Origin of the sequence: Anaerostipes faecalis (genome assembly GCF_018982945.1) — a bacterium.
Lineage (GTDB): Bacteria > Bacillota > Clostridia > Lachnospirales > Lachnospiraceae > Anaerostipes > Anaerostipes faecalis.
Genome location: NZ_JABRXE010000010.1, coordinates 1 through 57,671, shown reverse-complemented (window position 1 = coordinate 57,671; position 57,671 = coordinate 1). Strand labels below are relative to the sequence as shown.

General features: G+C 37.2%; 52 protein-coding genes and 2 pseudogenes (1 of these 54 running past the window's edge). 48 read left to right on the top strand and 6 right to left on the bottom strand.

The genetic code is table 11. From position 1 onward, the window contains the following. The 3 genes in view from cysK to KTB61_RS10660 are tightly spaced (at most 30 nt apart) and all read left to right on the top strand, a layout consistent with a single transcriptional unit that may run on beyond the window. Positions 1 to 151, top strand: partial view of a cysteine synthase A gene (gene cysK, locus KTB61_RS10670; RefSeq protein ID WP_075758541.1) — the end only. The gene continues 752 nt to the left of window position 1, outside the view; 151 of the gene's 903 nt are visible here — the last part of the coding sequence; the start codon falls outside the window, past its left edge; the stop codon is at positions 149 to 151. A 30-nt stretch (positions 152 to 181) separates the two neighbouring features. Then, a complete protein-coding gene (locus KTB61_RS10665) occupies positions 182 to 850 on the top strand; it encodes an acyltransferase (RefSeq protein ID WP_075758542.1) in 669 nt (222 codons plus the stop codon). A gap of 19 nt (positions 851 to 869) precedes the next feature. After that, positions 870 to 1,745: a hypothetical protein gene (locus KTB61_RS10660; RefSeq protein ID WP_216697470.1), complete on the top strand. Its 876-nt coding sequence runs from the start codon at positions 870 to 872 to the stop codon at positions 1,743 to 1,745. A 40-nt stretch (positions 1,746 to 1,785) separates the two neighbouring features. On the opposite strand, the gene KTB61_RS10655 is transcribed toward KTB61_RS10660, so the two are convergent. Then, entirely contained in the window at positions 1,786 to 2,061 is a 276-nt protein-coding gene (locus KTB61_RS10655) for a hypothetical protein (protein WP_216697469.1), read from the bottom strand. A gap of 461 nt (positions 2,062 to 2,522) precedes the next feature. Between KTB61_RS10655 and KTB61_RS10650 the strand changes: the two are divergent. Further along, positions 2,523 to 3,441, top strand: a pseudogene (locus KTB61_RS10650) (NAD(P)-dependent oxidoreductase). Between the two features lie 116 nt (positions 3,442 to 3,557). Here the strand turns inward: KTB61_RS10650 and KTB61_RS10645 are convergent. Continuing rightward, positions 3,558 to 4,424 carry a phosphoribosylaminoimidazolesuccinocarboxamide synthase gene (locus tag KTB61_RS10645; RefSeq protein WP_216697468.1) on the bottom strand — a complete coding sequence of 289 codons (867 nt, stop codon included), beginning with the start codon at positions 4,422 to 4,424 and terminating at the stop codon, positions 3,558 to 3,560. Positions 4,425 to 4,751: 327 nt separating this feature from the next. Here KTB61_RS10645 and pflB point away from each other — a divergent pair, with 327 nt between their 5' ends. The 5 genes from pflB to KTB61_RS10620 all read left to right on the top strand — a co-directional run bounded on the left by pflB (position 4,752) and on the right by KTB61_RS10620 (position 9,849). After that, positions 4,752 to 7,004 carry a formate C-acetyltransferase gene (gene pflB, locus KTB61_RS10640; RefSeq protein WP_075758545.1) on the top strand — a complete coding sequence of 751 codons (2,253 nt, stop codon included), beginning with the start codon at positions 4,752 to 4,754 and terminating at the stop codon, positions 7,002 to 7,004. A gap of 9 nt (positions 7,005 to 7,013) precedes the next feature. After that, the gene (gene pflA, locus KTB61_RS10635) at positions 7,014 to 7,748 is read left to right on the top strand and encodes a pyruvate formate-lyase-activating protein (protein WP_075758546.1); all 735 of its coding nucleotides are present in this window, start codon (positions 7,014 to 7,016) and stop codon (positions 7,746 to 7,748) included. Between the two features lie 236 nt (positions 7,749 to 7,984). Further along, entirely contained in the window at positions 7,985 to 8,446 is a 462-nt protein-coding gene (locus KTB61_RS10630; protein ID WP_216697467.1) for a hypothetical protein, read from the top strand. A 1-nt stretch (position 8,447) separates the two neighbouring features. After that, positions 8,448 to 9,026: a GNAT family N-acetyltransferase gene (locus KTB61_RS10625; protein ID WP_216697466.1), complete on the top strand. Its 579-nt coding sequence runs from the start codon at positions 8,448 to 8,450 to the stop codon at positions 9,024 to 9,026. 13 nt (positions 9,027 to 9,039) lie between these two features. Beyond that, on the top strand, positions 9,040 to 9,849 hold the full coding sequence (locus tag KTB61_RS10620) for an MBL fold metallo-hydrolase (RefSeq protein WP_216697465.1): 810 nt from the start codon (positions 9,040 to 9,042) through the stop codon (positions 9,847 to 9,849). A 107-nt stretch (positions 9,850 to 9,956) separates the two neighbouring features. Here KTB61_RS10620 and KTB61_RS10615 read toward each other — a convergent pair whose 3' ends face one another. Continuing rightward, complete coding sequence (locus KTB61_RS10615) at positions 9,957 to 10,739, bottom strand: glycyl-radical enzyme activating protein (protein WP_075758550.1); 783 nt, start codon at positions 10,737 to 10,739, stop codon at positions 9,957 to 9,959. A gap of 203 nt (positions 10,740 to 10,942) precedes the next feature. Between KTB61_RS10615 and KTB61_RS10610 the strand changes: the two genes are divergently transcribed. Next, positions 10,943 to 13,348 carry a glycyl radical protein gene (locus KTB61_RS10610; RefSeq protein ID WP_075758551.1) on the top strand — a complete coding sequence of 802 codons (2,406 nt, stop codon included), beginning with the start codon at positions 10,943 to 10,945 and terminating at the stop codon, positions 13,346 to 13,348. A 235-nt stretch (positions 13,349 to 13,583) separates the two neighbouring features. On the opposite strand, the gene KTB61_RS10605 is transcribed toward KTB61_RS10610, so the two are convergent. Next, entirely contained in the window at positions 13,584 to 14,330 is a 747-nt protein-coding gene (locus KTB61_RS10605) for a DeoR/GlpR family DNA-binding transcription regulator (protein WP_216697464.1), read from the bottom strand. Positions 14,331 to 14,623: 293 nt separating this feature from the next. On the opposite strand from KTB61_RS10605, the gene KTB61_RS13290 reads away from it, so the two are divergent. The 29 genes and pseudogenes from KTB61_RS13290 (at position 14,624) to KTB61_RS10460 (ending at position 43,857) form a co-directional block, all read left to right on the top strand. Next, the gene (locus KTB61_RS13290) at positions 14,624 to 15,865 is read left to right on the top strand and encodes a Rid family hydrolase (RefSeq protein ID WP_083638459.1); all 1,242 of its coding nucleotides are present in this window, start codon (positions 14,624 to 14,626) and stop codon (positions 15,863 to 15,865) included. An 81-nt stretch (positions 15,866 to 15,946) separates the two neighbouring features. Further along, positions 15,947 to 16,396, top strand: coding sequence for a large conductance mechanosensitive channel protein MscL (gene mscL, locus KTB61_RS10595; protein WP_075758554.1), 450 nt, complete (start codon positions 15,947 to 15,949; stop codon positions 16,394 to 16,396). Beyond that, positions 16,393 to 16,902 (top strand): energy coupling factor transporter S component ThiW, encoded by a 510-nt coding sequence (gene thiW / locus KTB61_RS10590; RefSeq protein ID WP_075758555.1) that lies wholly within the window; start codon positions 16,393 to 16,395, stop codon positions 16,900 to 16,902. The genes mscL and thiW overlap by 4 nt, the downstream gene beginning before the upstream one ends. Before the next feature lie 289 nt (positions 16,903 to 17,191). Further along, positions 17,192 to 17,704 (top strand): CarD family transcriptional regulator, encoded by a 513-nt coding sequence (locus KTB61_RS10585; protein WP_075758556.1) that lies wholly within the window; start codon positions 17,192 to 17,194, stop codon positions 17,702 to 17,704. Between the two features lie 104 nt (positions 17,705 to 17,808). Beyond that, complete coding sequence (locus KTB61_RS10580) at positions 17,809 to 18,189, top strand: hypothetical protein (RefSeq protein ID WP_075758557.1); 381 nt, start codon at positions 17,809 to 17,811, stop codon at positions 18,187 to 18,189. A gap of 213 nt (positions 18,190 to 18,402) precedes the next feature. Next, positions 18,403 to 19,101, top strand: coding sequence for a UMP kinase (pyrH, locus tag KTB61_RS10575; RefSeq protein ID WP_075760485.1), 699 nt, complete (start codon positions 18,403 to 18,405; stop codon positions 19,099 to 19,101). Positions 19,102 to 19,118: 17 nt separating this feature from the next. Then, positions 19,119 to 19,664 (top strand): ribosome recycling factor, encoded by a 546-nt coding sequence (gene frr / locus KTB61_RS10570; protein WP_216697463.1) that lies wholly within the window; start codon positions 19,119 to 19,121, stop codon positions 19,662 to 19,664. Positions 19,665 to 19,753: 89 nt separating this feature from the next. Next, positions 19,754 to 20,461, top strand: a complete 708-nt coding sequence (locus KTB61_RS10565) for an isoprenyl transferase (RefSeq protein WP_075758559.1) — start codon at positions 19,754 to 19,756, stop codon at positions 20,459 to 20,461. Between the two features lie 5 nt (positions 20,462 to 20,466). After that, positions 20,467 to 21,279: a phosphatidate cytidylyltransferase gene (locus KTB61_RS10560; protein ID WP_075758560.1), complete on the top strand. Its 813-nt coding sequence runs from the start codon at positions 20,467 to 20,469 to the stop codon at positions 21,277 to 21,279. 1 nt (position 21,280) lies between these two features. Then, positions 21,281 to 22,432 (top strand): 1-deoxy-D-xylulose-5-phosphate reductoisomerase, encoded by a 1,152-nt coding sequence (locus tag KTB61_RS10555; protein WP_216697462.1) that lies wholly within the window; start codon positions 21,281 to 21,283, stop codon positions 22,430 to 22,432. A gap of 57 nt (positions 22,433 to 22,489) precedes the next feature. After that, positions 22,490 to 23,524 carry an RIP metalloprotease RseP gene (gene rseP / locus KTB61_RS10550; protein ID WP_075758562.1) on the top strand — a complete coding sequence of 345 codons (1,035 nt, stop codon included), beginning with the start codon at positions 22,490 to 22,492 and terminating at the stop codon, positions 23,522 to 23,524. A 12-nt stretch (positions 23,525 to 23,536) separates the two neighbouring features. After that, the gene (gene ispG / locus KTB61_RS10545) at positions 23,537 to 24,601 is read left to right on the top strand and encodes a flavodoxin-dependent (E)-4-hydroxy-3-methylbut-2-enyl-diphosphate synthase (protein WP_216697461.1); all 1,065 of its coding nucleotides are present in this window, start codon (positions 23,537 to 23,539) and stop codon (positions 24,599 to 24,601) included. Continuing rightward, positions 24,601 to 29,013 carry a PolC-type DNA polymerase III gene (locus KTB61_RS10540; RefSeq protein ID WP_216697460.1) on the top strand — a complete coding sequence of 1,471 codons (4,413 nt, stop codon included), beginning with the start codon at positions 24,601 to 24,603 and terminating at the stop codon, positions 29,011 to 29,013. Before ispG ends, KTB61_RS10540 begins: the two co-directional genes overlap by 1 nt. Before the next feature lie 91 nt (positions 29,014 to 29,104). After that, positions 29,105 to 30,481 (top strand): annotated as a pseudogene (locus KTB61_RS10535) (NCS2 family permease). 156 nt (positions 30,482 to 30,637) lie between these two features. Next, on the top strand, positions 30,638 to 30,928 hold the full coding sequence (locus KTB61_RS10530) for a hypothetical protein (RefSeq protein ID WP_216697459.1): 291 nt from the start codon (positions 30,638 to 30,640) through the stop codon (positions 30,926 to 30,928). Between the two features lie 159 nt (positions 30,929 to 31,087). Continuing rightward, complete coding sequence (gene rimP, locus KTB61_RS10525; protein WP_075760486.1) at positions 31,088 to 31,552, top strand: ribosome maturation factor RimP; 465 nt, start codon at positions 31,088 to 31,090, stop codon at positions 31,550 to 31,552. Between the two features lie 16 nt (positions 31,553 to 31,568). After that, positions 31,569 to 32,732 (top strand): transcription termination factor NusA, encoded by a 1,164-nt coding sequence (gene nusA / locus KTB61_RS10520; RefSeq protein ID WP_075758566.1) that lies wholly within the window; start codon positions 31,569 to 31,571, stop codon positions 32,730 to 32,732. Positions 32,733 to 32,752: 20 nt separating this feature from the next. Continuing rightward, a complete protein-coding gene (gene rnpM / locus KTB61_RS10515) occupies positions 32,753 to 33,019 on the top strand; it encodes an RNase P modulator RnpM (RefSeq protein WP_075758567.1) in 267 nt (88 codons plus the stop codon). Further along, positions 33,012 to 33,329, top strand: coding sequence for a L7Ae/L30e/S12e/Gadd45 family ribosomal protein (locus KTB61_RS10510; RefSeq protein ID WP_075758568.1), 318 nt, complete (start codon positions 33,012 to 33,014; stop codon positions 33,327 to 33,329). The genes rnpM and KTB61_RS10510 overlap by 8 nt, the downstream gene beginning before the upstream one ends. 3 nt (positions 33,330 to 33,332) lie before the next feature. Then, complete coding sequence (gene infB, locus KTB61_RS10505) at positions 33,333 to 35,600, top strand: translation initiation factor IF-2 (RefSeq protein WP_216697458.1); 2,268 nt, start codon at positions 33,333 to 33,335, stop codon at positions 35,598 to 35,600. Positions 35,601 to 35,621: 21 nt separating this feature from the next. Further along, positions 35,622 to 35,972: a 30S ribosome-binding factor RbfA gene (gene rbfA, locus KTB61_RS10500; protein WP_075758570.1), complete on the top strand. Its 351-nt coding sequence runs from the start codon at positions 35,622 to 35,624 to the stop codon at positions 35,970 to 35,972. A gap of 8 nt (positions 35,973 to 35,980) precedes the next feature. Next, entirely contained in the window at positions 35,981 to 36,925 is a 945-nt protein-coding gene (locus KTB61_RS10495; RefSeq protein WP_216697457.1) for a DHH family phosphoesterase, read from the top strand. Positions 36,926 to 36,933: 8 nt separating this feature from the next. Continuing rightward, positions 36,934 to 37,830 carry a tRNA pseudouridine(55) synthase TruB gene (truB, locus tag KTB61_RS10490; protein WP_216697456.1) on the top strand — a complete coding sequence of 299 codons (897 nt, stop codon included), beginning with the start codon at positions 36,934 to 36,936 and terminating at the stop codon, positions 37,828 to 37,830. Between the two features lie 66 nt (positions 37,831 to 37,896). Beyond that, the gene (locus tag KTB61_RS10485) at positions 37,897 to 38,823 is read left to right on the top strand and encodes a bifunctional riboflavin kinase/FAD synthetase (protein ID WP_075758573.1); all 927 of its coding nucleotides are present in this window, start codon (positions 37,897 to 37,899) and stop codon (positions 38,821 to 38,823) included. Between the two features lie 111 nt (positions 38,824 to 38,934). Further along, positions 38,935 to 39,558, top strand: coding sequence for a cytidylate kinase-like family protein (locus tag KTB61_RS10480; RefSeq protein WP_216697455.1), 624 nt, complete (start codon positions 38,935 to 38,937; stop codon positions 39,556 to 39,558). Between the two features lie 53 nt (positions 39,559 to 39,611). Further along, positions 39,612 to 39,773, top strand: a complete 162-nt coding sequence (locus tag KTB61_RS10475) for a hypothetical protein (RefSeq protein ID WP_216697454.1) — start codon at positions 39,612 to 39,614, stop codon at positions 39,771 to 39,773. Between the two features lie 163 nt (positions 39,774 to 39,936). Beyond that, on the top strand, positions 39,937 to 40,713 hold the full coding sequence (locus tag KTB61_RS10470; RefSeq protein WP_075758575.1) for a ZIP family metal transporter: 777 nt from the start codon (positions 39,937 to 39,939) through the stop codon (positions 40,711 to 40,713). Between the two features lie 279 nt (positions 40,714 to 40,992). After that, on the top strand, positions 40,993 to 41,301 hold the full coding sequence (locus tag KTB61_RS10465; RefSeq protein WP_075758576.1) for a metal-sensing transcriptional repressor: 309 nt from the start codon (positions 40,993 to 40,995) through the stop codon (positions 41,299 to 41,301). A 30-nt stretch (positions 41,302 to 41,331) separates the two neighbouring features. After that, positions 41,332 to 43,857, top strand: a complete 2,526-nt coding sequence (locus KTB61_RS10460) for a heavy metal translocating P-type ATPase (RefSeq protein WP_216697453.1) — start codon at positions 41,332 to 41,334, stop codon at positions 43,855 to 43,857. Positions 43,858 to 43,889: 32 nt separating this feature from the next. Here the strand turns inward: KTB61_RS10460 and KTB61_RS10455 are convergent, their stop codons facing one another. Further along, positions 43,890 to 44,954 (bottom strand): tyrosine-type recombinase/integrase, encoded by a 1,065-nt coding sequence (locus KTB61_RS10455; RefSeq protein ID WP_075758578.1) that lies wholly within the window; start codon positions 44,952 to 44,954, stop codon positions 43,890 to 43,892. A gap of 179 nt (positions 44,955 to 45,133) precedes the next feature. Between KTB61_RS10455 and KTB61_RS10450 the strand changes: the two genes are divergently transcribed. The 9 genes from KTB61_RS10450 (at position 45,134) to KTB61_RS10415 (ending at position 57,273) form a co-directional block, all read left to right on the top strand. Continuing rightward, positions 45,134 to 45,742 (top strand): flavin reductase, encoded by a 609-nt coding sequence (locus KTB61_RS10450; RefSeq protein WP_075758579.1) that lies wholly within the window; start codon positions 45,134 to 45,136, stop codon positions 45,740 to 45,742. Between the two features lie 145 nt (positions 45,743 to 45,887). Continuing rightward, positions 45,888 to 47,201, top strand: a complete 1,314-nt coding sequence (locus KTB61_RS10445; RefSeq protein ID WP_216697452.1) for a circularly permuted type 2 ATP-grasp protein — start codon at positions 45,888 to 45,890, stop codon at positions 47,199 to 47,201. Continuing rightward, positions 47,183 to 47,869 (top strand): alpha-E domain-containing protein, encoded by a 687-nt coding sequence (locus tag KTB61_RS10440; protein WP_075758581.1) that lies wholly within the window; start codon positions 47,183 to 47,185, stop codon positions 47,867 to 47,869. Before KTB61_RS10445 ends, KTB61_RS10440 begins: the two co-directional genes overlap by 19 nt. Next, positions 47,857 to 48,645 carry a transglutaminase family protein gene (locus tag KTB61_RS10435; RefSeq protein ID WP_216697451.1) on the top strand — a complete coding sequence of 263 codons (789 nt, stop codon included), beginning with the start codon at positions 47,857 to 47,859 and terminating at the stop codon, positions 48,643 to 48,645. The genes KTB61_RS10440 and KTB61_RS10435 overlap by 13 nt, the downstream gene beginning before the upstream one ends. Continuing rightward, positions 48,642 to 49,586 carry a M14 family metallopeptidase gene (locus KTB61_RS10430; protein WP_216697450.1) on the top strand — a complete coding sequence of 315 codons (945 nt, stop codon included), beginning with the start codon at positions 48,642 to 48,644 and terminating at the stop codon, positions 49,584 to 49,586. The genes KTB61_RS10435 and KTB61_RS10430 overlap by 4 nt, the downstream gene beginning before the upstream one ends. Beyond that, positions 49,583 to 50,536 carry a M14 family metallopeptidase gene (locus KTB61_RS10425; RefSeq protein ID WP_075758584.1) on the top strand — a complete coding sequence of 318 codons (954 nt, stop codon included), beginning with the start codon at positions 49,583 to 49,585 and terminating at the stop codon, positions 50,534 to 50,536. The genes KTB61_RS10430 and KTB61_RS10425 overlap by 4 nt, the downstream gene beginning before the upstream one ends. A 100-nt stretch (positions 50,537 to 50,636) precedes the next feature. Beyond that, positions 50,637 to 52,349 carry a B12-binding domain-containing radical SAM protein gene (locus KTB61_RS10420; protein WP_216697449.1) on the top strand — a complete coding sequence of 571 codons (1,713 nt, stop codon included), beginning with the start codon at positions 50,637 to 50,639 and terminating at the stop codon, positions 52,347 to 52,349. Between the two features lie 457 nt (positions 52,350 to 52,806). Continuing rightward, on the top strand, positions 52,807 to 52,938 hold the full coding sequence (locus KTB61_RS13155; RefSeq protein ID WP_269145785.1) for a hypothetical protein: 132 nt from the start codon (positions 52,807 to 52,809) through the stop codon (positions 52,936 to 52,938). Between the two features lie 138 nt (positions 52,939 to 53,076). Continuing rightward, positions 53,077 to 57,273: a DNRLRE domain-containing protein gene (locus tag KTB61_RS10415; protein ID WP_216697448.1), complete on the top strand. Its 4,197-nt coding sequence runs from the start codon at positions 53,077 to 53,079 to the stop codon at positions 57,271 to 57,273. On the opposite strand, the gene KTB61_RS10410 is transcribed toward KTB61_RS10415, so the two are convergent. After that, a partial coding sequence (locus tag KTB61_RS10410; protein WP_216697447.1) for a DDE-type integrase/transposase/recombinase occupies positions 57,256 to 57,671 on the bottom strand: 416 nt, incomplete at its 5' end. The genes KTB61_RS10415 and KTB61_RS10410 overlap by 18 nt on opposite strands.

Below are 57,671 nucleotides of genomic sequence, written 5' to 3'. Positions count from 1 at the left end.
GGCGAGAGTCCAGGGAATTCTTTGTGGAACTTCATCAGGTGCAAATATTTATACAGCTAAAAAGATGGCAGAAAAATATGGGAAAGACAAGGTAATTGCAACTGTTCTTCCAGATCGTGCGGAACGTTATTTCAGTGTTGGGTTAGTTTAAAAAGAATAGATATCCGAAAGGAGTATGAAGATGGAACAATTAAAAAATCAGAGTTTATTTTTGAATATGGATCAGACCATTGCAGGAGAATTGTTTGAGCATACTACATATCCATGGGAGATTCTTCCTTTGATCAAAGATTTTATTTTAAAGAAAGGACCAGAACTTCCAGCAGATGAGTATGATCAGGTTCAGGATGATGTCTGGATTGCCAAGACAGCAACCATTGCCAGGACAGCAACTATCAATGGGCCGGCAATCATAGGACCGGGAACAGAGGTTCGTCCAGGAGCTTTTATTCGTGGAAATGCACTTATTGGAGCTGATTGTGTGGTAGGCAATTCAACAGAAATAAAAAATGATATTTTATTTAATAATGTGCAGGTTCCCCATTATAATTATGTTGGAGACTCTATTCTTGGATATAAATCGCACATGGGTGCAGGTTCTATCACATCTAATGTAAAATCTGACAAAACAAATGTAGTTATTAAGTGTGGTGATAAAGGAATTGAAACCGGAAGGAAAAAAATCGGAGCAATTCTTGGGGATCGAGTGGAAGTAGGATGCGGAACAATCTTGAATCCAGGGTCAGTGGTTGGACATGATACAAATATTTATCCATTATCTATGGTTCGAGGCTATATTAAACCGGAAAGTATTTATAAGAGGGCAGGAGAAGTTGCAGAAAAATACTAGATCTGGAAAGGAAATGCATATGAGAAATAAAAAGTATGTTTTGACACTTGCAGTGGCACTCTGTTTATCCATAGGTTTAACCGGATGTAAACCTTCGAAAGAAGATGTTGTGGAATCTGATTATTATCAGGAATTAAAAGAAGAAAACAACAAACTTTCAAATCAGCTGAAAACAGAAAAGAAAAAGACAAATTCTCTTGAAAAGAAAATCCAGGCTATCCATGAGACATCTGGTGATCAGAAACTGGCAGAATACAAGCGACAGGTTGCAGACAGTAATATCATGAAAGTTGTCTTTGGATCAAAAGAAGTAAAGGGACAGAGTTTTGCTGTTATTAATACACCGGTCTGCAATTATGTAAAAGGTATTGTTGCGGATTGTTATCGTATGATTGGTATTTCAGCAAATGATCTGGAAAAAGAATATGATCAGGTGTATTCTTATGCTTTAATCGACGAAGATAATACAACATATGAGTTTAATGTATATGGAAACAGCTATATTGTGTTTGACGCAATTCCGGCGAATGTTTATGCTTTTAATAATGCTTCTGTAGTAGGAGATGGTTTGATAGATGCAAAGCTTCAGAAAAAATATCCAGATGTTCTGGGGCGTATGGCTGATGCACAGATCATCGTAACGGATGAGAAAATGAAGTTAAACAGTACGGCTATCCGTGTTACGAATCTGCTGGAAGAAGCACAAATGTTTCAAACAGATGATGATACAAAGACAGATGGATGGGACGAATATCGTTTTTATACATGTGGGACGATAACGAAGCTTCAGATAGGAAATGACAATATCATATGTATTGAAAAGAAAAGTGGAAAGAAAAGTTTTTATCAATTATCCGATAAGAACATAAAAAAACTGAAAAAACTCCTAAAATAAAAAAAATCTCCAAAGAAAATTTGGAGATTTTTATTTTGTCTTATTTTAAAAAAGACGGATTTAATTCCTGAATTTGATCCATTTCGTCAACTATTGGCTGAATTTTATCTTTGTAATAGCTGCAGGATGTTTTACAGTATTCACTGTTGAAAACAGTTATGTATTGGCAGTTTGTCTGAGAAAGATTAAAACCGTCCTGAATATGTTTCAGTTCTGTGCATCTGGTTTTCAGAAGCTCATCTTTTCTGTTTTTTAATTCATGCCATCGATTCTTTAAGGATCTTTCGTTGCTGTTTTGATATTCTGGTGTCATCATTTCAATTCCTCCTCACCCTATCATTTATTATACAGTATATAAAATGAAAAATAAAAGGTTTAGAGAAAAGAAAGTATTAATTTTTTATTAATTAATCAGATAATTAAAGATATCCAGTGGATTTGCTTGATAAAATATCAAAATAAGTGCTTAAGAGAGATAATTCTGCAAAAAAATAGTGTATGTGATACGGATTTTAACAGAGGATGAAATTTTTATCATTTTGCAATGGATACAGCATACTAAAAATGATAATATATCAGATGAGGGATGACTCCCACCTCTGTAGGCGGTGAGCAACAATTATGTATCAGTGGCGGGTTTCAATCCCCCATCTGATATACGCTCCGCGAGGATGCGCAGGAATTCGGATTGGAAGTATGTCTGCTATGCAGACCCGAATTCCGCGCCAAGAGTCGCAAGCGAGTCTTGAAATAATAAATACTTACGATATATAGGGGATGACCAAATTGAAAATTGCAGTATTTAACATTAGACTAGATGAACAGGAATATTTTTCAATCTATGGGAAACAGTATCAAACAGAACTTTCTGTAACAGAGGAAGCACCCACACTTCAAAATCTTTCTGTCACTGAAGGATGTCAGGCGGTTAGTATCATTACAACTCCGGTTGGACGAGACTTGTTGGATGCATGGAAAGCCCAGGGTATTGAAACTATTTCCACCAGAACAGTTGGTTATGATCATATTGATATTGCATATGCACAGAAAATCGGAATTTCAGTTTCCAATGTCAGTTATACACCTCATACTGTTGCAGAATATACAGTTATGGCAATTTTAATGACCATCCGGAAAATGAAAACCATTTTACTCAGATATCAGGTACAGGATTATTCATTATTAGAAGTTCGTGGAAGGGAACTTGGAAATATGACGGTTGGTGTTGTTGGAACCGGTAAAATTGGAGAGATGGTGATTCGAAATCTAAGCGGATTTGGATACCATCTGGAAAGAGTGTGATATGATCACGTTCCACACCCCTGCATTGGAGAGTACCTATCATATGGTGAATGAAGAAACACTCGGAAAAATGAAAAAAGGGGTAATGCTGGTAAATATGGCACGGGGTTCCATCATAGATACAGATGCATTAATAAAAGCTCTGGAAAGTGGAAAGGTGTCAGCTGCCGCACTGGATGTGATTGAAAATGAAGGTAAAATATATTATAAAGATTATAAATATACAGTCACAGGAAATCATGATATGGCACTTTTAAGTTCTATGCCAAATGTTTTGATGACTCCTCATACTGCATTTTTCACAGATGAGGCAGTGAGTGATATGATTCATTATTCGATCGAAAGCTGTGTTGCTGAAATAAATCATCAGGATAATCCGCGGAGAGTAAGATGATCATCTGATATGGCTTTGAGAAATGAAAAAAGAGAAAAAACGCTTAACCTTGAGGGTGATGAAAAACCACTCCGACAGTTAAGCGTTTTTTATCTCGTCTGCTTAGGAAATTCCTGTTACAGATCTTTTCCTGTTAATAATTTGTATGCCTGAAGATATTTATCGATTGTTTTATCTACAATATCCTGTGGCAGTTTCCAGTCATGATCATTTTGTTTTAACCAGTCACGGGCAAACTGCTTGTCAAAAGATGGCTGGCCATGTCCTGGTTCATAACCATCAGCAGGCCAGAAACGGGAACTGTCAGGGGTCAGCATTTCATCTCCAAGGACGATATTTCCTTCTTCATCTAAACCAAATTCAAATTTTGTATCAGCAATGATAATTCCACGGCTTAATGCATAATCCGCACATTTTTTGTAAAGTGCGATGGTGTAGTCACGTAGTTTTGTTGCATATTCTTTACCTTTACCAGGGAATTGTTTTTCCAAAACATCAATGCTTTGTTCGAAGGAGATATTTTCATCATGATCTCCGATTTCTGCTTTTGTGGATGGTGTATAAATCGGTTCCGGAAGTTTATCAGATTCTTTTAAACCTTCAGGAAGGGTGATTCCACATACAGTACCATTTTCCTGATAGCTTCCCCATCCGCTTCCTGTGATATATCCGCGAACGATACATTCGATTGGAAGCATATTTAATTTACGGCACATCATACTGTTTCCGTCAAATTTTTCCTGTTGGAAAAATTCAGGCATGTCTTTTACGTCAACGGAGATCATATGGTTTGGAAGAATATCCTGTGTCATATCAAACCAGAATTTAGACATTTGAGTCAGTACAGTTCCCTTTTTTGTGACATCATTTTTCAAAATGACATCAAAACAGCTAATACGGTCCGTTGCAACCATGATCAGGCTATCCCCGTTATCATAGATTTCGCGAACTTTTCCTTCTTTAATAGGTTTCATCTCATTCATTCATTCTTACCTCGCTATTAGATTATTAAAAGTTTAAGAACATTTTTCATTCTTTCCTTAATAATATAATATTAATTGGCAAAAAAATAAAGCCCCGATTGAATTAAGGGCGGAAAAATTTTACATAGGCTTTACCAGATTGTGACAGACAAAACTCCATATATCAGTTCCATCATAAAAACTTATAATGGGAAATAGCCCGTTGAAGAAATTTTTCACAGGAGCGTGTTGTATCCAATTAAAATTACTGTTATAATTTAAAAGTCGGTTAAGACCGGCCAAGTAACTACATTCTCAAATAAGTATGAAAGATCGGAGGCATATAAAATGAGAAATTTTGAAGAATGGGAAGGCTTTGGTGGCCGTCTTTGGAAAGAAGAAATTAACACCAGAGATTTCATTCAGGAAAATTATGAACCTTATGATGGAGATGAGAGTTTCTTAGCAGACCCTACTGAAGCAACAGATAAGTTATGGGGAATCCTTCAGCAGTTACAGAAGGAAGAACGTGCTAAGGGTGGTGTATTGGATATGGATACAGATATTGTATCATCCCTGACTTCTCATGGCCCTGGATATATTAGTGAAGAAACAAAAGATTTGGAAAAAGTTGTTGGACTTCAGACTGACAAACCTTTAAAACGTGCCTTTATGCCATTTGGTGGAATCAAAATGGCAGAAGAAGCATGCCGAAATTACGGATATGAGCCAAGTCCTGAATTGCATAAGATTTTTACAGAATATGCAAGAACACATAACCAGGGTGTATTTGATACATACACACCGGAAATGAAAAAAGCACGTCATAATAAGATCATCACAGGACTTCCGGATACATACGGACGTGGACGTATTGTTGGTGATTATCGTCGTGTAGCTTTGTATGGTATTGATGTTTTATTAGAAGAAAAAGAAGCAGATTTTGCAAACTGTGGGTCAGGTTCTATGACAGAAGATATTGTACGTCAGCGTGAAGAACTGGCATTACAGAAAAATGCATTAAAAGGCATGAAGGAAATGGCCAAGATTTATGGATATGATATTTCCAGACCTGCAAAAAATGCAAAAGAAGCTTTCCAGTGGGTATATTTTGCTTATTTAGCTGCCATTAAAACACAAAATGGTGCTGCAATGAGTATCGGTCGTGTATCAACATTCCTTGATATCTATATCCAGAGAGACTTGAAAAAAGGTATTTTAACAGAAAAAGAAGCACAGGAACTGGTTGACCATATGACGATGAAATTCAGAATGGTTAAATTTGCACGTATTCCATCTTATAACCAGTTGTTCTCCGGAGACCCTGTCTGGGCAACCCTTGACCTGGCCGGAATTGGAGTAGATGGTCGTTCTATGGTTACAAAAACAGATTTCCGATTCCTGCATACTCTGGAAAATATGGGACCTTCTCCGGAACCAAATATTACAATTTTATATTCTTCTGCATTACCGGAGAACTTTAAGAAATATGCAGCAGATATTTCAATCAAAACAAGTTCTGTGCAGTATGAAAATGATGATGTAATGAAACCTATCTGGGGTGATGATTATGCAATCTGCTGCTGCGTATCTGCAACACAGACAGGAAAAGAAATGCAGTTCTTCGGAGCAAGAGCTAACCTTGCAAAATGCCTGCTTTATGCGATCAACGGTGGAGTCGATGAAAAGACAGGACAGCAGGTAGGACCTGAATATAAACCAATTTCTTCTGAATACTTAGATTATGATGAAGTTATGGAAAAATATGACATGATGATGGACTGGCTGGTTGATCTTTATGTAAATACATTGAATCTGATCCAGTATATGCATGATAAATATTACTATGAATCAGCATTGATGGCATTGATCGATACAGATGTCCGCAGAACATTTGCAACAGGTATCGCAGGATTCTCACATGCAGTAGATTCTTTAAGTGCCATTAAGTATGCAAAAGTTAAAACAATTCGTAATGAATCCGGAATTGCTGTAGATTATGAAATTGAAGGAGATTTCCCTAAATATGGAAATGATGATGACCGTGCCGATGAAATTGCGGTATGGCTGTTAAGAACATTTTTAGCTAAGATTAAAAAACATCATACATATCGTGATTCTGAGCCAACAACTTCTATTCTTACGATTACATCTAACGTTGTATATGGAAAAGCAACAGGAAGTATGCCGGATGGAAGACCGGCAGGAAAACCATTATCACCAGGAGCAAATCCAAGCTATGGTGCAGAACAAAATGGATTACTGGCATCTTTGAACTCTGTGGCAAAACTTCCATATGAGTGGGCATTGGATGGTATTTCTAATACACAGACCATCAATCCGGATGCGTTAGGACATGAAGACCAGGAAAGAATTGACAATCTGGTTCGAGTAATGGATGGATATTTCAATCAGGGTGCTCATCATCTGAATGTAAACGTATTTGGAAAAGAAAAACTGATCGATGCAATGGAACATCCGGAAAAAGAAGAATATGCAAACTTTACAATCCGTGTTTCAGGATATGCAGTTAAATTCATCGATCTGACAAGAGAGCAACAGATGGATGTTATTTCCAGAACATGCCATAAAACAATGTAACGGATGGAAATGAATCATATGACTACAGGGAAAATTCATTCTTTGGAAACTTTTGGATTGGTGGATGGTCCCGGAGTAAGATTTGTGATTTTTATGCAAGGGTGCCATATGCGATGTCAATATTGTCATAATCCGGAAACCTGGGCAGAAGATGCGGGGGAAGAATGGACACCGAAAGATTTGATCGACCGGGCATGTCGATACAAGATGTATTGGGGAGATAATGGAGGAATTACTGTCAGTGGCGGGGAACCGCTACTGCAGTTAGACTTCCTGACAGAGTTTTTCCGCCTGGCGAAAGAAAGAGGGATCCATACAACCATTGACACTTCCGGCAATCCATTTACAAAAGAAGAACCTTTTTACAGCAAATGGCTGGAATTAATGAAATATACGGATCTCGTTATGCTGGATATAAAGGAAATGGACAACCAGAAACATAAAAAGTTAACGGGATGGGAAAATTCTAATATTCTGGAAATGGCAGAAGAATTATCAAAATTAAACATTGATTTATGGATTCGACATGTACTGGTTCCAGGCCTGACAGATGATGAAACAGGTCTGCTGGAATTAAAAGAGTTCATGGAACATCTTCATAATGTAAAGAAATTTGAAATTCTGCCTTATCACACACTAGGTGTGTTTAAATGGAGAAATCTTGGGATATCTTATCCTCTGGAAGATGTACCACAGCCGACAGAAGCCGAAGTCCAGAGCGCACAGAAAATCTTTAACAACTGATAAATTTTCTTATTACATTATAATAAGTGGACAATTAGAAAGAGATTTTATATAATAGGGGTGGTTAGTTTGGACTAATCACCCTTGTTAAAATAAAAAAACAAAGCCAGAAAAATCAACCGTACTTCCTTCCGGTTGATTTTTTATTATTCTTTATTTATAGTATAATGTACAAGAATATAAGGCAATAGAATAAAAAGATATCAGATTCGAGATAGTAAAAAGGCAGGATTTTTATGCAGATAATTACAAAAAAAGATATAATAACAAATCTTAATAAACAATACGGTATAAAAAAAGGGCGATGTGCCAAGATTATGATGGCTTGTGGAGTGATAGTGGCTTTATTGTGTTTATGTACCGGCTATTTTCTTGGAGCCATTTTAGCAATAGTTTTTTTCCTTTGTGGATTGTCTGACCGAATCAGAAGTGATCATAATAGAAAGAAAATCGAAGCAGGAGATTTTGTTGTAAAAAAAGGAATTTGTATTTCGAAGAATATTCATGGAAATGCCAGTGGTATCAGGAGGAATATCTATTTTAATAATGGAGATGTCTATAGAGTTCCTCAGGAAGATAAAATACTATGGGAGAAAGCTAAAAGAGGAGATTTTTTTTATTTGGTCTATTTCCGGGAATCTGGAGAGATTAAGAAGGTATATCCAGGCAGTGTTGTTGTATATGAAGAGGTGGAATAAGATGAAAGACAATTATAACAATATTATTATTAGAAATGCGCAAATATCTGATGCAGAAGAATTATTGGAAATATATAGACCTTATGTTGAAAACACTGCCATATCTTTTGAATACGAAGTTCCTTCTGTTGAGGAGTTTAAAAACAGAATACAAAAAATTATACGAACATATCCATATCTGGTTGCAATAGAAAATGACCATATTGTTGGATATGCTTATGCATCGCCTTTTCATGTGCGTAAAGCATATCAGTGGTCTGTGGAGACATCTATTTATATAAAAGAAGGAGAGCATCGAAAAGGATATGGGAAAATGCTATACTATGCATTAGAAAATGTTTTGAAAAAGCAAAATATTTTAAATCTTAATGCATGTATCGCTTATACAGAAAAAGAGGATCAGTATTTAACCAATGGAAGTAAAAGATTTCATGAACAAATGGGATTCCGGCTTGCGGGTCGATTTCATGAATCCGGTTATAAATTCGGAACATGGTATGATATGATATGGATGGAAAAAATCATAGGTGAACATTTAAATTCACCTATGTCTGTTTTAAAATTTTCAGAAATTCAATAGGAAAGGATATTATATGGTCAGAGCGGTTAATTTAATGGATGATATAGGAACTGATAATGGATGTGTTTGTGAACATGGGCTTAGCTTTTATATAGAAACTCCAAAACATAAACTGTTGGTTGATACAGGAGCTTCTGATAAGTTTTTGAAAAATGCAGAAAAATTATCCATTGATTTAAAGAAAGTTGATACTGTAATATTAAGCCATGGACATTATGATCACGGAGGAGGGATACTTTCTTTTGTCAGAATAAATCCTACAGCAAAAATATATATAAGAGAGAATGCTTTGGAGTGTTATTGTCACGGGGAAAGATATATTGGTATTGATTCTGATATCGGGGCATTACCTCAGGTGGTAATGGTGTCTGGAAATTTGAAAATTGATGAAGAACTGTTTTTGTATACAAATGTAACGGAAAGAAGATTGTGGCCCTCAGGGAATCGGGAATTAATCTGTAAAAAAGAGGGAAAAGTGGTACAAGATGATTTTTCTCATGAACAGTATCTGGTAATACAAGGTGAAGAAAAAAGTATTCTGATTTCCGGATGTGCCCACAATGGAATGCTAAATATTTTAAAAAAATATGAAAATATTACAGGAGGAGTTCCGGATTATGTAATCAGTGGATTCCATATGGTGAAAAAACATGGATACAAGGAAGAAGATTTTGAAGTAATTATACAGACAGCAGAAGAATTAAAAAAACTTCCTACAAAGTTTTATACGGGACATTGCACCGGAGAAATTCCGTATAATATTATGAAAGAGATCATGGGAGATCAGATTCAATACATACATTGTGGAGAGCCTGTTTTTTAATTTATCCTTTTTTATATTAATCAAAAGCCCAATCATGGTTTATATGCAAATAGTAAATTTTGTATGATCATGATTGGGCTTTTAATAAATAATAGTTAATGATTGATTTAGAAAAATGCGTGTATGTTATTATCAAGGAAAATCTGCTGAAATTCTTTCAGGTCTTCCTCGTGAAGTGCCGGAACATTTTTATAAACATAATCTTTATCAAGCATTTCATATTTCTTTTCTCCAAATTGGTGGAATGGAAGAAGCTGTACCTTATGAGCCCCTAAAGAAAGAAGCAAATGAGAGAATTCTCTGGCGTCAGAAATAGAATTGTTATATCCGGGGATAACAGGAAGTCTTGGAAGAACTTCTTTTCCAGAATCAATAGCCCATTTCAGATTTTGGAGAATATGTTCATTAGAAACTCCTGTTCCTTCTTTGTGTTTGATACAATCCCAGTGTTTTACATCAAAAAGGAAAAGATCGATATAGGGGGTAATCTTCTGAAAAACCTCAGAGGGAGTAAATCCTGTAGTTTCTATGGCTGTATGAATTCCTTTCGTTTTTAATTCTCTTAAAAGTGTCAGAGCAAATGATGGGTGCATAAAAGCTTCTCCGCCAGATAGAGTAACACCTCCTCCGCTTTCTTCGTAAAAATCTACATCCTGAAGACAAATGTTAATGACTTGCTCTACAGACATAAATTTTCCTTCTTTTATATATTCATTTGAAGTTTCATCCCATAAAGACTGTATTGTCGGATCTTGGCTTTCTGGATTTGCACACCACTTACATCTTAAAGGGCATCCTTTAAAAAATACAACGGTTCGAATCCCTGGTCCGTCATTTAAACTAAATTTTTGAATATTAAAAATAATGCCGGATTCATTTTTCTGTTTCATACCAATGATTCCTTTCTTAGTGTGATTTTCAGATTTTTTACATAAGTTTATCATATCATGATAATCAGGAAACGTAAATAAAAAGTTACGAATGAAATAATATTTACTTTTATCTAAAAATATATTGACATAATTGTCAGAAAACAATATCATATACTTACGAATGAAATATATAAAAGGTTTAAATCGTAAGGAGAAAACATATGAATAATTATTTTGGTGATCTAACTCCAAGAATGGAAGATTTTCGTGAAGAATTACTCAATGTAAAACCACATGTTTGTGTGGAACGAGCTGTAATTACAACACAGACATATAAGGAAAATCAGGATCAGCCATTGGCAATAAAGCGAGCCTTAATGCTGAAAAACGTATTGGAACAGATGACTATTTTTATTGAGCCACAGACTATGATTGCTGGTAATCAGGCATCCACAAACCGAAGTGCTCCTATTTTCCCTGAATATGCTATGAAATGGGTTATTGATGAATTGGATGAGTTTGAACATCGAGATGGAGATGTTTTCTATATATCAGAAGAGAATAAGCAGAAGTTAAGGGATATTGCACCTTTCTGGGAGCATAATACTTTACTGGACAGAGGATTAGCAGCTTTTCCGCCTCATTCTAAACAGTATTATGATCTTGGAATTATCAAATCTGAAGGAAATATTACTTCAGGAGATGCTCATTGTGCTGTTGATTATGGAAAAATGATGCAGGTAGGTTTAAAAGACTATGCTAGAAGAGCAGAAGAAAAATTAGAATCATTGGATTTAACAGATTATAAAAATATCCAGAAAAGTTTTTTTTATCGTGGAATTATAATTGTTGTTGATGCGGTTCGAACCTTTGCCAATCGTTATGCACAGCTGGCATTACAGACTGCAAAAACAGAAGCAGATTCAAAGAGAAAAGAAGAACTTATGGAAATGAGCCGTATTTTATGCAAGGTTCCATATGAACCGGCTGAAACTTTCCGTGAAGCCGTACAAAGTTTGTGGTTGGTCCATTTGATTCTTCAAATTGAATCCAATGGTCATAGTTTATCTTATGGAAGAATGGATCAGTATCTAGATCCTTATTATGAAGCAGATTTAAAATCTGGAAGAATTACAGAAGATGAAGCATGTGAGCTGATGTGTAATCTCTGGCTGAAAACATACACCATTAACAAAATCCGTTCATGGAGTCATACACAGTTTTCTGCAGGTTCTCCGTTATATCAGAATGTTACGGTTGGAGGACAGACAGTCGATGGAAAAGATGCTACCAATCCAATGTCATGGCTGATTTTAAAAAGTGTTGCAAAATGTCATCTGACTCAGCCAAACCTGACAGTTCGATATCACCATGGATTAAGCGATGCCTTTATGAAAGAATGCGTGGAAGTGGTCCGCTGTGGATTTGGTATGCCTGCTTTCAATAATGATGAAATCATTATTCCAAGTTTTATTGAAAAAGGTGTGAAACCGGAGGATGCTTATAATTACAGTGCCATTGGATGTGTGGAAACAGCAGTCCCTGGAAAATGGGGTTATCGCTGTACGGGAATGAGTTTCTTAAACTTTCCCAAAGCACTGTTGATTGCCATGAATGATGGTGTAGATCCGGGTTCAGGTACCAGGCTTTGTGAGGGAATAGGACATTTCAAAGATTTCGTATCTTTTGATCAGGTCCTGGAATGCTGGAATAAAGTTATCCGTGAAATGTGTCGCCAATGCACGATCATTGATGCCACCTGTGATATGGTTCTGGAACAGGATACGGCAGATATTCTCTGTTCTGCACTGACAGATGATTGTATTGAGCGAGGACTGAATATGAAAGAAGGCGGCGCTGTGTATGATTTCATCAGTGATCTTCAGGTTGGAATTGCTAATCTGGCAGACAGTCTTGCAGCGATTAAAAAAGTTGTTTTTGAGGACAAAGAGATTACTCCGGCTCAATTATGGGATGCTTTGCAGTCTGATTTTTCCGGAGAGGAAAATGAAAAAATCCGTAAGATGCTCCAGGATGCACCTAAATATGGAAATGATGATGATTATGTAGACCATCTGGTTGTTGATGCGTATAATATATATATTGATGAAATGAAAAAATATCATAATAACCGCTATGGGAGGGGACCGATTGGTGGAATTTATTATGCCGGTACATCCTCTATTTCAGCAAACGTGCCTCAAGGTGCAGGTACTCTTGCAACGCCAGATGGAAGAAAGGCTGGAGAACCTCTTGCAGAAGGATGTTCCCCAAGTCATGCAGCAGATAAAAATGGTCCGACAGCGGTTTTAAAAAGTGTTGCCAAACTTCCAACCAGGGAAATCACAGGGGGTGTACTGTTAAATCAGAAAGTTACACCACAAATGTTGTCAAAGGAAGAAAACAAGCAGAAACTAATTATGCTGCTTCATACATTTTTTCACAGATTATATGGATATCATATCCAGTTTAATGTAGTCAGTCGTGAAACGTTGATTGATGCGCAGAAACATCCAGAGAAACATAAAAATTTAATTGTCCGTGTAGCAGGATATAGTGCCTTCTTTCATGTTCTTTCCAAAAAGACACAAGATGATATTATTGAGCGCACGGAGCAGACTTTATAAAAGTAAAACTCCACATGTCATTTTTGAAATGGCTTGTGGAGTTTCACTTTCAAGACTCGCTCGCGAGTCTTGGCGCGGAATTCGGGTCTGCATAGCAGACATACTTCCAATCCTAATTCCTGCGCATCCTCGCGGAGCGTATATCAGATGGGGGATTGAAACCCGCCATTGATACATAATTGTTGCTCACCGCCTACAGAGGCGGGAGTCATCCCTCGTCTGATATAAACAAGGATTAAACTGTGATAACTTCAATATTCTGTGCGTCTAACTCTTCAGCTGTCTGTTTAGGGAGCTGTTTATCTGTGATTACAGTCTTTTTCTGATTTTTTAAGTTTAATGGAACAATACCATGCTTTGAAAATTTTTCGCTTTCCGTTAAAATCACAACCTGCTCCGCTTGAGGAGCCATATCGCGAACAGCCTGAGCACGCATCTGATCCCGATTGGTAAAACCTGTTCGAAGAGAATAACCATCAGTTCCAATAAAAAATAAATCCACACAAAAATTTTCAGCACACTGACGAATCATAGGTCCAACCATAACCTGCGCATCCTGCTGATATATGCCCCCAAGCAAAATGATTTGAAAGCTGGATTTTCCACGGATATAATCAGCAATAAATCCGCTGTTGGTAATAATAGTAAGATCTTTTTTTGATGTTGTTAAGACTTCGGCTAATAAAGCACAGCAGCTTCCGCTTTCAATCATGATCGTATCTCCATTGGAAATAAGAGAAGCTGCTTTAACAGCAATATTTCGTTTTGCTTCGTAATGATAAGCGATCCGGCCATTGATATCGTCACTGCTGCGTAAAATAGCAGAGCCGTGTTCGCGAATGATAATTCCTTTTTCTTCTAATTCATCCAGATCTTTTCGGATAGTGACCTGGGAAACGCCTAATTTTTCTGATAAGGCAGAGACTTCTATTTTATGTTCACTGGTTAATAATTCCAATATCTGATGCATACGTTTTTTCATCTCGCAAAACTCCTGTATTTCAAAATGATTTAATACTACCACTATATCATGAAAAAATAAATGAATCAAACACGGAATGCTTTCGAATGAAAGTAAAATCTTGACTTATTCTTATCAGTTGTTTCTCGTAGAAAAATATATTTTTTTATTGACTCTGGTATAATACTGTAGTTTAATATAAAATAGTACAAAGAGGTACGGGAATACGCTATTCTCGTGCCTTTTTTTGTGCTGTCTCTCAAAGAATAAAGCAGATATGTATGATTTGTTGTGAAAGAGAAAGGAATGTATATATGGATTTAAAAAGACAAAATTATTTTTCTGGTGCTCCAATGGAATTGGTAGATGGATACAGCAGAATGGTACAGACCGGGCCTTTTTTGTTTTGTGGTGGAACTACTAGTGTTCAGCCAGATGGTTCTATGGTTGCGGAAGGAGATTCTTACGGACAAGTTAAATATGTTCTGGAAAAATTAATTAAAATAATTGAAAAAGCAGGTGGAACCAAAGAGGATGTCTATTCTGTGAAAATTTATGCAACGCCGAAATTTGATGTAAAGGAAGGATTGCTTGCATATTCAGAGTTTTTTAAGGATGTAAAGCCTTTGTTAAATTGTATTACGATTCAAAAGCTGACACGACCGGCTCAGCTGGTGGAAATTGAAATGAATGCTATTGCAGGATGCAGTAAAGGCTTGAAATGGGAAGGCATTTCCATGGAACGTACCAATTATTTATCTGGATTATCTATCGAAGAAGAAGTTGGATACAGCAGAATGGTAAAAATAGGTCCATTTATATATCTGGGTGGTCTTTCCAGTGAACTTCTGGACGGAACGGTTTACGGAAAAGATGATGCCTGCATCCAAAGTAAATATATTTATCGGAAACAGTTCCAGTGGCTGGCCAAAGCAGGTGCTGCTCCGGAAGATATTGTAAAAGTTAAGAAATATATTACAGAAAAAAATATGAGAACATGGAGAAATTCAAAGGATTTGGAAGATCTTCCAAGAAAATCGGCAGTTTTTTCAAGTGCTATTGTGGAAAAATTAAGACATCCTGATGCAATGGTTCAAACTGAAATTTTTGCAATAGAAGGATGTGGAAAGAATAAAATAAGAGAATCCTGGGGAAATATTGATTTTCGAAAAGAACCAGGAAAAACACAAAATCATGGCTGGGCAGATATAGTAAAAACAGGGCCTTTCCTTTATGGAGGAACCATGCGAAGTCTGGATGAAGAAGGTGTTGTGGTAGGGATTGGAGATTCAGAACGCCAGGAATCATATGTTGTAAAAAGTTTTACAGACTTAATGAATGAAATGGGATTTAAACCGGAAGAAATGGTAAAATTCAAAGCCTATTATACTGCGGATTTTGATTCTTTATATGGTGAAACAGAGACACCGTTTTATGAACGGATTTATAAACCTGTCAAACCATTGTATACAGGTGTTTATGTGTCCAGGGTAGGAACAAAAAGCGAAATTTTTGAGATGGAAATGATGGCGGTAAAAGGCTGTGCGAATGAATAAAAAGGAAAAACTGTTTTAATTTGTCCTGTGGTCATGTTATGATAAAATATATCAGAAAAATTTATACAAAAGGAGATTTATATGAAAAAGAAAGGATTTATTAAAGAATTCCAGGAATTCATAAGTCGTGGAAATGTCATTGACATGGCAGTCGGTGTTATTATCGGAGGTGCTTTCCAGACAATCATTTCTTCTTTGGTAAATGATGTGATAATGCCTTTGATCTCTGTGATTACCGGAGGGATTGATTTTACCATGTGGAAATTAAAACTTGGAGCAGGAGCTGATGCACCGGTTGTTCATTATGGAAATTTGATTACAGCGATTATTAACTTCCTTCTGATGGCATTTGTTATCTTTACATTTATCAAGATTATGAATAACTTAAGAGACAGATTCAGTAAAACTGAAGAAGAAGTACCGGCAGCTCCAGAGACAAAGATTTGTCCATTTTGTTTATCAGAGATTCCTGCAGATGCTGTAAAATGTGCTCATTGCACTTCAGATTTATCAGAAGGTGGTGCAATATGAATTTAAGAAAATTAACGGTTGCTGGGATGTTAGTTGCTTTGTCGGTCATATTATCGACATTTTCCATTCCTATTGGTGCATCCAGATGTTTCCCGATTCAGCATATGGTAAATGTCATAGCAGCAGTTTTCTTAGGACCTTTATATGGTGTTTCCATGGCATTTTGTACATCTCTGATTCGAAATATGATTGGAACCGGAAGTTTACTGGCTTTTCCTGGAAGCATGGCGGGTGCTTTTATCTGTGGATTAGTGTTCTATTATACACATAGAGTTTCTTTGACATGCTTTGGTGAAATCATTGGAACCGGAATTATCGGTGGTATGTTAGCATATCCTATTGCATCATTGATGATGGGACAGGAAGCAGCTTTATTTACTTTTGTAGTGCCGTTTTTAATGAGTACAACAGTTGGAACGATCATAGCATCTGTTATTATTGGAGCACTATATAAAACAAAGGCATATCAGGTCATTGAACAAGTTCTCAAAGAAGAAAATCATTAGGTAAATTATACAAATAATGGGTTCAGGTTTTTTGTAATATTAACTAAAAAATAGAAAAGAGAAAAATAATATTAGCAATAAATATAACAATCTGCTAAAATATAACTAAGAAATAAAAAACCGTTTCACATTATGTGGCATGGTTTTTTTATTATTCAGAACAAAGCGGACAAGTCCGCTTCAACTCCCTCTATCTCTCACTCATGAGGGACTTACTCCGTTACACAGGAGTACCTGAAGATCTGTAAATGAAACAAATATGCATAAAAGCAAAGAAAGGAAGAAAACAATGTTTAAAAAAGGTGACTGCATCGTTTACGGAAGTACTGGTATTTGTGAAGTTTTGGATGTAACGACAATGGATATGGAAGGAATTCCAAATAATAAACTATATTATATTCTAAAGCCGTATCTGAAAAAAGGAAGCGAAATATTTACTCCGGTAGATAACAAAAAAACGGTAATCAGAGACCTGATTTCTGTTAAAGAAGCAAAAGAGCTTCTGCAATGTATAGAAAGTTTAGGTGAATTTAAGGTTACCAATGAGAAATTCAGAGAAGATTGCTACAAACAATGTGTGAGAGGAAGTGACTGTATGGAGATCATGAAGTTAATTAAAACATTACATCTCCGTAAATATAGTCGATTGGTTCAGGGAAAAAATTTCCCTTCCACAGATGAAAGATATTTAAAATTAGCAGAAGATAATTTGTATGCAGAACTGGCTTTTGTTCTGAATAAAGATTCAAAACAAATCAGTGATTATATTGAACAACAGATACATTCCTGTATTCCGGTTTAATCTCCAGCTCATCTCCTTCAGGTCCAGAGCAGATTTCTTGACCTTTTCATCCTTTTATGTTAAGATTTTTTTGCTGACAGAATGTATAATAAGGATGGATTATAATGAAAAAAAATATTTTATTGAAAATCGTATCAGCGATTGTTCTTCTTCAGGGTATATTTCAACTGGTGAACACAGCGCTGATTCTTGGAAATGGAACATCAGGAATTAAGATTTCAATGACTATGTTCTATTTAAGTCTTGTATTCACTTTATTGTATGGGATTGTTGCTTTGATTGGAGGAGTAGCAGGACTGTTCCATGGAAGTGAAATGGATGGGTGTAAAAAGAGTTTTTACTGTGGTCTCGGTTTGATTATATTAAATATCGGTATGCTGTTTATTAATTTTGCAACCGGATCTTTTGATGTTATGCAGTTAGAAGCTTTTATTACTCCGGGATTATATACTATTGTAGCTGTAATAAGCGGACGTTCAAATTAGATTGTTATATGATAGACAATAAAAGAAGGTCGTGTTGCAGAAGCTGATTAAAAATCAGCTTCTCACACGTCCTTTTTATTACATAGAAAATTTAACTTGTTGTGCGATTCCAGTTTTATATAGTTGTTCTTTTTTTTTCAATATGATATAATTTTTCATAGTGATTTTGTAAAAATAAGCAAAAGAGGTAAAACAATGAAAAGTTTAAAAGATATGAACAGAGTACTTTTAAAGCTCAGCGGAGAAGCACTTGCCGGAGACAAAAAAACAGGATTTGATGAAGCTACATGTGTTGATGTGGCTCGTCAGGTTAAAACGCTTGTGGATGAAGGATTACAGGTGGCTATTGTTATTGGCGGAGGTAATTTCTGGCGTGGACGTACCAGTGACAGTATGGAAAGAACAAAAGCTGATCAGATTGGTATGCTTGCAACAGTTATGAACTGTATTTATGTATCTGATGCATTCCGCAGTGCAGGAATGGAAACAGAGGTTTATACACCGTTTGTCTGTGGAGCTTTTACAGAGATGTTTTCAAAGGATAAAGCGGTTCGTGATCTGAATGCAGGTAAAGTTGTATTTTTCGCAGGTGGTACAGGTCATCCATATTTTTCAACAGATACTTCCACAGCATTACGTGCAATTGAGATTGAAGCAGATGCTATTTTACTGGCTAAGTCTATAGATGGTGTTTATGACAGTGATCCTGCTGTTAATAAAGATGCGGTAAAATATGATACATTGACAATGGACGAAGTACTTGAACAGAAACTTGGAGTAATCGATCTTACAGCAACCATTATGTGTCTTGAAAATAAAATGCCATTGGCGGTATTTGGTTTAAATGAAGAAAATAGTATTGAAAATTTAATGAAGGGTGAATTTAACGGTACATATGTTACTGTTTCATAATAGGAGGACAAAAGACTATGTTAAAACAATTTGAAGAAAAAATGGAAAAATCATATGACAGTATGATGAGCGACTTTTTAACAATCCGTGCAGGACGTGCAAATCCACATGTTCTGGACAATGTTAAAGTTGATTATTATGGAGTTGCAACTCCTGTACAGCAGGTTGGAAATATTTCTATTCCGGAGGCAAGAATGATTGTAATCCAGCCATGGGAATCAAATTTATTAAAGGAAATTGAAAAAGCCATTTTAATGTCAGATATTGGAATCACTCCAACAAATGATGGAACTGCAATTCGTCTTAATTTCCCTGAACTGACAGAAGAACGCAGAAAAGATCTGGCAAAAGATGTAAAAAAACGTGGTGAAGCTGCTAAAGTCGCAGTCCGTAATATTCGTCGTGATGCAAATGATTTCCTGAAAAAGCAGAATAAAGCCGGTGAATTAAATGACGATCAGCAGAAAGATTATGAAGATGATGTTCAGAAAATGACAGATAAATTTGTAAAGAAAATTGATGCATCAGTAGAAGCAAAATCAAAAGAAATCATGACAGTTTAATATTGAACAGGGTTGGCATTTCCGTGCCCGGCCCTGTTTAAATTTTTGTAGGCGCTAGATGATGAATCAATTCTTTAGACGGAGGTTATATGGAAAATTTAAATGTTCCACAGCATGTTGCGATTATTCTGGATGGTAATGGGAGATGGGCAAAAAAGAAGCATCTTCCTCGAAATATGGGACATGTTCAGGGAAGTAAAACGGTTGAGAAGATTATTGAGGATGCATATAATTTAGGAATAAAATACCTGACAGTTTATGCTTTTTCTACTGAAAACTGGAAACGTCCGCAGAGTGAAGTGGATGCCCTGATGAAATTGTTGCGTGACTATTTGAAAAATTGTATAAAACGTGCCAATAAAAATAATATGAAAGTCCGTGTTATAGGTGATATTACAGGGCTTTCTGAGGATCTCCAGGATAAGATTGTTGAACTGGAAGAGGCCTCAAAAAATAATACAGGAATTAATTTTACCATTGCGTTAAATTATGGAAGTCGTGATGAGATGGTTCGTGCCATGAAACATATGGCAGAGGATCTGGAATCCGGGAAATTATCAAAAGAAGATATCAGTGAAAGAATATTTAATGATTATCTGGATACAAAAGGTCTTCCTGACCCTGATTTGATGATCCGTACCAGTGGAGAGGAAAGGCTCTCTAATTTCATGCTTTGGCAGCTGGCATATACTGAATTTTATTTTACTGATGTACTCTGGCCTGATTTTAATAAAAAGGAACTTGAAAAAGCGATTGAATACTATAATGGAAGAGATCGCAGATTTGGAGGAATATAAGTTTTATGTTTAAACAAAGATTATTAAGCGGAATTGTACTTGTTATTATTGCTGCTGTAGGTTTGTATATGGGAGGTATAGTGACATTTGGTCTGACATTGATTGTTGCATTGATTGGATACAGTGAGATTCTAAAGATTTTCCATATTGAAAAATCTTCTTTTGCAGTTATCGGTTATACTGGTACCATATTGTATTTTGTTGCATTATTTTTTGATTTAGCTCAATGGACTTCATCTATCATTATTTTATTCTTGATTTTCTTATTAGGGTGTTACGTTATACGTTTTCCTAAATATAAAATGGATCAGATGATGGGCTGTTTCTTCGGATTTGTATATGTTGGTGTTATGCTTTCTTATATATATCAGCTCCGTGTTCTTCAAAATGGAGGAGAGTTTGTTGTACTTTTATTCCTTGCCGCATGGGGAAATGATACATTAGCATATTGTACTGGAATGTTAATCGGTAAACATAAAATGTCACCGGTTTTAAGTCCTAAGAAAAGTGTAGAAGGTTTAATTGGAGGAATTGTTGGTGCTGCAGTTCTTGGAGCAGTTTATGGTATTTATCTGAAATCAACCATTCGTTTTTCATTTAATCCTGTTACAATGTTTGCGTTAATCTGCGCAATTGGTGCTGTTATTTCTGTAATTGGAGATTTGGCAGCATCTGCTATTAAACGTGATGCAGGAATTAAAGATTATGGAACTCTTATTCCTGGTCATGGTGGAATTTTGGATCGATTTGACAGTATTATTTTAATTGCCCCGGTTATTTATTATCTTACGGTTATGATTTCAGGAGGAACCATTTAAGATGAAATATATTTCTATTATTGGATCAACAGGGTCCATAGGAACTCAGACCCTGGACATTGTTCGAAATAATAAAGATATCAAAGTAACTGCTCTTGCAGCGGGAACCAATATCGATCTGCTGGAAAAACAGATTCGTGAATTTTCACCTAAAATTGCTGCTGTTTATGATAAACAGAGAGCAGAGGAGTTAAAACTTCGATTAAAGGATATAACTATAAAGGTGGTTTCCGGGATGGATGGACTGTTGGAGGCTGCCACAGAATCTGAATGTTCCATTGTAGTTACAGCAATCGTTGGCATGATTGGTATCCGGCCAACGATTGCAGCTATGAATGCAGGAAAAGATATTGCACTTGCAAACAAGGAGACTCTGGTTACAGCCGGACATATTATTATGTCGCTGGCTAAGAAACTGGGAGTACGGATTTATCCCGTGGATAGTGAACATTCTGCAATTTTCCAATGTCTTGAAAGTGGCAGGAGAGATGATTTGGATTCTCTTATTATCACTGCTTCCGGAGGACCATTCCGTAAAAAAACCACAGAAGACCTGAAGCAGGTAACAGTTGAAGATGCTCTAAATCATCCTAACTGGTCTATGGGTCGTAAGATAACTATAGATTCAGCAACTCTGGTTAATAAAGGGCTGGAAGTAATCGAAGCAAAATGGTTATTTGATGTTGATTTTGATCATATTCATGTAGTAGTTCAGCCTAAAAGTGTGATACATTCCATGATTCAGTTTCAGGATGGAAGTGTCATTGCCCAGCTTGGAACACCTGACATGAAACTTCCAATTCAGTATGCACTATATTATCCGGAGCATCGTCCTTTACCTGGAGAAAGACTGGATTTTGCAGCATTGAAACAGATCGCTTTTGAGGAGCCACCGGTTGATGTGCTAAAAGGACTTCCTTATGCATATGATGCAGGAAGAATCGGAGGAAGTATGCCGACAGTATTAAATGCAGCCAATGAAAAAGCAGTTGCGATGTTTTTAGACAGAAAAATCCGATTTTTAGATATTTATGATATTATTGAGGATACGATGAATGCTCATACCGTTATAAATGATCCTTCTTTAGATGAAGTACTTGAAACAGAGCAATGGGTATACGATCATATACTGAGAAAGTATCCTGTTGACTGATTGAAGTTTCAATTCTATGACATTTTTAAATTTACAAAATAGAAAGCAGGTAGTTTATTGAACATTATTATTGCAATTTTAATATTTGGTATTATCATTATCGTCCATGAACTTGGGCATTTCCTGATTGCCAAGAAAAATGGTATTCAGGTTGATGAATTTTGTATAGGTTTAGGACCGACGATTATTGGAAAACAGGTAGGAGATACTTTTTATTCAATTAAATTACTGCCTTTTGGCGGTGCATGTATGATGGGTGAGGATGAAGAACGACAGGAGAAAAATGCTTTCAATAATAAATCTGTCTGGGCAAGGATGGCAGTGATTTTTGGCGGGCCTTTCTTTAATTTTGTTTTTGCTTTTATTTTATCACTAATTATGATCGGAATATCCGGTGTTGATATTCCAAAAATTTATTCTGTAGAAAAAAGTTCTCCAGCTGCACAGGCAGGAATAAAAGCCGGAGATATTATGACTGCCGTAGATCATAAAAAAATTCATAATTATCGTGAATTTTCTTATTATATGTTTTTGGATTATAAGCAGGGAGATAAAATTCCGATTACTATAGAACGTAATGGAAGAGAAATAGATATTCAGGTTACTCCGGTTTATAATCAGCAGGAAAATAAGTATATGATCGGTATTACATGGCCTGGATATCAGAAAGTGGGACCATTAAAAACGATCGGATATAGTATTCGTGAAGTTGGTCTTCAGGTGAAACTTACAGTGAAAAGTATTAAAATGCTGATTGGACGACAGCTTGGAATGAAAGATCTTTCCGGCCCTGTTGGTATAGTTAAAACAGTTGGAGATCAATATACACAAGCTTCGCATTATGGCTTTTTAGCTGTATTCTTGACAATGATTAATATGGCGATTCTGATTAGTTCCAATTTAGGAGTTATGAATCTTTTACCACTTCCTGCACTGGATGGTGGTCGATTATTATTTCTGATTATTGAGGCTGTTTGCGGAAAACCTGTTCCAAGAAATCTGGAAGCTGCTGTTCATACGGCGGGACTGATGATTTTAATGGCGTTGATGATTTTTGTTATGTATCAGGATATCACAAAGATTTTCCTCTAAAGGAGGTTATATATGTATACAAGGAACCAGACAAAGGTAATACAGATTGGTAATGTAAAGATTGGAGGCGGTCATCCGGTTGCTATTCAGTCAATGACCAATACAAAAACTGAAGACGTTGAGGCGACGGTAAAGCAGATCCTGGCATTGGAAAAAGCAGGATGTGACATCGTGCGCTGTACTGTGCCCACACAGGAAGCTGCAAATGCTTTAGAAGAAATAAAAAAACAGATTCATATTCCTTTGGTTGCTGATATTCATTTTAATTATATTCTTGCAATTGAAGCTATGAAGCATGGTGCTGATAAAATCCGCATTAATCCGGGAAACATAGGCGGGGAAGAAAACATTCAAAAGGTTGTTGAAACTGCCAAAGAATATCATGTTCCAATTCGTGTTGGAGTAAATAGTGGATCTTTGGAAAAACCCCTGGTAGAAAAATATAATGGAGTTACAGCAGAAGGTCTGGTAGAAAGTGCTTTGGATAAGGTTTCTATGCTGGAGAAATTTGATTTTCATGATATCGTTGTCAGCATTAAATCATCCGATGTACTTATGTGTGCAAAAGCATATCAGCTGGTTGCAGATAAAATTGATTATCCTCTTCATGTGGGAATTACGGAAGCAGGAACATTATACAGTGGAAATATTAAATCAGCTGTTGGTCTCGGAATAATTTTAAATCAGGGCATTGGTGATACGATCCGTGTATCCCTCACAGGTGATCCGGTAAATGAAATTGCCAGTGCAAAACTGATTTTAAAAACTTTAGGATTACGTCAGGGCGGAATAGAAGTGGTTTCCTGTCCTACATGCGGTCGTACGAATATTGATCTGATTTCTTTAGCAAATCAGGTAGAAACTATGGCAAGTGATTTTGAACATCTGAATATTAAGGTGGCTGTCATGGGCTGCGTTGTAAATGGACCTGGTGAGGCAAAAGAGGCAGATGTAGGGATTGCAGGTGGTATTGGAGAAGGTCTTCTGATCAAAAAAGGTGAAGTGATTCGAAAAGTAAAAGAAGAAGATCTTTTAGATACTTTACGAAATGAACTTGAACATTGGGGTGAATCATAATGGTAGAACAAGGAAAGCTGTTTTTTCGTGTGTTTCCTGATCTTAAAGTTTCGGATGAATTCCATTCTTTATTTGAATCTGTAAAAATATATGATATTACCCTGAAAAAGAGAGAAAATATGCTCCGTATTTCTTTTATCTGTGATCATCTGATTTCAAGAATTGATACATGGAGAATGGAACAGCAGATCCGTGAACAGCTGTTTTCAAAACGCTTTGTCAAAATACGGTTTCATGAGGTCTATGAGCTTTCTGACCAGTACAATCTTACATATTTGATGGAACATTATATGAAAAGCTTCCTCTTTGAGTTAAAAGGCAAAGGGGAGGTTATTTTTAATGTTGTCAGAAAAGGTGATTACAAAGTTGAGGATAATATACTTACTTTTTATTTTGAGAATACATTTGTAAATAAAAATAAGGCTCCGGAAATTAAAGATTATTTTGAAACAGTTTTAAAAGACAGGTTTCATATGGATATCAAAGTCGGATTTGATTTTTCAAAAAGTATGGACAAAAGCCTGAAAGAAGAAAGCCGTTATCGTTTGCAACAGGAAATACATGCCATTGTGGAACATGCTGATACCATTGAGAAAGAACAAAAAGAGGAAAAGAAAGCACGCAGGAAAGCTGCTGCCGTGAAAAAGGAACAAACCTTTCGGAGAAAACCTAAAACTCAGGATGATCCCACATTATTATATGGACGAAATTGTGATGGTGAACTGACAGAGATAAAAGATATTCAGGATGAAATCGGTGAAGTTGTCATTCATGGTCAGATTACTTTCCTTGAAACAAGGGAAATCAGAAATGAAAAGACCATCATTATATTTCATGTGACAGACTTTACAGATACTATCAGCTGTAAGATTTTTGTCCGAAATGAGCAGCTTCCAGATGTATTGGGAGCATTAAAAAAGGGTGGATTTTATCGAATAAAAGCTGTTGCTATTTATGATAAATATGACCACGAAATAGGATTAGGATCTGTTGCTGGAATAAAAGCTATCACAGATTTTAGAAAAAAGAGACAGGATAACTCCATGGAAAAAAGAGTAGAACTCCATCTTCATACTGTAATGAGTGATAATGACAGTGTTGTACAGATTAAAGATATTGTAAAACGTGCCCATGATTGGGGACATCCTGCCGTTGCTATTACGGATCATGGGGTTTTACAGGGATTTCCTATTGCAAGACATGCTTATGAAGATTTAAGGCTTCCTGAAGATGATCCGTTTAAGATTATCTATGGAGTGGAAGCATATTTTGTAGATGATTTGGGGGATCTGGTGGTTGACTCAAAAGGACAGTCATTAGATGACACTTTTGTAGTTTTCGATATTGAAACAACAGGATTTAACAGTGAAAATGATCGTATAATTGAAATCGGTGCAGTAAGAGTGGAGCATGGAGAAATTACAGATACTTTTAGTGAATTTGTGAATCCTCAAATGCCAATACCATATAAAATTACTCAATTGACAACCATTACAGATGATATGGTTAAAAATGCACTATCTATTGAAACTATTTTACCAATGTTTTTGGAATTTTGTAAGGACAGTATTCTTGTTGCTCACAATGCTGATTTTGATACCGGTTTTATTAAAGAAAACTGTCATCGGTTGAATCTGCCTTATGATTACACTGTTGTAGACACATTGGGACTGGCACGCTGTTTAATGGGACATCTTGGAAAATATACTTTGGATAATATCTGTAAGCATTTAAATATTGTTCTGGAAACCCATCATCGAGCAGTTGATGATGCAACAGCAACAGGAAAAATCTTTGTAGAATTTATTTCCATGCTGAAAAATAAAGATATTATGAATCTGGATCAGGTAAATGAATATGCAGGCGAAAGTGTAGATCTTATAAAAAAAGGACGAACTTACCATGGTATTATTTTAGTAAAAAATAATACAGGTCGTGTGAACCTGAATCGTCTGGTATCCGAATCTCATTTGAATTACTTTAACCGTCGTCCACGTATGCCAAAATCATTGATTAATAAATACAGAGACGGATTGATTATCGGTTCCGCATGTGAAGCAGGTGAACTATACAATGCTCTGGTAGATCAGCGTTCAGATGAAACTATAGCTAAAATCGTATCTTTTTATGATTATCTGGAAATTCAGCCTGTTGGAAATAATGAATTCATGATTCATTCTGAAAAAATAGAAAATATTCAGTCAATAGAGGATATACAGAAAGTAAATCAACGAATTGTTGATTTGGGAGAAGAATTTCATAAGCCTGTAGTTGCCACATGTGATGTACATTTTATGGATCCTGATGATTCTATTTACCGTGCAATTCTTATGGCGGGAAAAGGATTTAAAGACGCAGATTCACAGCCGCCTCTTTATTTTAGGACCACAGAAGAGATGATGGATGAGTTTGCCTATCTGGGAAGTGAGAAAGCGAAAGAAGTGGTTATTACAAATCCCAATAAGATCAATGAGATGATCGAGAATATTTCTCCAATCCATCCGGATAAATGTCCTCCGGTCATTCCTGACTCTGATAAGACATTACGTGAAATCTGTTATAACAGAGCACATGAAATATATGGACCTGATCTTCCGGAACGTGTTACCAGCCGATTAGAAAGAGAACTGAATTCTATCATTGGAAATGGGTATGCTGTTATGTATATTATTGCCCAGAAGCTGGTGTGGGATTCCAATGACCATGGATATCTGGTTGGATCCCGTGGTTCTGTAGGTTCATCTTTTGCTGCAACCATGTCTGGTATTACAGAAGTAAATCCTCTTCCGGCTCATTACATCTGTCCGGAATGTCATTATGTGGACTTTGATTCAGAACAGGTGCAAAAGTATGCCAAAATGGGTATGTCAGGATTTGATATGCCAGATGCTGTATGTCCAGAATGTGGCACAAAACTGATTAAAGAAGGACAGGATATTCCTTTTGAAACTTTCCTTGGGTTTAAAGGAAACAAGGAACCGGATATAGACTTAAACTTTTCAGGAGAATATCAGGGGAAAGCACATGCTTATGTAGAAGTTATTTTTGGAAAGGGAAAAGCCTTTCGAGCAGGGACAATCGGTACTCTTGCAGAAAAAACTGCATATGGTTATGTCCTCAAATATCTGGAGGAGAGGGGCATTAGTAAAAGACGTTGTGAGATTGAACGTCTGGCTCTTGGATGTACTGGTGTAAAAAGAACCACCGGTCAGCATCCAGGAGGAATCATTGTTGTACCTCATGATAAAGAAATATATGATTTTACAGCAGTACAGCATCCTGCCAATGATACCAGTACACCAATTATCACAACTCATTTTGAATATCATTCCATTGACCAGAACCTTTTAAAACTTGATATTCTGGGGCATGATGATCCTTCCATGATACGACGGATGGAAGATATTACAGGAATTGATGCACATACGATTCCAATGGATGATAAAGGTGTTATGGGGCTGTTTCATGGAACAGAAACTCTTGGAATCAAGCCGGAAGACATTGATGGGACACCTTTAGGATCCTTAGGTGTTCCGGAATTCGGTACGGATTTTGTTATCCAGATGCTTCAGGATACACATCCTCAAAGCTTTTCGGATCTTGTCCGTATTTCTGGTTTGTCTCATGGGACTGATGTGTGGCTTGGCAATGCCCAGACACTGATTGAAAATGGTGATGCAGTTATTTCTACAGCCATTTGTTGTCGAGATGATATTATGGTATATCTGATTAATCAGGGACTGGAACAGGAAGCATCCTTTAAGATTATGGAAGGTGTTCGAAAAGGGAAAGGTCTGACACAAGAGCAGGAACAAATGATGCGTGATAATAATGTACCGGACTGGTATATCTGGTCATGCAAACGTATCAAATATATGTTTCCAAAGGCTCATGCCGCTGCGTATGTTATGATGGCATGGCGCATTGCATGGTATAAAGTGTACTATCCACTGGCTTATTATGCAGCGTATTTTAGCATTCGTGCAAAAGCTTTTTCTTATGAAGATATGTGCCTTGGAAAAGAGCATTTAAATGAGAGAATGCATCAGATTAAAAATACACCAAAAAATGAAGTGAAAAATGCTGACCTTGATTTGTTAAGAGAAATGAAAATTGCTGATGAGATGTATGCAAGAGGATACGAATTTATGCCACTGGATATTTATAAAGCGAAAGCAAAAGATTTTCAGGTAATAGATGGCAAAATCATGCCTGCATTAACAAGTATCGACGGTATGGGGGAAAAAGCAGCTTTGCAGGTAGAAGAAGCAGCCAAAGGTGAACCTTTCACATCTTTGGAAAACTTTAGAAATCGTACCAAAGCACCACAGACCGCAATTGATAAAATGAAAGAACTTGGAATTATGGGAGATTTAGAGGAAACGGATCAATTATCCTTTAATTTTCTTTAAAATATCAGATAATTTTGAAATAGTCTGATATAATAAAGAAAGGTATTTCATATTGGCACTCAAAAACTACAAGAAAGAGAGGAAGGAAACTATGAATTTGGAAAAAATTTTTCATTTGAAAGAAAATGGCACAGATGTGAAAACAGAAATTATTGCTGGAGTTACCACCTTTATGACCATGGCGTACATACTTGCGGTAAATCCGAATATCTTATCTGCTTCCGGAATGGACCGGGGAGCAATCTTCACGGCTACGGCTCTTGCATCTTTTATTGCCACATGTTTGATGGCTATTTTGTCTAACTATCCATTTGTACTTGCTCCTGGAATGGGATTAAATGCATACTTTGCTTACACAGTGGTTCTTGGAATGGGTTATACATGGCATTAGGCATTGGCAGCGGTATTTTTTGAAGGCTTGATTTTTATTGTACTTTCATTGACCAATGTTCGTGAAGCAATTTTTAATGCCATCCCGATGAATCTAAAACATGCTGTATCTGTAGGAATCGGATTGTTTATTGCTTTTATCGGACTGCAGAATGCACATATTGTTGTGAACAATGATTCCACGTTGGTTGGTATTTTTTCTTTTAAAGGTTCTGTCACAGCAGGAACATTTCACTATGAAGGAATTACGGTACTGTTAGCTTTGATTGGATTGTTGTTAACTGCAATTTTTCTTATAAAAAATATAAAGGGAGGAATTCTTTGGGGAATCCTTATCACTTGGATCCTTGGAATCCTCTGTCAGTTTACAGGATTATATGTTCCAAATCCTGATGCAGGATTTTACAGCCTTCTGCCTGACTTTTCAGGAAGAATTACGGTTCCTAGCCTGGCTCCAACCTTTATGAAGATGGACTTTTCTATTGTATTCACTCTGGACTTCTTTGTTATTATGTTTGCATTTTTGTTTGTGGATATGTTTGATACGCTTGGAACCTTGATTGGAGTTGCATCCAAAGCGGACATGTTGGATAAGAACGGAAAACTTCCTAAGATTAAAGGAGCACTTCTGGCAGATTCTGTTGGAACATCTGTTGGAGCAATCTGTGGAACGTCAACGGTTACAACATTTGTGGAAAGTGCTTCAGGAGTTGCCGAAGGCGGACGAACAGGTCTGACATCTATTGTTGCAGCTATTTTATTTGCAGTGTCCCTGTTCTTGTCACCGATTTTTTTGGCAATTCCATCCTTTGCAACAGCACCTGCACTGATCATGGTAGGATTTCTTATGATTACATCAATTACAAAGATTGATTTTAAAGATTATACAGAAGCAATTCCTTGCTTCATTGCCATTATTGCAATGCCATTCTTGTATAGCATTTCTGAAGGTATTTCCATGGGTGTTATCTCATATGTGGTAATTAATCTGGTTTGTGGAAAAGCAAAAGAAAAGAAAATCAGCCTTTTGATGTATATCTTGGCAGTATTGTTTGTATTAAAGTATGTTTTCTTGTAGGTTATCATCCAGAGCATCATTGAAGATGGAATCTTTTTCCAAGCCATTCCACCTGGTGCAGAACATATTTCTTTCAAGACTCGCGAGCGAGTCTTGAATTAAAATAGCCGAAATAAGGGGTGAAAAGCAATGAAGCAGGAAATGTTTTCAAATTTCATGAAGCAAGCTGTACTGTATCAAGGAACTTCCGTGCAGGAGTATCATCGGATCCTGGGATGTCTTGAAAAAAATCATATAAAATACAAAAAAATGATTTTAGATAATGGCAGTCAACAGAAGCTTCCTCCATATATGTTTTTTCTTATGCCAAAAATGTATTTGGCACCTAGAGCTTTTCGTACGACAAGAAATATAGATGGAGAGTGTTTAAAGAGATATGTGATATTAATTGGAAATAAAGATTTCGAAATTGCAAAAAAATGTATAAATAGGCCGGAAATCAATTAATAAATTGTAAAAACATCTTGTCAAGTACTTTTTTTCGTGGTAGAATAAAAACAGCATAAAAGATTACTTAGGAGTGGGCGCAAGTCCACTCTTATTGTTTGTGTTGAGACAGGAATGCCTGAATGCAGGCGGAAACAAGGCATAGAAAGGATTGATATTTTGGCAAAACGTACAGAAATTGAAGCAAAGGTTGAAAAGATGGTTTTACCTATTATTGAAGAAAATCATTTTGAACTGGTAGATGTTGAATATGTGAAAGAGGGAGCTAACTGGTATCTTCGTGTATTTGCAGATAAAGAAGGCGGTATCAATATCAATGATTGTGTCTTGATCAGTCGTGCTCTGGAAGAAAAATTAGATGCAGATGATTTTATCGAGGAAGCTTATATTCTGGAAGTAAGTTCTCCAGGACTGGGACGCCCGTTGAAAAAAGAAAAAGACTATATTAGAAGCATTGGCAAATCTATTGACATAAAATTGTACAAAGCTATTGATAAGCAAAAGGAGTTTACAGGAATACTGAAAGAGTATTCCAGTGAACAAGTCGTAATTACTATAGAAGATGAAGATGTTACATTTGAAACCAGGAGTATTGCAAGTGCTCGTTTGTCGTTAGATTTTTAAAGGAGGAAAAAGGAAAATGAGTGAATTAATTGCAGCGTTAAATCAATTAGAAAAAGAAAAAGGTATTGATAAAGATGTTATCATGGAAGCCATTGAAAATTCTCTGCTTGCTGCATGCAAAAGAGATTTTGGAAGTGCTGATAATGTAGTAGTAAATATGGATCGTGAAACAGGCGATATTTACGTTTATGCAGTAAAAGAGGTAGTTGATGAGGTGGAAGATCCTGCACTTGAAATCAGTCTTGCCAAGGCAAAAGCAATTGATATGCATTATGAGTTAGGTGATCACATAAGAATCGAAATTACACCAAAAGATTTTGGGCGTATTGCTGCCATGCATGCAAGAAGTGTTATCGTTCAGAAGATTAAAGAAGAAGAAAGAAGAGTTGTTTACGATCATTTCTATTGTAAAGAAAAAGATATCGTTACAGGTGTTGTTCAGAGATATGTTGGTGATAATGTTAGTGTCAGCCTGGATGATAAGACAGATGCACTTTTAATGAAATCTGAGCAGATTAGAGGAGAAGTATTTAAACCGACAGAAAGAATTAAACTGTATATTGTTGAAGTTAAAGAAACCAGTCGTGGACCTCGAATTCTTGTATCCAGAACACATCCTGATCTTGTAAAAAGGCTGTTTGAAAAAGAAGTTGCAGAAATCCAGGATGGAACAGTGGAGATTAAGAATATTGTCCGTGAAGCCGGATCCAGAACAAAGATGGCTGTATGGTCAAATGATGAAAATGTTGATCCTGTAGGAGCATGTGTTGGTTTAAATGGTGCTCGTGTAAATGCCATCGTAAATGATTTAAAAGGTGAGAAAATTGATATTATCAACTGGAATGAAGATCCTTGTATTTTCATTGAAAATGCATTGAGCCCATCAAAGGTTGTCTCTGTAGCAGTGGATGTCGAAGAAAAAAGTGCAGAAGTTGTTGTGCCGGATTATCAGTTATCTCTTGCAATTGGTAAGGAAGGACAGAATGCACGTCTTGCAGCACGTCTGACAGGATTTAAAATTGATATCAAGAGTGAATCACAGGCTCAGAAGGAATCTGCAAAAGCAGTTTCTGAAGATATGAAAACAGAAGAATTACAGGATATTACAGAAGATATCGCAGAAGATATTTTTGACGAGGATATCGCAGAAGAAATTTTAGAATCTGAAATCGAAGAATAGACAGAAAGTGAAGTGATAAAATGAATCGAAAGGTGCCTACAAGAAGATGTATCGGCTGTGGTGAATCAAAAGAAAAAAGAGATCTGGTACGTATCGTTCGTTCAAAGGACGGAGATATTTCGGTAGACGCAACAGGCAAGAAGAATGGTCGCGGGGCATATATCTGTAAATCAACAGAATGTCTGAAAAAAGCGATTAAAACAAAAGGCCTGGATCGTTCATTTAAAACTGCGATACCGGAATCTGTTTATGAATTATTAGAAAAGGAGATGGAAGAACTTGAGTAAAGTACTATCTCTGCTTGGCCTTGCAGTCAGATCAAGAAATCTGGTCAGTGGTGAATTTGCTGTTTGCGAGGCTGTTCGGAAAAATAACGCATATCTGGTCATTGTTTCCAGAGATGCTTCAGATAATACAAAAAAAATGTATCGTAACTTATGTAATCATTATCAAGTACCTCTTTATGTCTGGTATGATAAAGAACAGCTGGGTCATGCCATTGGCAAAGAATTCAGAGTATCGGTTGCAGTAACGGATCAGGGTTTTGCTGATACCATCTGCAAACAACTTGATAAGAAAGAATCAATGGAGGTGTAATATATGGCAAAATTCAGAGTTTATGAAATAGCAAAAAAATTCGGAAAAGAAAATAAAGAAATCCTGGAGATTCTCAAATCCAATCATATAGATGTAAAAAATCACATGAGTACCATTGAAGATAGACAGGTAAAAATTGTTGAAAAAGCCCTGGCACCAAAAAAAGATAATAATGCACCAAAGAAACAGAATATAAAATCAAAAGCTCCAAAAAAAGAGAGTAAAGAGCAGACTAAAGAAAAAACTATGGAAAACAAAAAGAATTTTACAAAGAATGAGAATAACAAGTCTCAGAATAACGAAAATAAGAATAATAAAAACAATAAGAATAAAAAACAGGATGGCGGAAAGAAGATTTTAAGAAAAGAAAATCCTCAGAATTCCCAGAAATTTAATAAGAATAAAAAGAATAAGAAATTTAATAATAAAAATCAGCAGGAGCAGAAAAAGAAGAAAACTGGTCCAGGAGCTTTTATTAAACCTGAACCAGTAAAAAAAGTAGAGGTTGATCTGGATGCTCCAGTTAAAATTCCACCAACACTGACTTTAAAAGAATTTGCTGATGCATTATCTATTCCTGCCAACGATATTATCAAAAAACTGCTGATCAGTGGAGGCGGAATGCTGAATCTGAATTCTGAACTTGATTTTGACAGAGCAGAAGAAATCGCTTTAGAATTTGACCGTATCGTTGAAATGGAAGAACAGGTTGATGTAATCGAAGAAATTCTGAAAGACGATGAAGAGGATGATGAAGAAAACATGATCGTCAGACCTCCTGTTGTATGTGTTATGGGTCACGTTGACCATGGAAAAACATCTCTTTTAGATAAAATCCGTTCTACACATGTAACAACTGGAGAAGCAGGTGGTATCACACAGCATATCGGTGCTTATACTGTAGAAACAGCCAATGGACAGATTACATTCCTTGACACACCGGGACATGAAGCATTTACATCCATGCGTATGCGTGGTGCTCAGTCAACTGATATTGCAATTCTTGTAGTTGCAGCTGATGATGGTGTTATGCCTCAGACCATTGAAGCCATCAACCATGCAAAAGCAGCAGAAATTGAAATTATTGTTGCTGTAAATAAAATTGATAAAGAAAGTGCTAATATTGAGCGTGTAAAACAGGAAATGACTGAATATGAACTGATTCCGGAAGACTGGGGTGGAAGTACGATCTTCTGTCCGGTATCTGCTCATACAGGAGAAGGAATCGACGAACTTCTTGATATGGTATCTTTAACTGCAGAAGTACTGGAATTAAAAGCAAATCCAGATCGTAAAGCAAGAGGTATCGTTTTAGAGGCTCAGCTTGATAAAGGACGTGGACCTGTTGCAACTGTTCTGGTTCAGAAAGGTACCCTTCATGTTGGTGATGCAATTGCCGTGGGAAATGCACATGGTAAGGTTCGTGCCATGATCAATGACAAAGGAAAACGAATTAAATCTGCCGGACCTTCAACTCCTGTAGAAATCCTTGGTTTAAGTGAAGTACCTTTTGCGGGAGAAGTTTGTATGGCAATGGATAATGAAAGAGAAGCAAGATCTGTTGCTGAAAAATTCATTGCATATGGACGTGAAAAAATGCTGTCTGAAACAAAAAGCCAGCTTTCTCTGGATGATCTCTTTAATCAGATTCAGGCAGGTAGTGTAAAAGAACTGAATATTATCGTAAAAGCAGACGTTCAGGGTTCAGTAGAAGCTGTCAAACAGAGTCTTACAAAGCTTTCCAATGATGAAGTGGCAGTTAAGGTTATTCATGGTGGAGTAGGTGCAATCAATGAATCTGATGTAATGCTTGCTTCAGCATCCAATGCGATTATTATCGGATTTAATGTTCGTCCGGAACCGGCGGCAAAAGATGCTGCTACAGCAGAAAAAGTTGATTTACGTCTGTATCGTGTCATCTATAATGCTATTGAAGATATTGAAGCAGCAATGAAAGGTATGCTGGATCCTGAATTCGTGGAAAAAGTTACCGGTCATGCAGAAGTTCGTCAGATTTTCAAAGCTTCCGGAGTTGGTACAATTGCAGGTTCTTACGTTACCGATGGAAATATTCAGCGTGACAGTTCAGCAAGAGTCATTCGAGACGGCATTGTTGTTCACGAAGGAAAACTGGCATCTATCCAGCGTGGTAAAGATGCGGTAAAAGAAGTTCGTAATGGATTTGAATGCGGACTGGTTATGGAAAACTTCAATGATATCAAAGAAGGTGACCAGATTGAAGCCTTCATCATGGAAGAAGTTCCAAGATAAATCCTGAAAAGAGGTATAATTATGAGAAAAAACAGCATTAAGAATACTAGAATCAATGGCGAAGTTCAAAGAGAACTGAGCCGAATTATCAGCAGAGAAATTAAAGACCCGAGAATTGCGCCAATGACATCTGTAGTTGATGCAGTTGTTACATCTGATTTAAAGCAATGCAAGGTATATATTAGTGTTTTGGGAAGTCAGGAAGAAAAAGAACAGACAATGGAAGGATTAAATAGTGCGGTAGGATATGTCCGACGTGAACTGGCACACTCCATTAATCTTAGAAATACACCGGAAATCACATTTATTTTAGATGACTCCATCGAATATGGTGTAGAAATGTCAAGAAAAATTGATGAATTAAATCGTTAGGAGCAGACATGAGCCATTTTATCAAACAGATTCATTCTGCTAAGACAATTGCCATAACAGGCCACATCCATCCGGATGGGGACTGTATCGGCAGCTGCCTTGGTCTGCGACAATATATATTAGATCATGACCCAAACAAGCAGGTTGATGTATATCTAGAATCAGTTCCTGCAGAATTTTTATTCTTAAAAGGAGCGGAAAATATTTTTTTAGAACCGCAGGACAAAGAATATGACTTGTTTTTTGTACTGGATTGCAGTTCTGTAGATCGATTTGTTCCTTTTGCCGATATGGCAGATAAAGCAAAGACTCTTTTTTGTATTGATCATCATATCAGCAATCAGGGTCTAGGCGATTTTTGCCTGGTTGATTCGCAAGCAAGTGCTACCTGCGAAGTGTTGTGTCAGATATTTGATATGAACGAAATATCTCTTTCTTGTGCAGAATGTCTTTACACAGGCATTGTGCATGATACAGGAGTTTTTAAACATTCCAACACAACAAAAGCAACTATGACATATGCAGGTAATCTTTTGGAAAAAGGTGTGAATTGTTCGAAAATTATAGATGAAACTTTTTACCAGAAAACATTTGTACAGAATCTTGCTTTAGGAAAAGCGTTATTAAACAGCAGTCTGGAAGTTGACGGGCAGATTATTGTTTCCTTTTTGACTCGGGAAAATCTAACGGAAATTAGTGCTTCATCTGCAGATTTAAATGGTATCATCGATCAGCTGCGTATTACAAAAGGTGTGGAAACAGCAGTATTTTTATATCCGCTGACACCAGAAAGTTATAAAGTCAGTATGAGATCTAATACAAAAGTAAATGTATCTTCTATTGCACAGGAATTCCAGGGAGGCGGACATATCCGTGCTGCCGGATGTACTATGCATGGAACAATTGAAGATATAAAACAGCAGATAATATCCAGAATACAGCAACAGTTATAGAGGTTTATATGTTAAATGGAATTATAAATGTTTATAAAGAACAGGATTTTACTTCCCATGATGTGGTTGCAAAATTGAGAGGTATTCTTCATCAGAGAAAAATTGGTCATACAGGAACTCTTGATCCTAATGCGACAGGGGTATTGCCGGTATGCCTTGGAAGAGGAACAAAGCTATGTGATATGCTGACTGCTACAAAAAAGCAGTATAAAGTCACTTTTATTTTTGGAAAAGAAACGGATACAGAAGATATCTGGGGAACGGTTACAAAAACATTTGAAGAGAAAGTTTCCGAAGATCAGATTGAAGATACGATTCTTTCTTTTGTTGGAGATTATATGCAGATACCTCCAATGTATTCTGCAAAAAAAATTCAAGGGAAAAAACTATATGAACTTGCCAGGGAAGGTAAGACTGTAGAGAGAAAGCCTCAGCTGGTGAAAATATATGATATATGTGATATTGTAATTGACTATCCGCAGGTAACAATGACAGTAACCTGCAGTAAAGGAACCTACATTCGAAGCCTGTGCAGGGATATAGGTCATAAGCTTCATAATGGAGCATGTATGACGGAACTGATTCGAACAAAATCCAGTGGTTTTTCCATTGAAAATTCTCATACACTGGCAGAAATAGAAGAAATAATGAAAATTGGAGATATTGAAAATATCATTATTCCAGTAGAGCGGGTTTTCTTAAATTATCAAAAAGCTACGGTAAAAAAGAATCATTACAAATTATTGTACAACGGAAATCCCTTAAAGTATTCATGCTTTCATGAAAGCAATATTGATACTGGAAAGAAAATTCGTGTTTATGATGAAGAAGAACATTTTATTGGAATATACTACTGGAAAAATAATCTGTTCTTTCCTGATAAAATTTTTTATTCTGGTGAATAAAAACCCTTCACGGGGATTGTACACGGTGTGCAAAGACAGACAGCTTAAAGCTAACGAGAGGAAATCATGGAATACATTCATAATACAGAAAAATTTCAATTTCATAATACGGTTGTTGCTCTTGGAAAATTTGACGGAATACATAGAGGGCATCAGTTGATTTTTGATCAGTTGTTAAAATATAAAAAAGAGGGGTATCTGGCAACAGTTTTTTCTTTTGACCGTCCCCCTGCTAATATGTTGAAACATAAAGATATTAGTGTAATATATACACACACAGAAAAATCAAAGCTTCTTTCTCAGTATGGAATTGATGTTTATATTGAACATCCATTTACAGATGCATTTTCTCATCTTTCTCCAGAGGACTTCGTAAAAAAAATACTTTTGGAAAAGACAGGAATGAAAATACTCGTGGTAGGGGATGATTGTGGTTTTGGATATAAACGTCGAGGAAATGTTGAACTTCTTGAGAAAATGTCTAAGGAATATAATTTTAAATTAATTGTTATTCCAAAGTTAGAAATGGATGGTGGAATCGTATCCAGTACAAGAATCAGAACCTTGCTAAGAGAAGGGAAAATTACTGAAGCCAACAAACTTTTAGGGGCACCATTTGTAATTTATGGACCGGTGGTTCATGGAAATCATATGGGAAAAGATATCCTTGGAATGCCTACAGCCAATCAGGTTCCTGAAAATGATAAGCTGCTTCCTCCAAACGGTGTCTATGTCTCACGAGTAAAATATAAAGATAAAATTTATATGGGTATCAGCAATATTGGTACAAAGCCAACCATTGAAGGAAAGAAACATATGGGCGTTGAGACATATATTCTTGATTTTCATAAAGATATTTATCATAAAAATCTTAGGGTGGAATTACTATATTATAAGCGCCCTGAGATGAAATTTGATTCTTTAGATGCACTAAGCCAGCAGATGCACAAAGATGCGGATTTCGCAAGAAAATACCAAATGACGGATTTATAAAACAATTGTTGAAATTGACCATTTTGGTTGTGCTATTTCAGAGAATAATGTATAATATACACAAGAAGTAATGACTTGATTTTACCCTTTTTGGGGAAGGGAGCGATTAATATGAGCACAAAAACAATTATTACCATTGAAAGACAATATGGAAGTGGAGGTCATTTGATCGGACAAAAACTGGCTGAAGAACTGGGAATTCCATTTTATGATGGTGAGTTAATTAAAGTAGCAGCAAAGGAAAGTGGTATATGCGAAGAGATTTTTGAGAGTTTTGATGAAAAACCAACAACAAGTTTTTTATATTCTTTGGTTATGGATCCATACTCACTAGGATATAACTCTAATTCTTTTGATTTGCCATTGAATCATAAAGTATTTCTCGCAGCCTTTGATACGATCAAAGATATTGCTTCAAAAGGACCATGTGTATTTGTAGGTCGATGTGCTGATTATGCATTAGAGGATTTCGATAATTGTCTGAGCGTATATATTCATGCACCATTTGAAGATAGAATCAAACGAATTGAGGAAGTATATGAGATTCCATCTGGAAAAAGCAAGGAAGCACTGTTAAAGAAAGATAAACAGCGATCCAGTTACTATAATTACTACAGTTCTAATAAATGGGGAGATGCAAAATCTTATGATTTATGTTTAGATAGTAGCTATCTTGGTATTGATGGAGCAGTAGAACTTATAAAACAGGTTATCAAGATGAAAGAATCCGAATAATTGAATAATTTAGAGCGACTGATGTAGGATCAGGGTATGAGGAGAAGTATATTATGAGTCATACGGGAAATTCAAATAATAAGAAAATCATTGATCCTGATAAGACAAAGGAACTTCAAAAAGACTGGCAGGGTTATGGAAAATCAATGACCTATTTTGGCCTGGTCGTACTGGTTATTTTTATAGTATCTGTTCTATATCATCTTTTATTCTAAATTGATATTATAGTACGTCATAGAGAGGCTGTTGCACTGATTTTATAATTCAGTGTAACAGCCTTTTTCTCTTTTTAATAAACAAAGAATCCCGGCTGCTTGTATTTTGAAACAACCTACCATATAATTATAGCAGATATTATAAATAAGATTGGAGTCTGATATGAATACTTTTTACGGAATTATGCTTCCTTTTCTGGGAACAATTCTTGGTGCAGCATGTGTTCTTTTTATGAAAGGAACCTTACATTTTAAAGTACAGAAAGCATTGACTGGTTTTGCAGCAGGGGTAATGGTAGCTGCATCTATATGGAGTCTTTTGATCCCGGCAATGGATCAATCTCAACATATGGGAAAATGGTCTTTTCTTCCTGCCGGAACTGGATTCTGGATTGGAATTTTGTTTCTGCTTTTTTTAGATCATATCATACCTCATATTCATATGAATAGTGATGATATAGAAGGACCTAAGACAAACCTTCCCAAAAATATGATGATGCTTTTTGCAGTCACACTGCATAATATTCCTGAAGGAATGGCAGTTGGAGTGGTATATGCAGGATTGCAAACAGAGAATGCTCCTATATCTCTATTGGGAGCTCTTGCATTATCCATTGGAATCGCAATACAGAATTTCCCGGAAGGTGCTATTGTTTCCATGCCTTTGAAAGCAAACGGGTTAAGCCGGACAAAAGCTTTTTTATATGGGGCTTTATCCGGTGCGGTAGAACCAGTTGCAGCACTGGTTACGATTGCTGCATCAAAATTCATTATTCCATTGCTTCCATATCTTCTTAGTTTTGCAGCAGGAGCCATGATGTATGTTGTAGTTGAAGAATTAATACCAGAAATGTCAGAAGGAAAACATTCAAACATAGGTACTGTATTTTTTGCAGCAGGATTTGTACTTATGATGATCTTAGATGTGGCATTGGGATAAAAGGAATTGAAAAAAATCAATAAATACTTATTGACATATACCCCCCACAGGTATAAGATAAATATACCTGCAGGGGGTATATCAGATGAGGGATGACTCCCGCCTCTGTAGGCGGTGAGCAACAATTATGTATCAGTGGCGGGTTTCAATCCCCATCTGATATACGCTCCGCGAGGATGCGCAGGAATTCGGATTGGAAGTATGTCTGCTATGCAGACCCGAATTCCGCGCCAAGACTCGGGAGCGAGTCTTGAATGTGTTTGGAGGTGATAGGGTCTTATGGAAGAAAAATTTGAGAATTCATGTTGTTTAAAATCAACCCAGCGTTCTGAGGAGGAGCAGAAAAAACTGATTCATCGCCTGAATCGAATCGAAGGTCAGATTCGAGGAATTAAGAAAATGATTGAGCGTGATGCTTATTGTACAGATATACTGACACAATCTGCTGCCGTAACTGCTGCAATGAATGGTTTTAACAAAGAATTATTAGCACGTCATATTCGTTCCTGTGTTGCTGATAAAATCAGAGAAGGTAATGACGAAATAATTGATGAACTTTTGGATATACTAAAAAAATTAATGAAATAGTATGATTTTACAGAAGGAGTTTAAGTAGAAATGAAACAATATACAGTAACCGGTATGAGCTGTGCTGCCTGTAGTACACGGGTGGAAAAAGCAGTTTCTAAAGTTCCAGGGGTTACATCATGTTCTGTAAGTCTACTGACCAATTCTATGGGAGTGGATGGGAATGCATCTCCAGAAGATATTATTCTGGCTGTAGAGGAAGCTGGATATGGAGCTTCTCTTAAGGATAAGAATTCTGATTCCATACAGTCAGCCTCAAGACATGATGATTCTTTAGACGATAAAGAAACCCCTGTGTTAAAAAGAAGACTGATGGCATCTCTGATCTTTTTGATCATTTTGATGTATATTTCCATGGGACATATGATGTGGGGATGGCCACTTCCTTCCTGGCTTCAGGGAAATCACATAGCCATGGGCTTATTACAGCTTTTATTGTCAGGAATTATCATGGTGATTAATCAGAAATTTTTTATCAGTGGCTTTAAAAGCCTTTGGCACCTGGCACCAAATATGGATACACTGGTTGCCCTTGGATCTGCAGCTTCGTTTATTTACAGCACCTATGCATTATTTGCTATGACAGATGCCCAGGTCAAGGGAGATATGACTGGTGTCATGCATTACATGCACGAGTTTTATTTTGAATCTGCAGCTATGATCCTGACATTGATCACTGTAGGGAAAATGCTGGAAGCACGTTCAAAGGGTAAGACAACGGATGCGTTGAAAGGCTTAATGCAGCTTGCGCCAAAAACAGCTGTTATTATAAAAAACAATAAAGAAATGACGGTTCCTGTTGAACAGGTTAAAAAAGGGGATATTTTTGTTGTCCGTCCTGGTGAGAATATTCCGGTGGACGGAGTCATCATGAAAGGAACTACAGCGGTAGATGAAGCTGCTTTAACAGGAGAAAGCCTTCCGGTGGATAAACAAGAGGGAGATTTAGTATCTGCAGCTACGGTAAATCAATCTGGTTATATTCATTGTGAGGCAACCAGGGTTGGAGAAGATACCACTTTGTCACAGATTATCAAAATGGTCAGTGATGCTGCCGCTACCAAAGCACCAATTGCTAAGATCGCAGATAAAGTTTCCGGAGTATTTGTACCAGCAGTTATTGCTATTGCATTGATAACGATAATCATATGGATGCTTACCGGGCAATCCTTTGGCTATGCGCTTGCAAGAGGAATTTCTGTCCTTGTGATCAGCTGTCCTTGTGCTCTTGGATTGGCAACACCGGTAGCGATCATGGTGGGAAATGGTGTTGGAGCTAAAAATGGTATTCTTTTTAAAACTGCTGTATCCCTGGAAGAAGCCGGAAAAGTTCAGATTGTTGCTTTGGATAAAACAGGAACCATAACAAGTGGTGAACCTAAAGTAACCGATATTCTACCGGCAGATGGTTTTACAGAAAAAACTTTACTGGAAACTGCATTGGCTCTGGAAAAGAAAAGTGAGCATCCTCTTGCAAAAGCGATCATAAAAGAAGCAGATGTTCTTCAGTTGTCTGCCAAAGAAGTGACAGATTTTAAAGCTTTGCCAGGTCATGGGTTATCTGCTGTATCGGAAAACGAAATCTTATTGGGTGGAAGCCTTAAATTCATTTCAGAGAAAATCCATATAGAAGATTCTATAAGGCAAACAGCATATAAGCTGGCTGAATTAGGAAAAACGCCATTATTATTTATGAAAGGTGAACAACTGGCTGGTATTATTGCCGTTGCAGATGTAATCAAAGAAGATAGTCCTCAGGCAATCGCTGAACTTCAGAATATGGGAATTCGTGTTGTTATGCTTACCGGAGATAATGAAAGAACTGCAAAAGCCATCGGTTCTCAAGTCGGCGTGAATCATGTCATAGCAGGCGTTTTACCGGATGGAAAAGAAAGTGTCATAAAATCCCTGCAAAAAGAAGGAAAAACTGCAATGGTAGGAGATGGAATCAATGATGCACCGGCACTTACCCGTGCAGATATTGGAATTGCAATTGGGGCTGGTACAGATATCGCCATTGACGCAGCAGATATTGTATTAATGAAAAATGAATTGAGAGATGTTCCTGCTGCCATTCGTTTAAGCCGTGCATCTCTTCGAAATATCCATGAAAATCTATTCTGGGCATTTTTCTATAATGTGATGGGTATTCCTTTGGCAGCAGGTGTGTGGATTCCACTTTTTGGATGGAAATTAAATCCAATGTTTGCAGCCGCTGCCATGAGTTTATCAAGTTTTTGTGTGGTATCCAATGCTCTGCGCTTAAATTTATTCAGATTATATGATGCCCATAAAGATAAAAAAATAAAGAATAACAAAAAAATAACAAAAAAGGAGAAAACATTTATGAAAAAAACAATGAACATTGAAGGAATGATGTGTCCACACTGTGAAGCCACAGTAAAAAAAGTATTAGAATCTCTTCCAGAAGTAGAAGAAGCAGTCGTAAGCCATAAAAACGGAACTGCCGTTTTAACTTTAAATAAAGAGATTACCAATGAAGTACTGAAAGAAACCGTTGAGGAGCAGGGTTACAAAGTTCTTGCGGTACAATAAAAAAGAAAATAAGAAAAGAAAGAAGTCTTATGTTAGATTTCTTTCTTTTCTCTTAAAACAACTTTTCCTGCTGCCTGACGACGTCTTGTATCAGACATGGCTGCGTAATGTTTTCTTGTAGTATTGACATCAGAGTGACCTAAAACCTCTGCAACCAGATAAATATCATCTGTTTCCTGATAAAGAGCCGTACCATAAGTACTGCGAAGTTTATGAGGAGTGATCTTCTTTAATGGAGTTACTTCTTTTGCGTACTTTTTAACCAGATTCTGGACTGCCTGTACACCAATCCTTTTTCTTTGCATGGAATAAAACAGTGCATCTTCATGTCCTTCTTTTGGAATGATGTGACTCCTGCTACCTTCGATATATTGCTCTAGTGCATCTGCAACTTCATTACCAAAATAAACGGTCATTTCTTTACGTCCTTTTCGGATCAGATGTAACCCATTGTTTCGAAAATCAATATCATCCAGGTTCAGACCAACTAATTCCGATACACGGATACCGGTACCTAACAGTAATGTGATAATGGCAAGATCTCTTTCTTTTGTTTTTTCATAATAAGCTTTTTTCTGACCGGTCAGATGGTCACCCCCGTGTTCAACAAAGTCCAGAAGGGAAGCAACTTCATCTGCCTCCAGACGGATGATCTCTTTTTCACGGATCTTAGGCATATCGATCAGTAAAGTTGGATTTTTTTCAATCAGCTGACGCTTGTAAAAATAGGCATAAAAGGAACGGAGAGCGGACATTTTACGAAATACACCCTGTTCGGTATTCTGCATATGCTTATCATCATTTTCATATACTTTTAAATACTCCATATATTCTTCCAGATCCACAGATTCTATACGATCCAGATCAGAGACTTTAAAGTCAGTTATCTTATAATTTTTATAAACCGGATTTTCATCCATTAAAAAATGAAAGAAAACTCTCAGATCATAGGCATATGCAATCCGCGTACGAACCTGTGTAGTGGAATCAATAGCCCGAAAAAATTCTTTTGCAAATGGTGGTAATGTTTTGATCAATTCTCTTAATTTTATGGTCTGTTTTGCAGTTAGATCATCGTAGTATGTTAAAGGCTTCATTATATGATTCCTCCAGTCTTTCGTTTTTTCTTTTTATCATAGTATAACATAAAGAATGATAGAACAAATCATCAAATTGTATTATAATAAGAGAAAGAAGATCAGTTGTATCAGTGAAAATCCAAACCTTTTCAATTACTTATTATTTAGCATATACAAATATGCAGAAGGAGGAAGTTATGAAAAATAAAAATGCTATGTACAAATTAAGTTATGGTCTGTTTGTTCTTTCCGCGAAAAATGGAGAAAAGGATAATGGCTGTATTGTAAATACAGTGCAGCAGGTGACCACATCTCCTAACCGTATTCTTGTAGCAGTTAACAAAGGAAACTTTACCCATGATATGATCATGGAAACCGGAACTTTTAACGTTTCAATTTTATCAGAAGAAGCCACGTTTGATACATTTAAACATTTTGGATTCCAAAGTGGAAGAGATGTAGATAAACTGGAAAAATTTGATGATTATCAGCGTGCTGATAACGGTATTATATATCTGACAAAAGGTGCTAATGCATATTTATGTGCCAAAGTATTCCATTCCATCGATATGGGAAGTCACACACTATTTCTTGCTGATGTGACAGATGGTGATGTTCTTAATGATACAGAATCTGTAACTTATGCATATTATCATAAGAATATCAAGCCAAAACCGGAAAAAACCAAAAAGACAGGATGGAGATGTAAAATCTGTGGTTATGTATATGAGGGAGAAGAACTTCCGGCAGATTTCATATGTCCTATCTGCAAACATGGAGCTGAGGATTTTGAAAAGATATCTTGACATTTAAAATCAGATAATTTATTATATATTCAAACAAAGCAAAGACGTTCTGTTAATCTAACAGAGCGTCTTTTTTATTATAAAAAAGACGTTGTTACGCTAAAGTGTAAAAGTCTTTGCTAATTACAAAAAAGGAGGCAGATATATGGACAAACTGGTTCAATTTAAAGATGAAATAAATCAGCTGCTTGCACGATATGGCGTGAAATTCGGCATCTATAAAAACAATGAATTTCATGAGCAGCTATTTCCTTTTGATCCTATTCCAAGAGTAATTGAACATGAAGAATTTCTAGAACTGGAAAAAGGACTGATACAAAGAGTAAATGCATTAAATTGCTTTCTGCTTGATATCTACACAGAACAAAAAATTGTAAAAGATGGTGTAGTACCGGAAGAATTTATTTTTGCTTCTCCTGGTTTTTTGGCAGAATGTCAGGGAATCGTTCCTCCTGAAAATATTTTTGCTCATATTGCAGGAATTGATCTTGTAAAAGGAAAGAATGGTATCTGGTATGTATTAGAAGATAATCTAAGAGTTCCATCAGGAGCTTCTTATCCAATGATTGCCAGAAACTTATGCAGAAAGGCAAGCCCGAATACATTTCGTGAAAACGCTGTAGAAGATAATCGAAATTATGGTTCTCTGCTTCGTAAAGTCATGGATGATGTAAATACCGGAGGTGTTAATGTTGTATTTACACCTGGAAGATACAATGCTGCGTTTTTTGAACACTCTCTGCTGGCAGAAAAAACCGGATCTGTTCTGGCTTTTCCAAATGATCTGGAAGTACAGGGTGACTATCTTTACTATAAAACATACAGCGGTGTAAAACAAAAGGTTGGAGCGATTTATCGTCGTATATCCGATGATTTCCTGGATCCAATGACATTCCGTGAAGACTCACTGATTGGTATACCTCATATCATGGATGTATATCGCAAAGGAAACGTTGCTTTAATCAATGCTCCTGGAAATGGAATTGCTGATGATAAAGGTATTTACTATTTTGTACCAAAAATGATAGAATACTATTTGAAGGAAACACCAATTCTTCATAACGCACCTACATATCTTCCATTTTTTGAAGAAGATCGGGATTATGTCTTGAAAAATTTTGAAAATCTTGTTATTAAAGATGTTGCAGAAGCTGGTGGATACGGAGTTGTTTTTGGTAATAAATTAACTCCGGAAGAAGCTGTTACCATGAAAGAAAAGATTAAATCTGAATCCAGACGTTTCATTGCACAGGAAGTTATTGATTTTCAGGATATGGAAATCGTTGATGGCGATTCCATTGTTGAAAGAAAAGCAGATTTACGTGTTTTTGTGTTATCAGGAAAAGAAACAAAAGTATGGAAGAGCGGATTGACACGTTATACCAGAGATCCAGATTCTTTTGTTGTTAACTCATCTCAGGGAGGAGGTTTTAAAGATACATGGATATTATCTCAGTAGTTGAAATGAATCACATATACTGGCTTGGACGTTATACAGAACGTGTTTATACAACCATTCGTCAGTATTTTGAAGGAAATGACCGGATGATTGAAGATCCGGGATATTATATTACATATTGTAACAATTTCACAATACCAAACTGCTACGAATCAGCAGAAGATTTTACGCAAAAATACGTTTTTGATGAAACAAATCCGGATTCCATCATTTCAAATTTGGAATATGCATATGATAATGCTATCGTTCTTAGACATAGCCTTGGAACAGAAACATTATCTTATATGGAACTGGCTGTGAATCAGCTGAAAAATTCCAAAGGAAGTTCTGTCATGATGGTAGACTTGCAGAAAGTTCTGGATTATATATTGGCATTCTGGGCATGCATCGATGATTATATCGATAGTGACCAAATTCGCAGCGTTATCAAAATCGGTCGTCACGTTGAGCGTCTGAATTTATATCTGAGACTGCGAATGGATCATGAGCAGCTGATCAAACCTTTTCATATGCTGGTTGCGCGACTGCGCAGAGGATATATTGAATATGATAAAGATGCAGTTGATCACCTGGGAATGATCGTTACATCCAAGGATGATATTGATTATATCGATGCGGTTCAGACAAGTGAAGCAATTATTAAGGAGAAATATCGTTGCATAATTTAAAATTTTCTTATGAACAGAAAATTCATTTTCAAGAAGCAGTGAATCGGCATCAGTTCGCTTATCGTTGTACTCCCAAAACAGAACCAAGACAGGAAATCACAGATTTGCATGTTGAGGTTACTCCATGTGATTATTGGTCCTTTGGACAAGATGGTTTTGGAAACAAAACCATCTATGGGACTATGACAAAGCCGCATCGGGAATTTTATATCTGCGTCTCAGGGACTGCCAGGGTAGACTGGAGGATTTATGACGGAGATCAGCATTTCTTAAATCTTCTACGAACACAAACGCCCTTGACTGTTCCGGGACCTTCCATGCTAAGCTATTTGGAACGAATCGCCCCCTATGTAAATAAAAAAATAAGAGATTATGGAAAAGCCTGTGAAATTATGGATTGGACTTATGAGTACTTTAGCTACACAAAAGGTGTAACAGGTATTTATACGACAGCCGAACAGGCTTTTACTTTTGGAAAAGGTGTTTGTCAGGATTATGCACATGTGATGATCGGCATGTGCCGTTATTTTGGAATTCCGGCACAATACATTTCAGGGGCCATGATTGGAGAAGGATTTTCCCATGCCTGGGTAGAAATATTCAGTGATGGAAAATGGTACGGGTTTGATCCTACCAATCATCTTCTTGTGGATGATATGTATATCGTATTTGCCCGCGGACGGGATAGTTCTGATTGTGTAATAAACAAAGGAACTTATTTCGGTCTGAGTCAGGAGGCACAAGAAATAAAAGTATTAGTGGAGGAAATCAAATGATACAGACAGTAGCAACGGCCCCGCTTCCGGCGGCCGAAAATTATATTGTAAAGAAACAGCGTTTACAGCCAGAAACATTATCTGGAACCGAAAAAAGAATCAGTGTTGTAACAGGAATTCATGGCGATGAACTGGAAGGCCAGTATGTATGCTATGAAATCCAAAGGAGAATCAAAGAGCATCCGGAATTACTGACAGGGATTGTTGATATTTATCCGGCACTTAACCCTCTTGGAATTGATTCCATTATAAGAGGAATTCCTCATTTTGATTTGGATATGAATCGTATTTTCCCTGGGAACAGTGAAGGATCCATGGCGGAATATATCGCATCTGAAATTATTGATGATGTCAAAGGTTCCGATTTGTGTATTGATATTCATGCAAGTAATATTTTTCTTCGTGAAATACCGCAGGTTCGGATCAACGAGCTATGTGCAGATACACTGGTTCCTTTTGCAAAGCGATTGAATATTGATTATATATGGGTTCATGGTGCAGCAACTGTATTGGAAGCAACCTTTGCTCATTCTCTTAATACCATCGGAACTCCTGTTCTTGTTGTGGAAATGGGGGTTGGAATGCGTCTGACAAAAGATTATTGCAATGAGCTGGTAGATGGTATTTTCGTAGAAATGAAAGATCTGGGAATCTGGCAAGGTGACGTTATTGAACCAAAGAAAGCAATTGTTTCTACCGATGGAGAAGTCCACTATCTTAACGCTGAATATGCAGGTGTCTTTGTTCCAACAGTGGAACACTGGACTTCTGTAAAAAAAGGTGATAAGATTGGTGAAATAATTAATCCTTTAGAAGGTGTCATCAAAGAAGAAATCTTCTCAGACTGTGATGGGATTTTATTTACTCTTAGAGAATATCCAATTGTAAGTGAAGGATCGTTACTTGGAAGAATTCTGGAAAGAAATGGGGCAGCGTCATGAAGAAAGTACAGTTATACGAATTAAAATCATTATATAGAGATTCTTTAGAAATATTTGGCTATCAGTTTGGTGGCAATGAAAAAACAGTCTGTATTGTTGGAGCAATCCGTGGTAATGAAGTACAGCAGCTTTATATGTGTTCAAAACTGGTTCATATTTTAAGTCTTCTGGAAGAAAGAGGGCAGATCAATAAAAAATTGGGAATTATGGTAGTACCATCTGTAAATCCATATTCCTTAAATACAAATACACGATTCTGGGCAACAGATAATACTGATATTAACCGTATGTTTCCAGGATATGACCTCGGAGAGACAACGCAAAGAATTGCAGGTGGATTCTTTAAACAGGTAAATGATTATAAATATGGTATTCATTTTACAAGCTTTTACCTGGAAGGGAACTTCACTCCTCATGTAAGGATTATGAAAACCGGATTTGAGGATGCCGAACTGGCGAAAGAATTTGGCATGCCTTATATCATGTTAAGAAATCCAAAGCCTTATGACACCACGACATTAAATTATGAATGGCAGTTTTGGGGCACGAAAGCATTTTCTGTTTATACTCCTGGTACGGATCGTATTGATAAGAGCCAGGCAAACGAAGGTATCAATGCTGTGTTACGTTTCCTTGCCAGCCAAGGATTGATCAATATATATCAGGATGGAGGATATCGTTCCAGAATTATTGAAGAAAGCGAACTTGTAACTGTTCGTACTAAAAAATCTGGAATTCTCTTCTTAAGTAAAAAATGTGGAGATCATATTCGTGAGGGACAGATCATGGGAGAAATTCTGGACACCTATGAAGGGAATGTCATCGAACAGATTACGGCACCTTGTGGCGGTAGAATCTTTTACCATGGTTCTAATCCATTGATTTATTCCAATACTGCAGTGGTAAAAATCATTCGTGATCCGGAGGCAGAATATTTTCAACAACAATAGGATGTTGTCCCTATTACTAAGATATAGTATTTGCCGGCAGTGAAATAGCTGCCGGTGTTTTTATTGTATAAGAAATATCAACGATAAAGGATGATTTATTATGAATATTATTTTAACAGCAATCAATGCCAAATACATTCACTCTAATCTGGCAGTTTACTGTCTTCGTGCCTATGCAAAACCATATAAGGAAGACATTCAGATAGCCGAATATACCATCAACCAGCAGATAGACGATATGATAATGGATTTATACAAAAGGAAACCGGATATTCTATGTTTTTCCTGCTATATATGGAATATCGAATATGTAGAACGTGTTCTCAGGGAAATAAAAAAACTTTTTCCATCTTTACCTATATGGCTGGGCGGTCCGGAGGTTTCCTACGATTCCCATAATGTTTTAGAACGACTCCCAGAGGTAACTGGAGTTATAAAGGGGGAAGGGGAACAGACCTTTCTGGAAGTCATGGGTTATTACCATGGAAAAATTCATGATTTATCTGAAATTGATGGTATTACTTATCGGAATCAAGATAAAATCATAGAAAATCCCTGGAGATCCGTGATTGATTTAAGCAGTGTTCCATTTGTCTATGATCATATGGAAGATTTTGAGCATAAAATCATTTATTATGAATCCAGCCGTGGCTGTCCTTTTTCCTGCAGTTATTGTTTGTCTTCGATTGATAAATGTCTTCGTTTTCGGAATCTTTCTCTGGTAAAAAAAGAACTGCAATTTTTTATTGACCATAAAGTTCCCCAGGTAAAATTCGTAGATCGAACCTTTAACTGTAATCATCAACATGCATTGGAAATCTGGCGCTTTATAAAAGAACACGATAATGGTATTACCAATTTTCATTTTGAAGTGGCAGCAGATTTACTTAATGAAGAAGAATTGACATTAATATCAGACATGCGTCCGGGGCTGATTCAGCTGGAAATAGGTGTTCAGTCAACAAATCCAAAGACTATTAACGAAATCCATCGAAAAATGGATTTTCAGAAGGTTGCCAAGATCGTTGACCGTATCAATGCTGGACATAATATCCATCAGCATTTGGATTTAATCGCAGGTCTTCCTTATGAAGATTTGGAAAGTTTTCAGAAGTCTTTTAATGATGTATATGCTGTAAAACCAGAGCAGTTACAGCTTGGCTTTTTGAAAGTTTTGAAAGGTTCTTATATGGAACAGCAAAAAGATGCCTATGGATTAGTTTTTAAAGACATCCCGCCATATGAGGTTTTATATACGAACTGGCTTCCATATGATCAAATGTTGATTCTTAAATCCATTGAAAATATAGTGGAAATCTATTATAACAGCGGACAGTTTTCTTATACAATGAGATATCTGGAACATGAATTTTCTTCAGCTTTTGAAATTTATCGGAAATTGGGAGAATTTTATGAATCAGAAGGTTATCATAAAATGAATCATTCCAGAATATCACGTTATGAAATTTTATTTCAATTTATTAAAAGACATAGTTCAAAAGAAAAACTGCCATTTTATCAGGAACTTCTGACATTTGATTTGTATTTGCGGGAAAACATAAAAAATCGTCCTGATTTTGCAGGAGAATATTCCATAGGAAAAGAAGAATTATATTATTTATATGATGAAGTTTTGTCAAAGGATCCGGTGTTAAATGTATATGCAAAAAAGAATATGCGTAAAATGATGCATATAGAGAAGTTCCATTATGCAGTCCATACAGATGGCAAGCCGGCCGAAACCATTTTATTGTTTGATTATCTGGAACGAAATCCGTTAAATCATCAGGCCAAAATCATTTCTGTGAAATAAATTTATTTTTTATGTGGAGTGCCGCATTATGGTCTTGATCTAATACAAAACCGCAGTCACATTTCATAAATAGCACCACAGCAATGACAGATTTGGCTTGATGGAAATCACTTGACTTAAAAACACCTGGATATCCTTATCCATAGGAAAATTAAACGGTAAGATACATATAGTTTTCTCCTTTCGTAGACTCGGAGTCAGGACTCCTGTATGTATTCTAAATCTGACGCCAGAAAACCCACACTAACTTAATGCCATTGGTCTAAAGACCATGGGTTTTCTGGCTGATACATTATAAACCAATTTTTTTCGGAAAGAGGGAAGGAAATAATAACTAAAAATAATACCTTTTATTGGTAAATATGTAGCGAAAATACATATATAGTTGAAGTATATTTAGCCAATTGTTATAATAAATATAGTATATTAAAAATGGAAATGAGAAAGGGGGGAATGTATGGGAAAAAGTCTAAAAATGATGATCTGCTGTTTTTTGTCGTTCGCTCTGATGTTTACATCTGTGGAATGGTCAGGAATTTCAGATTTCTGTAGGAAGGTCTATGGAGCAGACACAGGTAATGTAGGATAGAAAACCGCCCTTGAGGCGGAAAGCACAAAAAATTCAACCACATTTCGGCTTCCAGACGGAAAGAAGAAGACGGTCTTCTATTCTCAGGACGTCCGATTTGAGAATGAGGAAGGAAAACTTGAAGATTATGATCCAAGTTTGATAAAGATTCAGGATTCAAAAAGCAAGCAAGGGAAGGATCTTTCTGGTTATCAGTATGAGAACAAAGCTGGAGATAAGAAGCATTATTTTCCAGAAGAGTTGACACAAGAGACTCCTGTGCTCATGGAAAACGGAAAGTATGAGATTTCCTTCGCTCCAATCTATGGTAAGCAAACAAAGACCAACAATCAGGCAGAGACTGTGGAGCAGTCGTTACGAGCAGCGGAGGACGCTGTAGAAGGGGTATCCGTTGAAACATCAAAACAGGAGAAAACAGTGGATGTAAATAGGGAGTGTAATTCGGCTTTTTTCTCCATCAATCAACTGGAACGGTCGGAAGTAGAAGATGAGAAAGTATTGACAGCGGAAGACACAAAAGAAGATCTTCCGGTCAAGGTATCCTATGTATCTAAGGATCAGGGAGTGGACTTTAGCTATCAGTCTCTGGATACTGGGATCAAGGAGACCATCACTCTATCAGAAAAACCAAAAAGTGGACGGATGACATTCAAATTTTATGCCAAAGGTTTGGAAATTAGGGAGAATGCACTTGATGGAGGTATCACGCTGATCGATAAGAAAACGGACGATATCATTGCGTCTTTAGAAGCACCAAACATGAACGATGCCACGGGAAATGCCTATAGTGAAAAGGCATGTTATGAGGTGGAAAAGGCCGGAGGGGAAGAGGATACGTATATCTTGACACTGGTAGTAGATGAGGATTATCTAAAAGACAAAGACCGGAAATATCCAGTGGCGATCGATCCTACAGTCACATGGAAGGGATCCACGGATTTCTGGGATGTCTATGTGATTAATGGAAGTTATAAGGATACCAACTTTTATGACAGTGGTGTCACGGTGATGATGGCAGGAAATGCTAAACAGGGAGTTTATCGTACCTATCTGAGGTTTAAGGATTTTACAGCAAAGATCAAAGGAAAATATGTAGAATCTGCCACCCTTACCATGTATGAGACCGGGAATAGTCAGAGTTCACAATCGATCCAAGCCAGAAGAGTCACATCTAACTGGTCGAGACCAGGACTCACATGGAGCAACCGACCAGGATATTCAACGACATATGGAAGTGTGATAACGACAGGGACAGCTCATAAAGCAAGGAACATCAACCTGACATCCTATGCAAGGGACTGTGCCAGTGGGTCTATCACATCCTATGGGGTCATGCTTCGCAATGCAGATGAGACCAAAAGTTATGGACAGTTCTACAGTTCCCGTGCATCCAGTACCAGTTACCGCCCCAAAATGAGTGTTACATATTATGATGGACCGACAACACCGGAAGATGCTTTCGTTACACCGGAATATTTAAGGAAAGGAAATATGTTGACGGCACATTGGAAAGGAATTATTTCCAAATCCTTAAACCGTGTAGAATATAGGGTCGCGACCTATGATCCAGTAAAGAAGCAGGAAATCAATTCTTCGTATCGAAAATATGACGATTCAACGAAATTGGATACGGGACCTTCTGGGAGTAAGATAGTAACGGATAGCAAGAACTGGGCAGAAGGGTGTTATAAATTTGTTATCCGTGGAGTGGATAACGGAAAGATTGCAGGTGTTGGAAAAGGCGATATTTTTTACATTGATGGCACAATCCCGGTACTTTCCAATGTTAAGGTCCTTGGAGACGGGACGACAGAAACAACGGAAGATGCACCATCCAGTGATGGAAGCCCAAAACTTTCCTATACATTGAAGGAGACTTATCCGGATAAGGTTCTCTACAGTCTGGATGGCAAAACTTATCTTAATCTGCCATCCGATGGCAATATCCCGGAGGAAACCTTTAAGGGCAGCGGAGAATATACCATTTTTGTAAAAGCGAAAGATAAAGCAGGAAATGAAAGCAGTATTGTGAAGGCAATGTATCATTATATCGATAATTCAAAGGCATCGGATTATCAACCAACAGATGGAAAGGCTATCAAATCTTATGGAAAGGCTGTTATTTCATGGAAACAGGCTCAGGAGACCTTGCCGGGAAGCATCTATTATGAAGTACATCGTGGAAGCACGGAAGATTTCACGCCAAGTGATAGTACTCTGATCCAGAGTGCTATCAAAAATACATACTGTGCAGATACAAAAGCTGGGGACGGAAAAACCTACTATTATAAAGTCCGGGCTGTAAAGCTTGCTAAAACTGGAAGAGTACTGCAAACTAGTACTACCGTTTCTGCAGGAGGAATCAGACAAGATCAAAAGAGCGAATACGAACAGTATCTTGGAAGCAAAGATTACCGAGATACGGCAGAGATCTCCACACCGAACGGCAGCGGAGCCATCGATAAAGCCAGCGGTAACCTGACTTATGCAGTAGATGATTTTGATATCTCTGTGGGACAGATGGGACTGTCCCTTACCCGGACTTATAACAGCCAGACAGATAAGGCGGGAATGCTTGGAAACGGATGGTATGACACCTTCCACAAACAACTGTACCAGGTCGGAGACGATATTGTCTTCCAAGATAGTGACGGGACCTATGTAACCTTTGAAAAAGACGGCGATTCCTATGTATCCAAAGAGACCAAAGACTATGTGTTAAAACTGGAAGACATCACAAACGGCGGTTTTAAAGAAGTATCTCCAAATGAATCCAGTGACCTGGTACTGGCAAACACCGGGGAGACGGAAGAAGCATACCAGCCGAGCCACAATGTAACCGTCGCCGGGGAAGACGGGACCAAAGAAAAAGAGAAGGAAACTTCACAAAAGACGATCGCTGTGGCCTGCACCCTGACAGATAAAAATCATACGGTCTATAAGTTTGATGCCAATGGATTTTTGACGGCACAGGAGGACGCCAACGGAAACTATCTGCTTTATGAGTATGACAAGACCGGACGTCTGGACCGTGTAACGACCAGCAAGAATCAGGTTCTTTCCATGGAATACAACGACCAGGACTTGCTGAAAGAAATTTCCCTGCCGGATGGCACCAAGATGGACTATGTCTATGACAACACCGGAGATCTGACGAAAGCAGAGCATCAATCTTTTGATGGAACTCAGTCTGTCAGTTATCCGTATACCTACGACAGCAATGGATGGCTGACCGGAATCCAGGATGCCAAAGGAAACAGCTATCATATCTCTTATGAAAACAACAAAGCTGTGAAATTTACCAAACCAAATGGGGAATATGAGCAGATAGCCTATGGAGACGGAACGACATCGGTATCTTCTCATAAAAGTGACGGGACGGAATTATCGAAAGATTCCATCACCTATGAAAAGAATACCGGGAAGCTGCTATCTGCGACCAATGTTAGTGGAATCAAGACTGCATACAGTTACGGAGATGCTTCCAATCCGTTCCAGCAGACAGGAACAGAAACGAAAGTGTTCTATCAGGACCTGGCAGATGGAACCGTGAAATTTTTATCAGATGCCAAAGTGACGACGACCACGGCCTATGATGCCAATGGAAATATTACAAAAGAAGTGGATGAGACCGGCGAGACCACGACGACAACGTACGGAACCGGGGATGAGAAAAATCTTGTGCAGACCGCAGTCACGACCAACCGTGACGGAGACAAGGTGTCTGATCTCACCTATGATTATGATGAAAATGGAAATACCACGCTGGAGTATGAGGATGCCAAATCTGCAGACAGCAAAGGAGTGTTGGTATCCAAGACTGTCAGCGAACTGGAAGAAGCAGATCATGAAGTAGAAGAATCCAGTACGGTGACACAGGGAAGTGTGGAAGAAGTTTCCACGACCCAGTATGATGCCATGGGCCGGGAGACAGAAAGTACCGATGAGAATACCGGAGAGGTGACAAAGACTTCCTATGATTTCATGGGACGTGCGATCAAGACTGTGAAAACACTGGACGGGAACAGCCAGACGGAGACCAAAGTTTATGATGCCAATGGAACAATCACATCCGAGACTTCCAGTGCAGGTGTCACGACAGCTTATGTTTATGACAGATTAAACCGTGTGGTGGAAACAAAAGAAACTGCAGACGGGACCACAAAGACGACAGAAACTGCGTATGGATATGCGGATGCCCAAATCCATACGCTGTCCGGCACAAAAGTTTATAAAGATCTTTCGGTGGAAACAACGACAGTGAATGGGATGATATTGTCAATATTGGTTTACACTTTTTTCTCAAGGATGTTCAACCTATGCTGCCTCCCGTAATGAATCATAGTACTGTTGACGCTTAATCATCGGAAGCAAACCACCATTAGCAGAACAGATTCTCCGGTTATTCCAGTAGCTCATGAAATATCTCCAGATTAGTGTTTTCAGTTCATCTGTAGTCATCTTCTCCGTATCATAACGGTCATATAACCGTTCGGATTTCATTCTGGCCCACATGCTTTCGCAGCGGGCATTGTCATGGCATCTTCCACCTGCTCTGTTCATGCTTTGCTGAATGCCATATTTATAGATCGCTTCCCGGTAAATTCGGCTGGTATACTGGCTCCCTCTGTCACTGTGGATGATTGCTCCCCGCAGATCCGGATAGGCTTTGCTGGCATTTTCCAGTGTTTGTACACATAACGGGGCTTTCATGTTTGTATCCATTGCCAGTC

What these genes read in the sequence shown, in the direction of transcription:
- KTB61_RS10475 (WP_216697454.1), top strand. Translation starts at nt 39,612, where the DNA reads ATGAGTCATACGGGAAATTCAAATAATAAGAAAATCATTGATCCTGAT.
- KTB61_RS10620 (WP_216697465.1), top strand. Translation starts at nt 9,040, where the DNA reads ATGGTCAGAGCGGTTAATTTAATGGATGATATAGGAACTGATAATGGA.
- pyrH (WP_075760485.1), top strand. Translation starts at nt 18,403, where the DNA reads ATGAACAGAGTACTTTTAAAGCTCAGCGGAGAAGCACTTGCCGGAGAC.
- KTB61_RS10455 (WP_075758578.1), bottom strand. Translation starts at nt 44,954, where the DNA reads ATGAAGCCTTTAACATACTACGATGATCTAACTGCAAAACAGACCATA.
- KTB61_RS10585 (WP_075758556.1), top strand. Translation starts at nt 17,192, where the DNA reads ATGTTTAAAAAAGGTGACTGCATCGTTTACGGAAGTACTGGTATTTGT.
- KTB61_RS10460 (WP_216697453.1), top strand. Translation starts at nt 41,332, where the DNA reads ATGAAACAATATACAGTAACCGGTATGAGCTGTGCTGCCTGTAGTACA.
- KTB61_RS10445 (WP_216697452.1), top strand. Translation starts at nt 45,888, where the DNA reads ATGGACAAACTGGTTCAATTTAAAGATGAAATAAATCAGCTGCTTGCA.
- rnpM (WP_075758567.1), top strand. Translation starts at nt 32,753, where the DNA reads ATGAATCGAAAGGTGCCTACAAGAAGATGTATCGGCTGTGGTGAATCA.
- rbfA (WP_075758570.1), top strand. Translation starts at nt 35,622, where the DNA reads ATGAGAAAAAACAGCATTAAGAATACTAGAATCAATGGCGAAGTTCAA.
- KTB61_RS10625 (WP_216697466.1), top strand. Translation starts at nt 8,448, where the DNA reads ATGAAAGACAATTATAACAATATTATTATTAGAAATGCGCAAATATCT.
- KTB61_RS10450 (WP_075758579.1), top strand. Translation starts at nt 45,134, where the DNA reads ATGAAAAATAAAAATGCTATGTACAAATTAAGTTATGGTCTGTTTGTT.
- KTB61_RS10495 (WP_216697457.1), top strand. Translation starts at nt 35,981, where the DNA reads ATGAGCCATTTTATCAAACAGATTCATTCTGCTAAGACAATTGCCATA.
- ispG (WP_216697461.1), top strand. Translation starts at nt 23,537, where the DNA reads ATGTATACAAGGAACCAGACAAAGGTAATACAGATTGGTAATGTAAAG.
- KTB61_RS10420 (WP_216697449.1), top strand. Translation starts at nt 50,637, where the DNA reads ATGAATATTATTTTAACAGCAATCAATGCCAAATACATTCACTCTAAT.
- KTB61_RS10530 (WP_216697459.1), top strand. Translation starts at nt 30,638, where the DNA reads ATGAAGCAAGCTGTACTGTATCAAGGAACTTCCGTGCAGGAGTATCAT.
- frr (WP_216697463.1), top strand. Translation starts at nt 19,119, where the DNA reads ATGTTAAAACAATTTGAAGAAAAAATGGAAAAATCATATGACAGTATG.
- KTB61_RS10470 (WP_075758575.1), top strand. Translation starts at nt 39,937, where the DNA reads ATGAATACTTTTTACGGAATTATGCTTCCTTTTCTGGGAACAATTCTT.
- KTB61_RS10480 (WP_216697455.1), top strand. Translation starts at nt 38,935, where the DNA reads ATGAGCACAAAAACAATTATTACCATTGAAAGACAATATGGAAGTGGA.
- KTB61_RS10440 (WP_075758581.1), top strand. Translation starts at nt 47,183, where the DNA reads ATGGATATTATCTCAGTAGTTGAAATGAATCACATATACTGGCTTGGA.
- KTB61_RS13290 (WP_083638459.1), top strand. Translation starts at nt 14,624, where the DNA reads ATGGATTTAAAAAGACAAAATTATTTTTCTGGTGCTCCAATGGAATTG.
- KTB61_RS13155 (WP_269145785.1), top strand. Translation starts at nt 52,807, where the DNA reads ATGGGAAAAAGTCTAAAAATGATGATCTGCTGTTTTTTGTCGTTCGCT.
- KTB61_RS10615 (WP_075758550.1), bottom strand. Translation starts at nt 10,739, where the DNA reads ATGAAACAGAAAAATGAATCCGGCATTATTTTTAATATTCAAAAATTT.
- KTB61_RS10580 (WP_075758557.1), top strand. Translation starts at nt 17,809, where the DNA reads ATGAAAAAAAATATTTTATTGAAAATCGTATCAGCGATTGTTCTTCTT.
- KTB61_RS10485 (WP_075758573.1), top strand. Translation starts at nt 37,897, where the DNA reads ATGGAATACATTCATAATACAGAAAAATTTCAATTTCATAATACGGTT.
- KTB61_RS10425 (WP_075758584.1), top strand. Translation starts at nt 49,583, where the DNA reads ATGAAGAAAGTACAGTTATACGAATTAAAATCATTATATAGAGATTCT.
- pflB (WP_075758545.1), top strand. Translation starts at nt 4,752, where the DNA reads ATGAGAAATTTTGAAGAATGGGAAGGCTTTGGTGGCCGTCTTTGGAAA.
- KTB61_RS10665 (WP_075758542.1), top strand. Translation starts at nt 182, where the DNA reads ATGGAACAATTAAAAAATCAGAGTTTATTTTTGAATATGGATCAGACC.
- thiW (WP_075758555.1), top strand. Translation starts at nt 16,393, where the DNA reads ATGAATTTAAGAAAATTAACGGTTGCTGGGATGTTAGTTGCTTTGTCG.
- KTB61_RS10540 (WP_216697460.1), top strand. Translation starts at nt 24,601, where the DNA reads ATGGTAGAACAAGGAAAGCTGTTTTTTCGTGTGTTTCCTGATCTTAAA.
- mscL (WP_075758554.1), top strand. Translation starts at nt 15,947, where the DNA reads ATGAAAAAGAAAGGATTTATTAAAGAATTCCAGGAATTCATAAGTCGT.
- KTB61_RS10655 (WP_216697469.1), bottom strand. Translation starts at nt 2,061, where the DNA reads ATGATGACACCAGAATATCAAAACAGCAACGAAAGATCCTTAAAGAAT.
- KTB61_RS10430 (WP_216697450.1), top strand. Translation starts at nt 48,642, where the DNA reads ATGATACAGACAGTAGCAACGGCCCCGCTTCCGGCGGCCGAAAATTAT.
- KTB61_RS10630 (WP_216697467.1), top strand. Translation starts at nt 7,985, where the DNA reads ATGCAGATAATTACAAAAAAAGATATAATAACAAATCTTAATAAACAA.
- KTB61_RS10560 (WP_075758560.1), top strand. Translation starts at nt 20,467, where the DNA reads ATGTTTAAACAAAGATTATTAAGCGGAATTGTACTTGTTATTATTGCT.
- KTB61_RS10645 (WP_216697468.1), bottom strand. Translation starts at nt 4,424, where the DNA reads ATGAATGAGATGAAACCTATTAAAGAAGGAAAAGTTCGCGAAATCTAT.
- KTB61_RS10610 (WP_075758551.1), top strand. Translation starts at nt 10,943, where the DNA reads ATGAATAATTATTTTGGTGATCTAACTCCAAGAATGGAAGATTTTCGT.
- KTB61_RS10565 (WP_075758559.1), top strand. Translation starts at nt 19,754, where the DNA reads ATGGAAAATTTAAATGTTCCACAGCATGTTGCGATTATTCTGGATGGT.
- nusA (WP_075758566.1), top strand. Translation starts at nt 31,569, where the DNA reads ATGAGTGAATTAATTGCAGCGTTAAATCAATTAGAAAAAGAAAAAGGT.
- KTB61_RS10555 (WP_216697462.1), top strand. Translation starts at nt 21,281, where the DNA reads ATGAAATATATTTCTATTATTGGATCAACAGGGTCCATAGGAACTCAG.
- KTB61_RS10605 (WP_216697464.1), bottom strand. Translation starts at nt 14,330, where the DNA reads ATGAAAAAACGTATGCATCAGATATTGGAATTATTAACCAGTGAACAT.
- KTB61_RS10465 (WP_075758576.1), top strand. Translation starts at nt 40,993, where the DNA reads ATGGAAGAAAAATTTGAGAATTCATGTTGTTTAAAATCAACCCAGCGT.
- infB (WP_216697458.1), top strand. Translation starts at nt 33,333, where the DNA reads ATGGCAAAATTCAGAGTTTATGAAATAGCAAAAAAATTCGGAAAAGAA.
- KTB61_RS10660 (WP_216697470.1), top strand. Translation starts at nt 870, where the DNA reads ATGAGAAATAAAAAGTATGTTTTGACACTTGCAGTGGCACTCTGTTTA.
- truB (WP_216697456.1), top strand. Translation starts at nt 36,934, where the DNA reads ATGTTAAATGGAATTATAAATGTTTATAAAGAACAGGATTTTACTTCC.
- pflA (WP_075758546.1), top strand. Translation starts at nt 7,014, where the DNA reads ATGAATCATATGACTACAGGGAAAATTCATTCTTTGGAAACTTTTGGA.